General features: G+C 73.5%; 40 protein-coding genes, 2 tRNA genes and 1 pseudogene. 23 read left to right on the plus strand and 20 right to left on the minus strand.

Going from position 1 to position 40,927, the window contains the following annotated elements; translation table 11 throughout:
- Positions 1-30 precede the first annotated feature (30 nt).
- Complete coding sequence (locus ACZ6ZR_RS07535; protein WP_465640369.1) at positions 31-2,013, plus strand: sigma-70 family RNA polymerase sigma factor; 1,983 nt, start codon at positions 31-33, stop codon at positions 2,011-2,013.
- A 7-nt stretch (positions 2,014-2,020) separates the two neighbouring features.
- Here ACZ6ZR_RS07535 and ACZ6ZR_RS07540 read toward each other — a convergent pair whose 3' ends face one another.
- Positions 2,021-2,782: a GntR family transcriptional regulator gene (locus ACZ6ZR_RS07540; RefSeq protein WP_465640370.1), complete on the minus strand. Its 762-nt coding sequence runs from the start codon at positions 2,780-2,782 to the stop codon at positions 2,021-2,023.
- Between the two features lie 151 nt (positions 2,783-2,933).
- Here ACZ6ZR_RS07540 and ACZ6ZR_RS07545 point away from each other — a divergent pair, with 151 nt between their 5' ends.
- The 3 genes from ACZ6ZR_RS07545 (at position 2,934) to ACZ6ZR_RS07555 (ending at position 4,905) form a co-directional block, all read left to right on the plus strand.
- Complete coding sequence (locus ACZ6ZR_RS07545; protein WP_465640372.1) at positions 2,934-3,827, plus strand: DUF7916 family protein; 894 nt, start codon at positions 2,934-2,936, stop codon at positions 3,825-3,827.
- A gap of 158 nt (positions 3,828-3,985) precedes the next feature.
- Positions 3,986-4,429, plus strand: coding sequence for a peptidase inhibitor family I36 protein (locus tag ACZ6ZR_RS07550; RefSeq protein WP_465640374.1), 444 nt, complete (start codon positions 3,986-3,988; stop codon positions 4,427-4,429).
- 38 nt (positions 4,430-4,467) lie between these two features.
- Positions 4,468-4,905, plus strand: coding sequence for a peptidase inhibitor family I36 protein (locus ACZ6ZR_RS07555; protein ID WP_465640376.1), 438 nt, complete (start codon positions 4,468-4,470; stop codon positions 4,903-4,905).
- Positions 4,906-4,923: 18 nt separating this feature from the next.
- Here the strand turns inward: ACZ6ZR_RS07555 and ACZ6ZR_RS07560 are convergent, their stop codons facing one another.
- Positions 4,924-5,988, minus strand: coding sequence for a substrate-binding domain-containing protein (locus ACZ6ZR_RS07560; RefSeq protein ID WP_465640378.1), 1,065 nt, complete (start codon positions 5,986-5,988; stop codon positions 4,924-4,926).
- Between the two features lie 165 nt (positions 5,989-6,153).
- On the opposite strand from ACZ6ZR_RS07560, the gene ACZ6ZR_RS07565 reads away from it, so the two are divergent.
- Complete coding sequence (locus ACZ6ZR_RS07565; RefSeq protein WP_465640380.1) at positions 6,154-8,124, plus strand: carbohydrate binding domain-containing protein; 1,971 nt, start codon at positions 6,154-6,156, stop codon at positions 8,122-8,124.
- A 19-nt stretch (positions 8,125-8,143) separates the two neighbouring features.
- Here the strand turns inward: ACZ6ZR_RS07565 and ACZ6ZR_RS07570 are convergent, their stop codons facing one another.
- The 3 genes from ACZ6ZR_RS07570 to ACZ6ZR_RS07580 all read right to left on the minus strand — a co-directional run bounded on the left by ACZ6ZR_RS07570 (position 8,144) and on the right by ACZ6ZR_RS07580 (position 10,442).
- The gene (locus tag ACZ6ZR_RS07570) at positions 8,144-8,521 is read right to left on the minus strand and encodes a toxin Doc (RefSeq protein ID WP_465640382.1); all 378 of its coding nucleotides are present in this window, start codon (positions 8,519-8,521) and stop codon (positions 8,144-8,146) included.
- Positions 8,518-8,751: a hypothetical protein gene (locus ACZ6ZR_RS07575; protein WP_465640383.1), complete on the minus strand. Its 234-nt coding sequence runs from the start codon at positions 8,749-8,751 to the stop codon at positions 8,518-8,520. The genes ACZ6ZR_RS07570 and ACZ6ZR_RS07575 overlap by 4 nt, the downstream gene beginning before the upstream one ends.
- Positions 8,752-8,822: 71 nt before the next feature.
- Positions 8,823-10,442, minus strand: a complete 1,620-nt coding sequence (locus ACZ6ZR_RS07580) for an ATP-binding cassette domain-containing protein (RefSeq protein WP_465640385.1) — start codon at positions 10,440-10,442, stop codon at positions 8,823-8,825.
- Between the two features lie 287 nt (positions 10,443-10,729).
- Here ACZ6ZR_RS07580 and ACZ6ZR_RS07585 point away from each other — a divergent pair, with 287 nt between their 5' ends.
- Together ACZ6ZR_RS07585 and ACZ6ZR_RS07590 are read left to right on the plus strand one after the other, a co-directional pair.
- The gene (locus ACZ6ZR_RS07585) at positions 10,730-12,367 is read left to right on the plus strand and encodes an ABC-F family ATP-binding cassette domain-containing protein (protein WP_465640386.1); all 1,638 of its coding nucleotides are present in this window, start codon (positions 10,730-10,732) and stop codon (positions 12,365-12,367) included.
- Positions 12,368-12,464: 97 nt separating this feature from the next.
- Positions 12,465-12,734, plus strand: coding sequence for a hypothetical protein (locus tag ACZ6ZR_RS07590; protein WP_465640388.1), 270 nt, complete (start codon positions 12,465-12,467; stop codon positions 12,732-12,734).
- 14 nt (positions 12,735-12,748) lie between these two features.
- Here the strand turns inward: ACZ6ZR_RS07590 and ACZ6ZR_RS07595 are convergent, their stop codons facing one another.
- The gene (locus tag ACZ6ZR_RS07595) at positions 12,749-13,429 is read right to left on the minus strand and encodes a class I SAM-dependent methyltransferase (RefSeq protein WP_465640390.1); all 681 of its coding nucleotides are present in this window, start codon (positions 13,427-13,429) and stop codon (positions 12,749-12,751) included.
- Positions 13,430-13,552: 123 nt separating this feature from the next.
- On the opposite strand from ACZ6ZR_RS07595, the gene ACZ6ZR_RS07600 reads away from it, so the two are divergent.
- The 4 genes and pseudogenes from ACZ6ZR_RS07600 to ACZ6ZR_RS07615 all read left to right on the plus strand — a co-directional run bounded on the left by ACZ6ZR_RS07600 (position 13,553) and on the right by ACZ6ZR_RS07615 (position 17,759).
- Positions 13,553-14,152 carry a helix-turn-helix domain-containing protein gene (locus tag ACZ6ZR_RS07600; RefSeq protein ID WP_465640391.1) on the plus strand — a complete coding sequence of 200 codons (600 nt, stop codon included), beginning with the start codon at positions 13,553-13,555 and terminating at the stop codon, positions 14,150-14,152.
- A gap of 69 nt (positions 14,153-14,221) precedes the next feature.
- Positions 14,222-14,896 carry a nitroreductase family protein gene (locus tag ACZ6ZR_RS07605; RefSeq protein ID WP_465640393.1) on the plus strand — a complete coding sequence of 225 codons (675 nt, stop codon included), beginning with the start codon at positions 14,222-14,224 and terminating at the stop codon, positions 14,894-14,896.
- Between the two features lie 85 nt (positions 14,897-14,981).
- Positions 14,982-15,575, plus strand: coding sequence for a GNAT family N-acetyltransferase (locus ACZ6ZR_RS07610; RefSeq protein ID WP_465640395.1), 594 nt, complete (start codon positions 14,982-14,984; stop codon positions 15,573-15,575).
- A gap of 208 nt (positions 15,576-15,783) precedes the next feature.
- Positions 15,784-17,759: pseudogene (locus tag ACZ6ZR_RS07615) on the plus strand (TerD family protein).
- Positions 17,760-17,814: 55 nt separating this feature from the next.
- Here ACZ6ZR_RS07615 and ACZ6ZR_RS07620 read toward each other — a convergent pair.
- The 3 genes from ACZ6ZR_RS07620 to ACZ6ZR_RS07630 all read right to left on the minus strand — a co-directional run bounded on the left by ACZ6ZR_RS07620 (position 17,815) and on the right by ACZ6ZR_RS07630 (position 19,906).
- A complete protein-coding gene (locus ACZ6ZR_RS07620; protein ID WP_465640397.1) occupies positions 17,815-18,306 on the minus strand; it encodes a peptidylprolyl isomerase in 492 nt (163 codons plus the stop codon).
- 60 nt (positions 18,307-18,366) lie between these two features.
- A complete protein-coding gene (locus tag ACZ6ZR_RS07625) occupies positions 18,367-18,861 on the minus strand; it encodes a flavoprotein (RefSeq protein ID WP_465640398.1) in 495 nt (164 codons plus the stop codon).
- Between the two features lie 88 nt (positions 18,862-18,949).
- The gene (locus ACZ6ZR_RS07630) at positions 18,950-19,906 is read right to left on the minus strand and encodes an aldo/keto reductase (RefSeq protein WP_465640400.1); all 957 of its coding nucleotides are present in this window, start codon (positions 19,904-19,906) and stop codon (positions 18,950-18,952) included.
- Positions 19,907-20,066: 160 nt separating this feature from the next.
- Between ACZ6ZR_RS07630 and ACZ6ZR_RS07635 the strand changes: the two genes are divergently transcribed.
- The 4 genes from ACZ6ZR_RS07635 to ACZ6ZR_RS07650 all read left to right on the plus strand — a co-directional run bounded on the left by ACZ6ZR_RS07635 (position 20,067) and on the right by ACZ6ZR_RS07650 (position 22,743).
- A tRNA-Ala gene (locus ACZ6ZR_RS07635) sits at positions 20,067-20,142 on the plus strand.
- Positions 20,143-20,150: 8 nt separating this feature from the next.
- A tRNA-Cys gene (locus ACZ6ZR_RS07640) sits at positions 20,151-20,223 on the plus strand.
- 28 nt (positions 20,224-20,251) lie between these two features.
- Entirely contained in the window at positions 20,252-21,607 is a 1,356-nt protein-coding gene (locus ACZ6ZR_RS07645) for an SDR family NAD(P)-dependent oxidoreductase (protein WP_465640402.1), read from the plus strand.
- Complete coding sequence (locus tag ACZ6ZR_RS07650; RefSeq protein WP_465640404.1) at positions 21,604-22,743, plus strand: leucine-rich repeat domain-containing protein; 1,140 nt, start codon at positions 21,604-21,606, stop codon at positions 22,741-22,743. Before ACZ6ZR_RS07645 ends, ACZ6ZR_RS07650 begins: the two co-directional genes overlap by 4 nt.
- Positions 22,744-22,782: 39 nt before the next feature.
- On the opposite strand, the gene ACZ6ZR_RS07655 is transcribed toward ACZ6ZR_RS07650, so the two are convergent.
- Both ACZ6ZR_RS07655 and ACZ6ZR_RS07660 read right to left on the minus strand, forming a co-directional pair.
- Positions 22,783-23,919, minus strand: coding sequence for a hypothetical protein (locus ACZ6ZR_RS07655; protein WP_465640406.1), 1,137 nt, complete (start codon positions 23,917-23,919; stop codon positions 22,783-22,785).
- Positions 23,916-24,566: a LysE family translocator gene (locus ACZ6ZR_RS07660; protein WP_465640416.1), complete on the minus strand. Its 651-nt coding sequence runs from the start codon at positions 24,564-24,566 to the stop codon at positions 23,916-23,918. The genes ACZ6ZR_RS07655 and ACZ6ZR_RS07660 overlap by 4 nt, the downstream gene beginning before the upstream one ends.
- Positions 24,567-24,835: 269 nt before the next feature.
- On the opposite strand from ACZ6ZR_RS07660, the gene ACZ6ZR_RS07665 reads away from it, so the two are divergent.
- Positions 24,836-25,657: an SDR family NAD(P)-dependent oxidoreductase gene (locus ACZ6ZR_RS07665; protein WP_465640418.1), complete on the plus strand. Its 822-nt coding sequence runs from the start codon at positions 24,836-24,838 to the stop codon at positions 25,655-25,657.
- A 232-nt stretch (positions 25,658-25,889) separates the two neighbouring features.
- On the plus strand, positions 25,890-27,980 hold the full coding sequence (locus ACZ6ZR_RS07670) for a GAF domain-containing SpoIIE family protein phosphatase (protein ID WP_465640419.1): 2,091 nt from the start codon (positions 25,890-25,892) through the stop codon (positions 27,978-27,980).
- A gap of 66 nt (positions 27,981-28,046) precedes the next feature.
- Here ACZ6ZR_RS07670 and snpA read toward each other — a convergent pair whose 3' ends face one another.
- Positions 28,047-28,694, minus strand: coding sequence for a snapalysin (snpA, locus tag ACZ6ZR_RS07675; RefSeq protein WP_465640421.1), 648 nt, complete (start codon positions 28,692-28,694; stop codon positions 28,047-28,049).
- A 201-nt stretch (positions 28,695-28,895) separates the two neighbouring features.
- On the opposite strand from snpA, the gene ACZ6ZR_RS07680 reads away from it, so the two are divergent.
- The gene (locus ACZ6ZR_RS07680; RefSeq protein ID WP_465640423.1) at positions 28,896-29,864 is read left to right on the plus strand and encodes a LysR family transcriptional regulator; all 969 of its coding nucleotides are present in this window, start codon (positions 28,896-28,898) and stop codon (positions 29,862-29,864) included.
- Positions 29,865-29,885: 21 nt separating this feature from the next.
- Here the strand turns inward: ACZ6ZR_RS07680 and ACZ6ZR_RS07685 are convergent, their stop codons facing one another.
- A complete protein-coding gene (locus ACZ6ZR_RS07685) occupies positions 29,886-30,704 on the minus strand; it encodes an ATP-grasp domain-containing protein (RefSeq protein ID WP_465640425.1) in 819 nt (272 codons plus the stop codon).
- Positions 30,705-30,821: 117 nt separating this feature from the next.
- Between ACZ6ZR_RS07685 and ACZ6ZR_RS07690 the strand changes: the two genes are divergently transcribed.
- Positions 30,822-31,382 carry an NUDIX domain-containing protein gene (locus tag ACZ6ZR_RS07690; RefSeq protein WP_465640426.1) on the plus strand — a complete coding sequence of 187 codons (561 nt, stop codon included), beginning with the start codon at positions 30,822-30,824 and terminating at the stop codon, positions 31,380-31,382.
- Between the two features lie 69 nt (positions 31,383-31,451).
- On the opposite strand, the gene ACZ6ZR_RS07695 is transcribed toward ACZ6ZR_RS07690, so the two are convergent.
- Positions 31,452-33,845, minus strand: coding sequence for a Tex family protein (locus ACZ6ZR_RS07695; protein WP_465640450.1), 2,394 nt, complete (start codon positions 33,843-33,845; stop codon positions 31,452-31,454).
- A 156-nt stretch (positions 33,846-34,001) separates the two neighbouring features.
- Here ACZ6ZR_RS07695 and ACZ6ZR_RS07700 point away from each other — a divergent pair, with 156 nt between their 5' ends.
- Entirely contained in the window at positions 34,002-34,187 is a 186-nt protein-coding gene (locus ACZ6ZR_RS07700; RefSeq protein WP_465640427.1) for a DUF1272 domain-containing protein, read from the plus strand.
- Here ACZ6ZR_RS07700 and ACZ6ZR_RS07705 read toward each other — a convergent pair.
- The gene (locus ACZ6ZR_RS07705; protein WP_465640428.1) at positions 34,177-34,722 is read right to left on the minus strand and encodes a hypothetical protein; all 546 of its coding nucleotides are present in this window, start codon (positions 34,720-34,722) and stop codon (positions 34,177-34,179) included. The genes ACZ6ZR_RS07700 and ACZ6ZR_RS07705 overlap by 11 nt on opposite strands.
- Before the next feature lie 81 nt (positions 34,723-34,803).
- On the opposite strand from ACZ6ZR_RS07705, the gene ACZ6ZR_RS07710 reads away from it, so the two are divergent.
- Entirely contained in the window at positions 34,804-35,187 is a 384-nt protein-coding gene (locus tag ACZ6ZR_RS07710) for a PPOX class F420-dependent oxidoreductase (protein ID WP_465640430.1), read from the plus strand.
- A gap of 24 nt (positions 35,188-35,211) precedes the next feature.
- On the opposite strand, the gene ACZ6ZR_RS07715 is transcribed toward ACZ6ZR_RS07710, so the two are convergent.
- From ACZ6ZR_RS07715 to ACZ6ZR_RS07730, 4 genes are all read right to left on the minus strand, one after another.
- Complete coding sequence (locus ACZ6ZR_RS07715) at positions 35,212-35,835, minus strand: restriction endonuclease (protein WP_465640431.1); 624 nt, start codon at positions 35,833-35,835, stop codon at positions 35,212-35,214.
- Positions 35,836-35,926: 91 nt separating this feature from the next.
- Complete coding sequence (locus ACZ6ZR_RS07720; RefSeq protein ID WP_465640433.1) at positions 35,927-36,766, minus strand: class I SAM-dependent methyltransferase; 840 nt, start codon at positions 36,764-36,766, stop codon at positions 35,927-35,929.
- Between the two features lie 158 nt (positions 36,767-36,924).
- Positions 36,925-37,377 carry a MarR family winged helix-turn-helix transcriptional regulator gene (locus ACZ6ZR_RS07725; protein ID WP_465640434.1) on the minus strand — a complete coding sequence of 151 codons (453 nt, stop codon included), beginning with the start codon at positions 37,375-37,377 and terminating at the stop codon, positions 36,925-36,927.
- 140 nt (positions 37,378-37,517) lie between these two features.
- Positions 37,518-38,312 carry an SGNH/GDSL hydrolase family protein gene (locus tag ACZ6ZR_RS07730; protein WP_465640436.1) on the minus strand — a complete coding sequence of 265 codons (795 nt, stop codon included), beginning with the start codon at positions 38,310-38,312 and terminating at the stop codon, positions 37,518-37,520.
- Positions 38,313-38,405: 93 nt separating this feature from the next.
- Here ACZ6ZR_RS07730 and ACZ6ZR_RS07735 point away from each other — a divergent pair, with 93 nt between their 5' ends.
- A complete protein-coding gene (locus ACZ6ZR_RS07735; RefSeq protein ID WP_465640437.1) occupies positions 38,406-39,284 on the plus strand; it encodes a GNAT family N-acetyltransferase in 879 nt (292 codons plus the stop codon).
- Positions 39,285-39,330: 46 nt separating this feature from the next.
- On the opposite strand, the gene ACZ6ZR_RS07740 is transcribed toward ACZ6ZR_RS07735, so the two are convergent.
- On the minus strand, positions 39,331-39,783 hold the full coding sequence (locus ACZ6ZR_RS07740; protein ID WP_465640439.1) for a DUF3291 domain-containing protein: 453 nt from the start codon (positions 39,781-39,783) through the stop codon (positions 39,331-39,333).
- A 119-nt stretch (positions 39,784-39,902) separates the two neighbouring features.
- On the opposite strand from ACZ6ZR_RS07740, the gene ACZ6ZR_RS07745 reads away from it, so the two are divergent.
- Positions 39,903-40,772, plus strand: coding sequence for a hypothetical protein (locus tag ACZ6ZR_RS07745; protein ID WP_465640441.1), 870 nt, complete (start codon positions 39,903-39,905; stop codon positions 40,770-40,772).
- Positions 40,773-40,927 lie beyond the last annotated feature (155 nt).

The following is a 40,927-nucleotide window of genomic DNA, read 5'->3' on the forward strand; positions in this document are numbered from 1 at the left end:
CGTCCCGCGTGCCGGGGCCGGTGTGGTGGGATGAGGACCGTGCTGGATACCCGCCGGACGGTCGACGCGGTCTGGAAGATGGAGTCGGCGAGGATCGTCGCCGGTCTGGTCCGGATGGTCCGCGATGTCGGGCTGGCCGAGGAGTTGGCCCAGGACGCCCTGGTGGCGGCGCTGGAGCAGTGGCCGCGCACCGGCGTGCCGGACAACCCGGGTGCCTGGCTGACCGCCATCGCCAAGCGCCGGGCGGTGGACCACATCCGCCGGTCCCAGCTGCACGAGCGCCGACAGGGCCAGCTGGCCCACGAGTTGACGCAGGAGCAGCTCCAGGCCCGGCACCAGGACCAGGACCACCGGCCGGACGGCGACGACCCGGAGGACCTGCTCCGGCTGATGCTGGTCTCCTGCCACCCCGTGCTGCCCGCCGCGCAGCGGGCCGCCCTGACACTCCGGCTGCTCGGCGGCCTCACCGCCGCCGAGATCGCCCGTGCCTTCCTGTCCACCGCCCCGGAGATCACCCGCCGGATCACCGCCGCCAAACGGACCCTGGCCGAGCGTCAGGTCTCCTTCGAGCTGCCGGAGGGGGAGGAACTCGCGGGGCGGCTGGCCTCCGTGCTGGAGGTCGTCTACCTGATCTTCAACGAGGGGTACTCGGCCACTTCCGGCGACGACCTGATGCGCCCCGGTCTCTGCCAGGAGGCGCTCCGGCTGGGCCGGTTGCTGGCGGTGCTGGCGCCGCGCGAGGCCGAGGTGCACGGGCTGGTGGCGCTGATGGAGGTCCAGGCCTCGCGCTCGGCCGCCCGCACCGGACCGTCCGGCGAACCGGTGCTGCTGCACGAGCAGAACCGGGGCCGCTGGGACCAGTTGCTGATCCGCCGCGGCTTCACCGCGATGCTCCGGGCCCGCGAGCTGGGCGGCCCGCCCGGCCCGTACGTGCTCCAGGCGGCGATCGCGGTCTGCCATGCCCAGGCGCCGACCGCCGAGGCCACCGACTGGGCGCAGATCGCCGCCCTGTACGGGGCGCTGGCCCGGCTGCTGCCGACGCCGGTGGTCCGGCTGAACCGGGCGGTGGCGGTCGGCATGGCCCGCGGTCCACAGGCCGGGCTCGACCTCGTCGACGAGCTGACCACCGAGCCCGCGCTGCGTGACTACCACCTGCTGGCGAGCGTCCGGGGCGATCTGCTCGCCCGGCTGCACCGGCCGGCCGAGGCACGGCTGGAGTTCCGCCGGGCGGCCGAGCTCACCCGCAACGCCGCCGAACGCGCCTTCCTGCTGGCCCGCGCCGACGCCCTGCCCGAGCACTCCGCCGGGCCCGCCGGCCCTACCCTCGGCCCGGCCACCCGGGCCTTCCTGGCCCGCCCCGAGCTGGACGCCTCGACCGTCCGCTCCTACGGGCAGACCATGCGACGGCTCTGCCTGGCGCTCGGGGAGGGCCGCCCGCTGGACGGGCTGACGGCCGCTCAGGTGGCCGGGGTGTTCACCACCGCCTGGGGCGCCGCGGCCGCGCGCACCTGGAACCGGCACCGCGCGGCGGTCCGCTCCTTCGCCCTCTGGGCCGGACTGCCCGGGCTCGCCGAGGAGTTGGCGGTGGAGCTGGAACGCCGGGCCGAGCCGGGGCCCCGGGGAGCCGAGGCGGTCGGCCCGGCCCGGCTGGACACGCTCTGCGCGCTGCCCGGGCCGACGGTCCGCGAGCACGTGCTGTGGCGGCTGCTCAGCGAGTCCGGCGCCGGGGTGAAGGCCGTGCTGGCCCTGAACGTCGAGGACCTGGACCTGGAGGACCGCCGCGCCCGCAACGGCATCGGCTGGCGCTCCGGCACTGCCCGGCTGCTCCCCGGACTGCTGGCCGGCCGCACCCGGGGCCCGCTCTTCCTGACCGACCGCCGCCCGGGCCCGGCCCGGCTGCCCACCGCCGACCTCTGCCCGGACACCGGCCGGGCCCGGCTCTCCTACGAGCGGGCCGAGTACCTCTTCAAACGGGCCAGCGGCGGGCTCACCCTCGGCCGCCTCAAGCTCTGACCAGCAGTCAGGCGCCGCTCGGTCCGAGGGTGAGGCGCAGCTCGTAGCGGTCGGCCCGGTAGGTCTCGTGGCTGTCGGCGCACGGCCGGCCGGCGGCGTCCAGCGACAGCCGTTCGGTGGTCAACACGGCCGAGGGGCCGCGGAGTTCGAGCAGGCGGCGGTTCCCGGCGTCGGCGAGGGCGGCCCGGGCGGTGTAGCGGGCGGAGACCGGGGCGTGGCCGGCGGCGGTCAGGCCGGCGAAGACCGAGGCGGTGGTGAAGTCGGCGGCGGGCAGCTCGGGGGCCACCGCGAGCGGGACCAGGTCGTGGGAGACGCAGATCGGCAGCCCGTCCAGCAGGCGCAGCCGCCGCAGCTCGAACAGCGTTGCCCCGGTGGGGACTTCGAGCCGTTCGGCCTCCTCGGAGCCGGCCGGCCTGGTCCGGGAGCCGAGCACCCGGGCGGTGACCACCCGGCCCAGGGAGCGGTTGAAGTCGGCGAAGCCGAGCAGGCCGGAGGCCTCCGGCACGTGGCTGTGGCCGATCTGCCGCACCCGCCAGCCGCGCCGCTCGGAGGACTCCACCAGGCCCTGCTCCTCCAGGGCCTTGAGGGTGCGGCGCAGGGTGGAGCGGCTGATCCCGAGCTGCTCGCAGAGGTGGCGCTCGGAGGGCAGCCGGCGGCCGGGGCCGAACGCGCCGGTGGCGACGGCGTGTTGGATCGCCTGCTGGGCGAGGACGTACGGCGGCTGGCCGCCCTCCGCCACGACGGGGCTGAGAACGGAATCGGCGGGCACCGGAGGTCCTCTCGGGAAGCCGGACGGTCGGGACTTCGGCCGGGACTTTGGTCCGGATTTCATCTGGTATCGCTCTGGTATACCTGAAGGTGTCCGGAGGGGGGAGACACCACGCCGGGGCCCCGTGCCCCTCGAACGGAAGGACCCTCCCATGACCCGCATCCTGGACCTCGACGGCGCCCAGCTGACCGCCCTGCGCGGCCGCGCCCTGACCACCGCCGTCGCGGAGAGCGAGGGCCGCACGATGGTCGGCGAGGTCTGGCCGAACACCGCGATGCTGGCGGGCGCCCACGAGACCGGCGGGGTCTCCAACATCGAGATCGCCGCCGCCTTCGGGGCCGACCTCGTCATCCTCAACCTGGTGGAGACCGTCTTCGACGGCGAGCGCTGGCGGCTGCCGGTGCTCGGCGAGTTCGCCACGCTGGCCGAGCTCTCGGACTTCGTCGGCCGGCCGATCGGCGTCAATCTGGAGCCGGGCACCGTGCCCGAGGGCCGCAAGGCGACCGTGGAGAACGCCCGCCGTCTGGTCGACCAGGGCGCCGCGATGCTCTGCGTCACGGCCAACCCGGCCACCGGGGCCGGCCTGGCCGACATCGCCCGCACCAGTGAGCAGTTGAGGTCCGCGCTCGGCGAGGACGCCGCGATCTGGTCCGGCAAGATGCACCTGGCCGGGCGCAGCGAGCCGCTGGACGCGGCGGGCATGGCGGCGGTGGCCGAGGCCGGGGCGGACGGCGTGCTGGTCCCGCTGCCCGGCACCGTCCCGGGCGTCACCCGGGAGGTCGCCGCCGAGGCGGTGCGGCGCATCCACGCGGCCGGGGCCATCGCGATGGGCACCATCGGCACCAGCCAGGAGGGTTCGCACCGCAACCTGGTGCCCCAACTCGCTCTGAACGCAAAGGAGATCGGCGTGGACGCGCACCACTTCGGGGACGCCTTCGTGTCCGGCGCGATGGACCCGGAGTTCATGTACGACTACTCGGTGGCGATCCGCGGCCGCCGCCACACCTGGATCCGGATGGCCCGCAACGTACGCAAGCGTGGCTGAGGCCGGGCGCCGGCGGCGGTCCGTCAGCCAATCCTCCGTACCCTGACGGACCGTCAGATGACTGAGGCCGCCCGTACGGCTCCGGCGGCACTGTGGAGCTGCGCCCGGGAGAACGGATCCCGGGGCAGCACCGGACAGTGACCGCAGAGGAGTTCACCGTGAAGCTTCGCACCACCGCCGTACGGCTCGCCCTGGGAGCCGCCGCCCTGACCGGGGCGCTGGTCGCCTCGGTGGTACCGGCCAACGCCGACGTGCTCAAGGAGATCAACAGCGGCTCCGGCAGCTGCCCGGCCAACTGGGTCTGCCTGTGGAGCGACAACGACTTCGTCCGGGGCAACCCCAAGGGCGGCACCGACTACGGGTCCGTGGGCTCGAACCAGAACACCCCGGACCTGGGGAAGATCGTCTTCGAGAGCAAGCTCTTCCGCTGGAAGGGGATGCAGGACGAGGCCTCCTCGGTGGTGAACAACACCGGGAGCAGCATCTGCTTCTACGAGCACAACAACTACGGCGGCGCCGAGTTCAGGATCGGGCCCCGGGAGAAGTGGGCCTCGGTGCCGGGCTGGATCAACGACAGGATCAGCTCCTTCAAGTACTGCTGACCATCCACATCCCCCCTGACCCGTAGAAGAGGTACACCGTGTTCTCGAAGACCAGGCTCACCAAGTTCGGACTGTCCGCCGCCCTGACGGCCGGACTGGTCCTCACCCTCTCCACCTCCGCCAACGCCGCGAGCGTCTACGACATCAGCCACGGCGAGGGCTCCTGCCCCAGCGGCTACGTCTGCCTCTGGCCGGAGGCCAACTTCATCGCGCACCACTTCGCCCTGGAGTCCAAGTACAGCGCGTTCGGCTCGAACCAGAACGTCAGCGACATGGGCAAGCTGGGCCGCGGCGAGGCCGGCGACAAGGGCATGCAGGACGTCACCTCCTCGGTCGTCAACAAGACCGGGAGCAGCATCTGCTTCTACGAACACAACAACTACGGCGGCGCCGAGTTCAAGATCGGCCCGCACGAGCAGTGGCCGTACCTGCCGGGCTGGATCAACGACAGGATCAGCTCGTTCAAGTACTGCTGACGCGCCGCTGACGCGAGGTCAGGCCGCCCCGCCGCAGGAGGTGCGCACCTTCAGGCTGGGCAGCAACTCGATGTGGTGGGCGGGGAGTTCCGGCTCCCCGCCCAGCCGTCGGAGCAGCAGCGAGAGGGCGGTGGCGCCGACCGCCTGCTTGGGCGGGGCGACGGCGGTGAGCGGGGGCGCGGCCAGGGCGGCGAAGACGTCGTCGTAGGAGATCAGGGCGACGTCGCCGGGCACGTCCAGGCCCAGCGAGCGGAGTACGGGCGGGAGTTGGATGGCGTCCTGGTCGTTGTGGACCAGCACCGCGCGGGTGCCCTTGCGGGCGGCGGCGGCGATCTTCTCGGCGACCAGGGCCGGGTCGGCGGGGCCACCGCCGGGGCGGTGCAGGTCGATCACCGGGTGGGTGGTGAGGCCGAGCAGCTCGGCGCCCTCGGTGTAGCCGGTGCGGACCTGGTGGGCGGTCCAGGTGTCCTCGCGGGCGGCCAGCAGGACGGAGCTGTGGCCGAGGGCGGCGAGGTGACGCAGCGCCAGCAGGGCGCCGTGGCGGTGGTCGGAGACCACCGAGTCGAGTTCGGCACCGGGGCTCTCGGGGGCCGCGCGGCGTTCGACCAGGACGGCGGGGACCGGGAGGTCGCCGAGCCAGGCGGAGTCCTCGGCCCGGCCGCCGGGCTGCCAGTTGGGGGTGAGCAGCAGGCCGTCCACGCCGGAGTCGAGCAGGCGGGCGGCCTGCTCCTGGTCGTCGCGGGCCTCGTAGGGGGCGATGCCGAGCACCAGCCGGGCACCGGCCGTCGCGGCGGCGGCCCGGGCGCCGGCGATCACCTCGTCGAAGTAGGAGCCGACGGTGGGCACCAGCATGCCGATCACCCGCTCCCCGGCGGGGACGGGCGCGGCCGGGTCGGCGGCGGCGAGCGAGACGGAGCCGTGCGAGCGGTTGAGGCGGCCGCTCTCGGCGAGGGCGGCGACGTCGCGGCGGACGGTCACGGCTGGGATGCCGAGCCGGGTGGCCAGGTCCGCCACCCGGACCGTGCCGAGCTCGCGGACCGCCTCGGTGATGCGGGTCCGCCGTTCGTCGGCCGAGATGGTCATGGGCTTCCTTCTCCAGGTCTGCGGGCAGCGCTCTGTGGACAGCGCTCTGCGGTCTGCGGGTGCACGGGTCTGTCGCGACCGCCTGATCACTTTGTATCATTCGATCGCCGTTTGATCTAACGGTCTGCAGTGATCCGTTCACCGCTCAAGGAGTCAACCCCACTCATGCTCCTGCCTCGCATAGCCCTCACCCTCCTCGCGGTCACCGCCGCCGTCCTCCCCGCTCCGGCGGCCGAGGCCGCCGCGGGCGTCCACTACCTCGACTGCTCCGCGGCCACCAACGGTACCGGCACCGCCGCCAGCCCCTGGAACAACCTGGCCGCCGCCAACGCCCACCTGTTCGGCCCGGGCGACCAGCTCCTCCTCAAGCGCGGCGCCACCTGCCTGGGCACCCTCAGGCCCCAGGGCTCCGGCGCGCCCGGCTCCCCCGTCACGCTGGCCGGCTACGGCACCTCCACCTCCCGCCCGGTGGTCCAGGGTGACGCGGCGTCGGCCGAGAAGGCCGCCGTCCACCTCTACAACGTCGAGCAGTGGGAGCTGCGCGAGCTGGAGATCACCTTCCCCGACACCTCCGCCACCAAGCGCGAGCGCAACGGCCTGCTGGTGGAGATCGCCGACCTGCCCGACGGCGTCGGCACCCACTACCTGGCCGACGACCTCTACGTCCACGACGTCAACGGCGACGCCACCAAGTGGTCCAACGGCATCCAGTTCCGGGTCTCCGGCCTGACCACGCCCACCAACTTCGACGACGTGCTGGTGCGGAACTCCCGGATCTCCCGGGTCGACCGCGAGGGCCTGACCAACCGTTCGACCTGGATGTGCCGCCCCTCCTACGGCACCGGCGACGGCTGCGGCACCACCGTCAACTGGCGGGCCTCCACCCGGATCGTCTTCCGCGGCAACACCATCAGCGACACCGGCGGCGACGGCATCGTGGTCCGCGCCGCCGACCACGCGCTGGTCGAGCACAACCTCGCCTACGACATCGCGATGCGCCCGATGGGCTCCAACGCGGGCATCTGGACGATCAACTCCGACGCCACCACCATCCAGTTCAACGAGGTGCACCACGTCCGCCGGCTCGCCGACAACAACGACGGGATGGCCTTCGACTCCGACTACGGCAACAACGACGCCCTCTTCCAGTACAACTACAGCCACCACAACGAGGGCGGCTTCCTGCTCTTCTGCGGCGCCTGCGGAGCGGGCTCCAGCTCCACCGGCACCGTGGTCCGGTACAACCTGAGCGTGGACGACCGCAGCCGCTGGCTCTACGCGGTGGGCGAGAAGAACGCCCGGATCCACCAGAACACCGCCTACCTGCCGGCCGGTTCGACCGCCGCGATCATCCAGGACGGCTCCGGGTCGACCCTCACCCGGCTGACGGACAACGTCTTCCAGAACCTCGGCACCGGCGGCTTCACCAACTACACCGCCGCCGACTACACCTGGCAGGCCAACACCTTCCACGGCAACCACCCGGCCAACGAGCCCGCCGACCCGGAGAAGTCCACCGCCGACCCGCTCTTCGCCAACCCCGGCGGCACCGCCCCCGGGGACTACCGGCTGACCGCCAACTCCCCGGCCCTGCGCACCGGTTCGCCGATCGCCGACAACGGCGGGCGGGACTACTTCGGCACCGCCGTCCCCACCGTCTGCCGCCCGGACCGGGGCTTCGCCCAGCTCTCCGCCTTCGACGACTCCGCCTGTACCCCGCCCACGCCGGTCAACGCCGTCCGCAACCCCGGCTTCGAGGACGCCATCCTCTCCCCCTGGACGTCCTACGGCGGCGTCACCCTCGACACCGCGAACGCCCGCACCGGCGCCCGCGCCGTCCGGGTCGGCCCGGCCCAGGCCGCCGCCGAACAGGTCGTCACCCTGGCCCCGAACACCACCTACCGCCTCTCCGGCTGGGGCAAGGTCTCCGCGGCCGGCACCGAACTCTCCCTCGGCGTCAAGCAGTACGACCCCGCCGGCTCCACCACCCGCGCCGCCTTCACCGGCACCACCTACACCCAGGGCACCACCACCTTCACCACCGGCCCGTCCGCCACCAGCGCCCGGATCTACTGCTACGCCCGCAGCGGCACCGGCTACGCCTGGTGCGACGACGTCACGGTCGTCCCCGTCTAAGGGCTGTCGGCCGGCCGGGTCAGATCCGCCAGGACCTGATCCGGTCGGCCGCGGCGAAGATGTCGGCGCGGGATTCGGCGACGTCGCGGGCGAGTTCGACCAGGGCGCCGTAGGGCGGGTCGATGCCCTCCTCGGCGGCGTGCATGTAGGCGGCGGTGGTGATGCAGGCGTAGAGGTTGTTGCGCACCGGCAGCGGGCGCAGCTGCACGATGGTGTGCATCAGGGCGGCCGCCCGCCAGGCCGGGTCGGGGTCGTGGCCGAGCTGGGCGGTGTTGACCCGGTGGCGGGCCACCGCGGCCTGGAGCGCCGAGTAGTCACTGACCGTCAGGTCCTCGGGGTAGGCCTGCTCCTGGACGTCGAGCAGCCAGCGGATGTCGACGAGCAGTACGGTCCTCACGCCACCGGGCTCCCCGAGGTCGAGGCCGGGGCGTCCTCTGGGAAGGCCTCGTCGAACTCCTCGACGTGCTCGTTCCAGAGCTCCACCGCGCGGTTCACGAAGACCCGGCGCTGCTGCTCCCGGACGCTCAGGTCGTGCACGTACGCCTTTACGCTCTTGCCGTCGGCGGCCGCCGCCTCGCGGATGGCGGCGAGTTCGTGCTCCGTGTACTCGATGTTGAGCGCAGGCATGGCCCCGATGGTACCGAAGGGGTACCGGCGGCCGACAGGCCTCCGGTACCCCTTCGGTGGCTACCCTTCGGTCACACCGGGTCGACGGTGCGCAGCCCCCGCTCGTCCAGCTCCAGCCAGCGGGTGACGCCGAGTCCGCGCAGGAACGGCACGTCGTGGCCGGCGACCACGAGCGCCCCCTGGTACCCCGAGAGCGCCTGGGTGAGCTGACGCACGCTCGCCAGGTCGAGGTTGTTGGTCGGCTCGTCGAGCAGCAGCAGCTGCGGCGGCGGGTCGGCCAGCAGCAGGGCGGCCAGGGTGGCCCGGAAGCGCTCGCCGCCGGAGAGCGTCCCGGCCGGCTGCTCGGCCCGGGCGCCGCGGAACCGGAACCGGGCCAGCCGGGCCCGGACGGCGTTGTCCCCCGCCCCCGGGGCGAAGGCCTTGACGTTGGCCACCACCGAGAGCGAGTCGTCCAGCAGGTCGAGCCGCTGCGGCAGGTGACGGACCGGCACCGGCGTGTCCAACAGGCCCTCCACGAACGGGACTTCACCCGCGATGGTGCGCAGCAGGGTGGACTTGCCGGCCCCGTTGGCCCCGAGCAGGGCGATCCGCTCGGGGCCGCGCAGCTCCAGCGAGACCGGCCCGGCCGGCCCGCGGCCGAGCCGCACCCGGTCCAGGCTGAGCACCGTCCGCCCGGCCGGGACGGCCGTGCGGGGCAGGTCGATCCTGATCTCGGCGTCGTCCCGGACGGCCTCCTCGGCCACCGTCAGCCGCTCCTTGGCCTCGGCCAGCTTCTCGGTGTGCAGGCCGGTCACCCGGCCTGCGGTCACCTCGGCCTTGCGCTTGAGCGCCCCTCGGATGATCTTCGGGTCGTTCCGCTCGAAGCTCTTCTTCCGCCCGTAGCTGGCACTGTGGTCCAGCCTGGTCCGGGCCTCGATCAGGTCCCGTTTCTGCCGCTGGACGTCGGCCTCGGCCACCCGCACCAGCCGCTCCGCGGTCTCCTGCTGGGCGGCCACCGTCCGCTCGTAGTCGGCGAAGTTGCCGCCGTACCAGCTGACCGAGCCGTCCCGCAGGTCGGCGATCTGGTCCACGTACCGCAGCAGCTCGCGGTCGTGGCTGACCACCACCAGCACCCCGTGCCAGTGCTCCACCGCCTGGTACAGCAGTGAACGGGCGCGCCGGTCGAGGTTGTTGGTGGGTTCGTCGAGCAGCAGCACGTCCGGGCGGCGGAGCAGCAGCGCGGCCAGGTGCAGCAGCACCGCCTCGCCGCCGGAGAGCCCGCCGACGGTGCGGTCCAGGTCGAGCCGGCCGAGGCCGAGCCCGGCGAGGGTCGCGTGGGCGCGCTCCTCGACGTCCCAGTCGTCGCCGACGGCGGTGAAGTGGCGCTCCTCGACGGAGCCCGCCTCGATCGCGTGCAGCGCCTCGCGGGTCTGCCTGATGCCCAGGGCCTGGTCCACCCGCTGGGTGGTGTCCAGGGTCAAGTCCTGTGGCAGGTAGCCGAGTTCGCCACCGATCCGGACGGAGCCGGCGGTCGGGGCGAGCTCGCCCGCGAGCAGCTTCAGCAGGGTGGACTTGCCAGCCCCGTTCAGGCCGATCAGCCCGGTGCGGCCGGGGCCGACCACGAGCTGGAAGTCGTGCAGCACGCTGCGGCCGTCGGGCCACTCGAAGGAGAGGTCGGTGCAGCGGATGGAAACGGTGGTGGGTTGCGCCATGGTTGGCCTCCCGGTGGTCGCCGTGGTGGATGGGCACACGGGAGACACCGATACGGGCACACGGCAGGGAGGGCACAGCACTCCGCTGAGGTCGCGCACGCGCACCGCCGGAGGTGATGTCATCACGTCATCACGGCGGGAACGGTGTCTCAGGACCTCAGTAGTGCAACGGCCTTCTCCAGTCTTGGGATTGCTTGCGAGCCGTCGACCACGGTAGGGGCGGCCCGGCGGGGGCCGCAACGGATTATTCGGAGGCCGCCGCCGGGCCCCGTAAAATCGGCCGCATCATGAGTGCCACTCTCGTAGTCAAGGACCTGAGCGCCGGCCACGGCGACCGCATCCTCTTCTCCGGCCTGGACCTGGTCGTCGCCCCGGGCGACGTGATCGGGCTGGTCGGGGTCAACGGTGCGGGCAAGTCGACCCTGCTCACACTGCTGGCCGGGCTGACCACCCCGGAGGGCGGCTCGCTCAAGCTGAGCCCGCCCACCGCCAACGTCGGCCACCTCCCGCAGGAGCCGGAGCGCCGGGAGGGCGAGTCGGTCCGCGACTTCCTGGCCCGCCGCACCGGCGTGGCCGCCGCCCAGGCCGCGCTGGACGAGGCCACCGAGGGCCTGGTCGAGGGCCGCCCCGGCTCCGACGACGCCTACGCCACCAGCCTGGACCGCTGGCTGGACCTGGGCGGCGCGGACCTGGAGGAGCGGGCCGAGGAGGTGGCCGGCTCGCTCGGCCTCACGGTCAGCCTCGACCTGCCGATGACCGCGCTCTCCGGCGGCCAGGCCGCCCGGGCCGGCCTGGCCTCGCTGCTGCTCTCCCGCTACGACGTCTTCCTGCTCGACGAGCCCACCAACGACCTGGACCTGGACGGCCTGGAGCGGCTGGAGAACTTCGTCAAGGGCCTGCGGGCCGGCACCGTGGTGATCAGCCACGACCGCGAGTTCCTCGCCCGCACCGTGACCCGGATCCTGGAGCTGGACCTCGCCCAGCAGCAGGTCAACCACTTCGGCGGCGGCTACGAGGCCTACCTGGAGGAGCGGGCGGTGGCCCGCCGGCACGCCCGCGAGGAGTTCGAGGAGTACTCCGACACCAAGGCCGGGCTGGAGGCCCGGGCCCGGATGCAGCGCGGCTGGATGGAGAACGGCGTCCGCAACGCCCGCCGGAAGTCGAACGACAACGACAAGATCGGGCGCGCGATGCGCACCGAGTCCACCGAGAAGCAGGCCGCCAAGGCCCGCCAGACCCAGCGCATGATCGACCGTTTGGAGGTGGTCGACGAGCCCCGCAAGGAGTGGGAGCTGCGGATGGAGATCGCCTCCGCCCCGCGCTCCGGCTCGGTGGTGGCCACCCTGCGCGGCGCCAAGGTCTCGCGCGGCGAGTTCTCCTTCGGCCCGGTCGACCTCCAGATCGACTGGGCGGACCGGGTCGCCATCACCGGCGCCAACGGCGCGGGCAAGTCCACCCTGCTGGCGGCCCTGCTCGGACGGCTCGAACTCACCGAAGGCAGCGCGGTGTTGGGCTCCGGCGTGCTGGTCGGCGAGGTGGACCAGGCGCGTGGCCTGTTCTTCGGCGACGAGCCGCTGCTGGACGCCTTCCAGGCCGCCGCTCCGGACGCCAACCCGGAGGACGTCCGCACCCTGCTGGCCAAGTTCGGCCTCAAGGCGGCCCACGTCCTGCGCCCGGCCGACACCCTCTCACCCGGCGAACGGACCCGCGCCGCCCTCGCCCTGCTCCAGGGCCGGGGCGTCAACCTCCTGGTCCTGGACGAGCCCACCAACCACCTGGACCTCCCCGCGATCGAGCAGCTGGAGGCGGCCCTCGCCTCCTACACCGGCACCCTGCTGCTGGTCACCCACGACCGCCGGATGCTCGACGCCGTCACGGTCAACCGCCGCCTCCAGGTCGCCGACGGGCGCGTCACGGAACTCTGACCCACGACGCCGCCTTGCCCGGCCCGGGCTCCCCCATCCGCTAACTCCCCCAGGAAGTAAGGGGTTTGGGATTCCCGGGCCGGGCAAAGCGCTGTCCATGAGACAGACAACCTCGATCGTCTCCGTGGTGGCGCACGCCTGCGCCGCCGTCCTGGTCATCTGGATCCTGCTGGACCTCCTCGGCGCCAACGCCGGCAACACGGTGGTCAACTGGTTCCACCACGCCGCCGACTGGCTGGCCACCTGGTCCCGGGGCCTGTTCACCGTCTCCGACCACACCGGGCAGACCCTGCTCGACTACGGCATCCCGGCCGTCGTCTATGTCGTCATCGGCAACCTGATCACACGCCGCCGCGCCGCCGGCTGAACGTCGGCCGTCGGCTAACGGACGCGGCGCAGGCGCAGCAGGTTGTCCGTGCGGGTGCCCGGGGTGCCGTCCGGGGACGGGAAGTCGCGGTGCTCCAGCTGGTTGCGCTCCACCACCCACGCACCGTCCGGGAGTTGGAGGGATCCGAGCACCTCGTCAGTGGTCGGGAAAACCATTCCCGGGTGCGCGTCGGGTGCCCAGGAGGGGTGACCGTAGTGGCCGACGATCAGCAGCGTGCCGCCCACGGCCACCGCCTTGGCGGCCGAGCGCAGGATGCCGTCGCGGTCCAGCTCGACGTCGTCGGGCGAGTGCAGGAAGTGCGCGGAGACCAGCTCGTACTCACCGGACGGGAACGACACCCCGAAGTCGTGCCGCTGCCAGTCGATCCGGGCCGCGACCTCCTCCCCGGCCTCGGCCGCGTGCGCGACGGCCCGCTCCAGCGCCACCTTGGACACGTCCGTCGCGGTCACCGTCCACCCGCGGCGGGCCAGCCAGAGCGCGTCCGCGCCCTCCCCGCACCCCAGGTCCAGCGCCCGGCCGGGCGCCAGCCCGTCCGCCTCGCGGACCAGGGTCGGATTCGGGTTCCCGCTCCAGATCCGCTCGCTCTGGCTGTAGCGGCCGTCCCAGAACTCCTCCACCACCGCCCTGCCCTGCCCGTGTCCGTCGCCGCCGTGCCGGTGTCCGTGGTTGCCCATGTCCGCTGCTCTCGCTCTCGTTCCGAAGGACCGTCGGGCCGCCAAGGCCCGTCCCACGTCACCGAGCCTGCACCCGGGCCCGCGCGATTGACAAAGAACCTTGCCGAAGCAGCAAATGGGAGGATGGACTTCGAACCCGTGCTGACCGCCGTGGGCCCGCGCCTGCGGGCGCTGCGCCAGGCCCGCGACCTGACCCTGAGCCAGCTCGGCGAGACCACCGGGATCTCGGTGAGCACCCTCTCCCGCCTGGAGTCCGGCCAGCGCAAGCCCACCCTGGAGCTGCTGCTGCCACTGGCCCAGGCGTACGGGGTGCCGCTGGACGAGCTGGTCGGCGCCCCCGCCACCGGCGACCCGCGGATCCACGCCCGCCCGTTCACCCGGCACGGCCGCACCTTCATCCCGCTGACCAGGAATCTGGGCGGGATGCACGCCTACAAGATGGTCATCCCACCGGACCACACGCCTCCCGGGACCCCGGTCGAGCAGGGCACCCACGAGGGCTACGAGTGGCTCTACGTGCTCTCCGGCCGGCTCCGGCTGCACCTCGGCGAGCACGACCTCGTCCTGAAGGCGGGCGAGGCCGCCGAGTTCGACACCCGCACCCCGCACGCCTTCGCCAACGCGGGCGAGCGGCCGGTGGAGTTCCTCAGTCTGTTCGGCTCCCAGGGCGAACGGATGCACGTCCGGGCCCGCCCCAGCCAGGGCACCGGCCGCACCGACTGAACCGCAGCGACTGAACCACTGTGGTCCAGACCTTCCCCCGACACCCCGTCATGTGCTGTGCTGTGCGCCATGGTTGACAGCACCGTACCGGCGGCCACCCACCCCACCGTGCCGCTCCACCCCATGACCGTGCCCGCCCACGAGGCGGCCGGCCGCGCCGAGGCCTTCCACGACGTGATGGACCAGCGCCGCACCGTCCGCGACTACTCGACCCGGCCGATCCCCGAGGAGGTGATCGACTGGGCCGTCCGCACCGCCTCCACCGCGCCCAGCGGCGCGCACGTCCAGCCCTGGCGGTTCGTCGTGATCACCGACCCCGAGCGCAAGCGGCGCCTGCGCGAGGCCGCCGAGGCCGAGGAGCGCGAGTTCTACGACCACCGCGCCTCCGAGGAGTGGCTCGCCGCGCTGGCCCCGATCGGCACCGACTGGAACAAGCCCTTCCTGGAGGACGCCCCGGCCGTGATCGTGGTCTTCGAGGTCCACAAGGGCCCCGACTCGCCCCGGCCCTACTACACCAAGGAGTCGGTCGGGATCGCCGTCGGCTTCCTGCTCGCCGCCCTCCACCAGGCCGGGCTGGCCACCCTGACCCACACCCCGAGCCCGATGAAGTTCCTCAACGAGGTCTGCGACCGCCCTCAGGAGGAGCGCGCCGCCTACGTCATCCCGGTCGGCTACCCGGCCGAAGGGGCCCGGGTGCCCGACCTCCACCGCAAGGCACTCGACGAGGTCCTGGTCCGACTCTGACAGTCCGTCCGGAATCCTGAGAACGGAGTCCGTTCAGCGAGAAACCCCCTGGTCGGGGGCGGTAAAGGGAAGGCATAATCCGCGCATGAGCGAGACCACCCACGAAGCCGCCCCCACCACCTCCCCCCTCACCTCCGGCCGCCCGCCGGAGCTGATCGCCCTCCCCGACGGCGTCCACCTGCGCCGCCGCACCCTCGCGGACTCGGACCGTCTCAACGAGGCCACCGTGGCCAACCTCGACCACCTGCGCCCCTGGATGGAGTGGGCCGTCTCGGCCCCCACCCCCGCGCACACCCGCGAGCTCGCCCTGGCCGGCATCACCGCCTGGGAGGACGGCACCGACTTCATGTACCTGGCCGGCCTCGACGAGGACCCGGGCAGCGTGGTCGGCGCCTTCGGCCTGCACGGCCGGATCGGCCCCGGCGCCCTAGAGATCGGCTACTGGGTCTCCGCCGCCCACGCCGGCCGCCGCATCGCCACCAACGCCGCCGCCGCCCTCACCGAGGCCGCCCTCACCCTCCCGGGCATCACCCGCGTCGAGATCCGCTGCGACGAGGCCAACCACCCCTCCGCCGCCATCCCCCGCCGCCTCGGCTACCGCCTCGACCGCACCGTCGACTACACCCCCACCGCCCCGGCCGAAACCGGCCGCAAGCTCGTCTGGGTCAAGGAATCCTGAACCCCCGTCAGGTGGGGGCGGCGCACCGCCCCCACCTACGACGGATGGGGCACGCACGGATCCTGCCGATCCCCTCTTCACGGAAGCCGCACAAGAGTAGGCTCCAGCTGCCGGCCAGTCACATGCCGTCGGCACATCCCGCTCTTCTCAGGCCACTCCCATGTCCGGAGGTGGCCCGGCTCCCCGGGGGGACCCAACAGTGCACGACATGCTCAAAGGCGCCAACGTCAGCCTGAGCGCCCTGACGACCGAACTCGACTCGTTCATCGTGAGCCTCGGTTGGAGCAGCCCCACCGGCGAGGGTGACGCCGACGTGTCCGTCCTGCTCCTCACGCCGGAGGGCAAGGTCCGGAGCAACGCCGACTTCTTCTTCTACAACAACCCGGCCGCTCCGGACGGCAGCGTCCAGCTGCTCGGCCAGCACCTGACGGAGGGCGGCACCGAGGACCGCATCCAGCTCGACCTCTCCGTGCTGCCGGAGGAGATCGACCGGATCGTGATCGCGGCGAGCCGTCACCAGCGGGCCGCGTTCGGCCAGTTGGAGGAGCTGCGGCTGGGTCTCGCCGACGCCTCCGGCGAGCAGCTGCTCGGCTTCGCGATCGAGGACGCCGACACCGAGAGCGCCTTCGTCTTCGGCGAGATCTACCGCCGGGCCGGGGAGTGGAAGTTCCGCGCGGTCGGCCAGGGCTACGACACCGGCCTGGCCGGCCTGGCGACCGACTTCGGCATCGACATCGACGAGGACGACAGCGCGGCCGAGGAACTGCCGCCGGTGCCGCTCGACGATCCGGCAGCCACCCCTGCGGCTCCCCCCGCCGAGGAGCTCTCCGCAGCGACAACGGAACCGGCACCGGCACCGGCACCGGACCCGGCTGCCAAGCGGCTGCGCACCGCCCGCAAGAAGGTGACGCTGCCCAAGGAGACCAAGAAGTCGCTGGCCGAGAACGACCCTGGCACGCGGCCCGGCTCTTCCCGGCCAGCTCGCTCAAGAACGACCACGAGCGCGAGGTCCGGGCCACCTCGGTCCTGCTCTCCGTCATGGCCCAGGTGCCCGAGTTCGGCCGTCGGCTGACGGCCGCCTTCGGCGCCCCGGCGGGGCGGATGGAGACCTTCGCCGAGGTCCAACTCCCGCACGGCGAGACCCCCAAGCGTCCCGACGGCGTGATCCGGGTCGAGCGCGCCGGGCGGCTGTGGACGGCCCTGGTCGAGTGCAAGACCAACGGCAACCCCCTGAAGACCGATCAGGTCCAGGACTACATGGACATCGCGGCCCGCCGGGCCTACGAGGCCGTGATCACCATCTCCAACGACGTGGCCCTGGAGGGCCGCCCGCTGGTCGACGTGAAGATAGACCGCCGCCGCAAGCACAAGGTCGGGCTCTGGCACCTCTCCTGGGCCGAGGTCACGCACCAGGCGAAGATGCTGATCCGCCACGAGGGCGTCAAGGACCAGGCACACGCCTGGCTGCTCCAGGAGCTCCTGCACTACCTCCAGCACGAGAACTCGGGCTGCCACGGCTTCCAGAACATGGGCCCCGCCTGGGTGCCGGTGCGCAAGGAGATCGAGGCCGACCTGCTCTCCCCCGGCGATCCGCGGGCCGTCCAGGTCGTCGAGAGCTGGGAGCGCCTCACCCGCCAGGTCTGCCTCGAGCTCGGCGGCGAACTCGGCGTCCGGGTCCTCCCGGTGATCAAGCGGGCCCGCCGCGACGAGGACGCGCTCAGCCGCCTCACCGCCTCCGCCGACCGGCTGACCGAGGAGGGCCGGCTGGCCGCCGAGATCCGGATCGACGGCGCTCCCGGAGCCCTGTCGATCTCGGCCGACCTGCGGGCCGGCAAGCTGCGCACCTCGATCGAGATCCCCGCCCCGGACCAGGGCTACCCGCTGAGCTGGGCCAAGCGCCTGGTCAAGCAACTCTCCGACGCCCCGGCCGACCTGCACGTCGAAACCCTCACCGACGGCACCACCCAGGGCCCGCGCGGCACCCTGGAACGCCTGCGCCCCGAGCCCGGCGACCTCCTCCCGAAGGACGGCTCCCGCCCGACCGGCTTCCGCCTCTCCCTGGTCAAGAGCGTCGGCAACACCCGCGGCAACGCCGAGTCCGGCTTCATCCGCAGCGTGGACACGGCCGTCGAGAAGTTCCACTCCACCGTCGTCGCGGCCCTGGACAGCCGTCCGAGCCGCTGATCCCCGTCCCGGGGCCGTGCGTGGGCGTGGCCCCGGGACGTGGGTGTCATCGGGCTCAGACGGTGCCGGAGTCCTTGATGACGATCTTCTTGGAGGTGCGGCCGGACTGGCTGCCGAAGCCCTCGATGGCCTTGACGACGTCCATGCCCTCGACGACCTCGCCGAAGACGACGTGCTTGTTGTCGAGCCAGTCGGTCACGATGGTGGTGACGAAGAACTGCGAGCCGTTGGTGTTCTTGCCGGCGTTGGCCATCGAGAGCAGGCCCGGGCGGTCGTGCTTCTTGGTGAAGTTCTCGTCCGCGAACTTCTCGCCGTAGATGCTCTTGCCACCGGTGCCGTCGCCGCGGGTGAAGTCGCCACCCTGGAGCATGAAGGCCGGGATGACCCGGTGGAAGGTGGACTCCTTGTAGCCGAAGCCGTGCTGACCGGTCGCCAGCTCGCGGAAGTTCTGCGCGGTCTTCGGGACGACGTCGTCGTACAGCTTGAAGACGATGCGGCCAAGGTCCTCACCGTCGGCGGTGACGTCGAAGTAGACGTTCTCGCTCATTGCTCTGCTCCTCGTGATGTGGATGTTGTTCCCCCGAGAGCATATGAGAGAACCGGCCCACTACGGGCCACCGACCGCATCCAAGGCCTCGGACCATGGCAGGTCCGGCCCGGCGGTGAGGATCCGGGCGCCGGCCGAGTGGAGGGTGGCGAGGCTGCGGGGGTACTGGGGGTGGGCGGCCAGGGCGGCGTTCACGCAGGGGAGGACGGTGACCGGGATGCCCTTGCCGAGGGCTTCGGCGGTGTAGCCGACGACCCAGGAGGAAGTGAGGCCGAGGGCGAGGGAGTTGAGGGAGTTGAAGGTGGCCGGGCCGAACAGGACGGCGTCGGGCGGGGGCAGCAGGTCGGGTTCGCCGGGGCGGCGGTAGCGGGCCTTGACCAGGTGGCCGGTGAGCTCGGTGAGGGCCGGGATCTCGGGCTGGAGCCAGTCGGCGGCGGTCGGGGTGAGGCCGAGGCACACGTCCCAGCCGCGGGCCTGGGCCTGCTCGATGACGGAGCGTACGCCGAGCACGGGGAAGGCCGCGGTGCCGAAGAGGTAGAGGACGCGTGGGGGCATGCGCCCATGCAAGCGCGCGGGGAGGGACGGGAGCAAGCAGGGCCCGGCACTCCGCGCGGACGGCGGAGCACCGGGCCCTGAGGGTGGGTCAGTAGCGGGAGCCGACCGGAGCCGGGAGGGCGTCGAGCTCGGCGAGGTTCTCGGCGGTGAGCGCGAGGTCGGCCGAACCGGCGTTGTCGGCCAGGTACTTGGGGGTCTTGGTGCCGGGGATGGGGATGACCAGGCGGCCCTGGGCGACCACCCAGGCGAGCGCGACCTGGGCCGGGGTGGCGCCGTGTCCGTCGGCGATCCGGCGGACGGTGTCCACCAGGGCCTGGTTGGCGGCCAGCGCGTCCGGCTGGAAGCGCGGGAGGGTGGAGCGCCAGTCGTCGGCCGGGAGGTCGGTGCTGGAGCCGAAACGGCCGGCCAGGAAGCCGCGGCCGAGCGGGGAGAACGGGAGGAAGGCGATGCCGTTGGCCTCGGTGTGCGGGAGCACCTCGGCCAGCGCGTCCCTGGTCCAGAGCGAGAGCTCGGACTGCACGGAGCTGACCGGGTGGACGGCCTGGGCGCGCTGGATCTGCTCCACCGTCACCTCGGAGAGCCCGAGCCGCCGCACCTTGCCGGCCGCGACCTGCTCGGCCATCGCGCCCCAGGTCTCCTCGACCGGGACGGCCGGGTCGACCCGGTGCAGCTGGTAGAGGTCGACGTACTCGGTGCCGAGGCGGCGCAGGCTCTCGTCGATCGAGGCGCGGACGTGCTCCGGGCGTCCGTCGGTGCCGACCCGGGCCCCGCCGAGGCCGGCCACCAGGCCGACCTTGGTGGCCAGCACGGCGCGCTCGCGGTACGCCCCCGCCAGGCCCTTGCCGACCAACTCCTCGTTGTCGAACGGCCCGTAGACGTCCGCCGTGTCGATCAGGGTCACGCCCAGGTCGAGCGCCTCGCGCAGCACCCGCACCGAGGTGGCGTCGTCCCGTCCGTTCGGATCGTACGCCCAGGTCATGCCCATGCACCCGAGCCCGATCACGCCGACCTCGGGGCCCCCGGCTCCCAGCGTGGTGTTGCGCATGCTTCGTCTCTCCTCCGGTGTGGCCGATCGTGCGTCGGCCCACCCTGCCCCTTGGAGTGCACTCCAGGTCAAGCCCCGTGCGTCAGGTTCGTCAGTACGCACACCCACCGTGCATATTCACGTGCTCCCGCGCGCCCCCGCCCGTTAGGATGCGCCGACCGTCCGGGCGTAGCGCAGTGGCAGGCGCACTGTCTCGGCAGGACAGGGGACGTCGGTTCGAATCCGACCCCCGGGCGGCCCGGACGGCCCCGTAGCGCAGAGGCAGACGCGCCCTCATGCAATGAGGGATCACGTCGGTTCGAATCCGACCGGGGCCGGCCGGGACTCACGAGGGGCGGGAGAGCAGTGCCGCAGGACGAACCGACGGAGCAGGAGCTGGCCGCCTTCGAGCGGACCCTCGGACAGTTGCGCCGCCTCCCGGTGGACCACCCGCTGCGGCTGCGCGCCGAGCGCAACAGCGACTCGTTCGTCCGGGACAGCCGCAAGCAGCGCCGCAAGGGCCGCAGCGCGGCCGACTCCGCGCTGGTCTCCACCACCGCCACCGGCGGTCTGACCCGCCGTGAGGACGCGCCGCTGCCGGAGCGGGCGGGCGCCCCCGCCGGGCGGCTGCACCGGGCCCGGCACTGCTACGTCTGCAAGCGCGCCTACCGGCAGCTGGACGGCTTCTACCACCTGCTCTGCCCGGACTGCGCCGCCGACAACACCGCCTTCCGCGCCCTGGCCACCGACCTGCGCGGGCGGCGGGCGCTGGTCACCGGCGGCCGGGTGAAGATCGGCTTCCAGCTGGCCCTGATGCTGCTGCGGGACGGCGTCGAACTGACCGTCACCAGCCGCTTCCCGCACGACACGCTGCGCCGCTTCCGGGCCGCCGAGGGCAGCGCGCGCTGGCTCGGCCGGCTCTCGGTGGTCGGCATCGACCTGCGCGACCCACGCCAAGTGCTGGGCCTGTGCGAGGAGTTGCGCCGGGACGGGCGTCCGCTGGACATCCTGGTCAACAACGCCGCCCAGACCCTGCGCCGTCCGCCCGAGGCGTACGCACTGCTGGCCGCCGGGGAGGCCGAGGCACTGCCGCCCGGGTCGCCGGTGTGGCACGCGCCCGGTTTCCGGCCGATGCCGGCGCTGACCGCCGCCTGGCCGGCCGCCGAGCTGGTGGCGGGCCCGTCGGCGGGTGTGGTGCTGCCCGAGGCGGACGAGGCCGGGCTGCTGCCGGACACCGCGCCCGCCAACTCCTGGTCGGCCCGGCTCGGCGAGCTGGACCCGGCCGAGGTGCTGGAGACCCAGCTGGTCAACTCCCTCGCCCCCGCACTGCTCTGCGACCGGCTGCTGCCGCTGCTGCTCGCCTCGCCGCACCCGCGCCGGTACGTGGTCAACGTCACCGCCGTGGAGGGCCGCTTCGAGGTCCGCAACAAGACCGGCGGCCACCCGCACACCAACATGGCCAAGGCCGCGCTCAACATGCTCACCCGCACCAGCGCGGCCGAACTCGCCGGGCGGGGCGTGCACATGTGCGCGGTGGACACCGGCTGGATCACCGACGAGAACCCGGCCCCGAAGAAGGCCCGGATGGCCGGGCACGGCTTCCGCACCCCGCTGGACGTGGTGGACGGCGCGGCCCGGGTCTACCACCCGATCGTCCGCGGCGAGGCCGGCGAGCCGTACTCCGGCGTCTTCCTCAAGGACTACCGGGAGGCGGCGTGGTGACGACGGGTCAGGGGCCCGACCTGGCCCCGCTGCTGGGCTGGCTGCGCGCCGGGCGGGCCGCCGAGGAGCGGATCGACTTCCCGGTCGGGACCGCCCTGCCGGACGGCCGGCTCGACCTCTGCAAGCAGCAACTCGGGCCGGACGGCGCACGGTTGGTGGCCGAGGCGCTGCGACCGCGCGCCGAGGACGGCACGCCCGGGCCGGTGCGGCACCTGCTGCTGGGCACCGACGGGCTGGGCGACGAGGGCGCCGCCGCCGTCGCCGCCCGGGTGCTGGTCGCCGACGTCAGCACCCTCTACCTGGGCTGCAACGGCATCACCACCGCCGGGGCCTGCCGGATCGCCGACCAGCTGCGCGCCTCGCCGCAGGCGGTCCGGGCGCTCTGGCTCAAGCGCAACCCGCTGGGCGACGCGGCGGGTGATCTGGTGCGCGCCGCCGAGGAGTTGCGCACCCTGGACCTGGTGCAGACCGGCCTCACCCCGGCCGCGCTGGCCGAACTCGCCGAGGCCCTGCTGACCACCGGCCGCCCGCCGCTGGAGCGGCTCTACCTGGGCGGCAACCCGCTCGGCCCGGAGGGCGCCGAGCAGGCGGCCCGGCTGGTGGCGGCCGGGGCGGTAGGCGAGCTGTACCTCTCGGCGGCCGGGCTGGGCGACCTGGGGGCGGGTGCGCTCGCGGCCGCGCTGCGCTCCGCCCCGTACGGGCGGCTGCGGCGGCTCTCGGTGGCCAGTTCGGGGATCGGCCCGGGCGCGCTCGCCGGTCTGGTCGCGGCGGCCGCCGGGTCCGGGGTGGAGCTGCTGGACCTGGGACGGGTCCGCGCCGCCGGGTTCCTCGACGCGCCGGACAACCGGCTGGACGGGACGGCTGCCGCCGCCATCGGCGCCGCCCTCTCCGGGGCCGAACACCGGCTGCGGCAGCTGGTGTTGAGCAACACCGGGATGCGCAGCCGGGAGGCCCACCTGCTGCTGGACGCCGCCCCGGCCGCCACCACCGCGACCCGCTACGTGCTCGGCAAGGGCGTGGCCGCCACCGTCCGCCGCCGCCTGGACGCCCTCAGCGCCCACCTCTCGCCACCCGCCCTCCCGGCGGACGTGGCGGCGGTGCTCAGCGTCCACCGCACCGCCCCGCCGACAGCCTGACCGGCCGTCAGCGGGAACGTCCGTCAGCAGGGCCTGCTGTCAGCGGGACCGGCGGAGCCATCCCAGCAGTCCGCGGCGCGGCTCGGGAGCGACCCTCCGGGAGCCCGGTGGGGTCGGACGCCCGGGCTCGGACCGCTGCTGCCGGGCGTCGGCCGGTGGCGTGGAGCCCGCCGAGGGCGACCCGTCCTCCGATGACGCCACACGTCGCCGGACACTCGCCCGGGGCCGTCCGTGCGGCCGGGCCGGCGCGGGCGGCTCGACCGTCACGTCCTCCCCCGGCCGGGCCGCTCCGGCGGTGGCCAGCAGGGCCCCCAGCGTGCCGCGGTAGGACGGGAGCAGCCGGACCAGCTCCACCCAGGCCTCCGGCCGGGCACCCAAGTACCGCTCCAGCAAGGGGCGGAGAGTGTCCTCCGCCGAGGCCGTCGCGGTCGGGAAGGCCCACCGGCCGACGTCGAGGACGCGCAGCACGGTGCGGGCCGGCCCGTACCGGTCCACGAACTCCGGGCAGCTCAGGGTCAGGCCGGTCGGGCGGAGCCGGTGCTCGAACTTCGCGTGGCTGCCGAAGGCGGCCCGCAGCTCGTCCGGGCAGTCGATCCGCTCGGCCAGCGCCCACCGGGCGAGGCCCGGCAGCGGCTCGGCCGCGTGTGCCGCCACCACCGACGGCCAGCCGGCCCGCCGGAGTTCACGTACGGCCGCCCGGGCACCGCGCAGCTTCCCCGGGCCGACGGCGGCCCGCAGCCGGGTGATCAACTCCTCGACCGGGACGGGTTCGGGCCGCACCGGAGCCTGCCCGAGGTGGTGGGTACGGATCACCGGCACGAGTTCGGTGCGGCCCGGGCCGAACGGCAGCCCGTCCCGGACGTCGGCCGCGAGGCCCGGTGGAAGCCACTCCTGTTGCAGGATCCGCTGGTTGACCTCGGGGGAATCCTCCCGCAGCATCCACCACCGGGCGGCGGCCGGCAGGTGGCGGGAGTAGGTCGAGTAGCCCCGTGCCCGGTGGCCGGCCCATCCGAACGGGTGCGGAGCCCCGGGCACCGCTCCGTCCGGCTCGATCCGCAACAAGGTGTGGACGTCCGGCCGGACTTCGGCCGGCGCCAAGGTCAGCAGGTAGCGGATGTCCTCGACGGTGTCCGCGTCCATCCGGACGACCGTCCGGCCGGTCTCGGTACCCGTCACGGCGCGGCCACCACGGCCCGGGAGCGGTCGGCGGCCAGCCGGACGGCGAAGGCGGCCAGGGCGGTGCCCATCGCGTAGCGGTGCACGCGCTGCCAGGTGGGGCGGCGGGTCAGGAAGGCCGCGACCGAGCCGGCGGTGACGACGAAGGCGGCGTCGCTGACCAGGCAGACCACGATCTGGGTCAGGCCGAGGGCGAAGCTCTGCGCGGCCACCCCGCCGCGCTCGGGCGCGATGAACTGCGGCAGCAGCGAGACGTAGAGGATGGCGATCTTGGGGTTGAGCAGGCAGGTGACGAAGCCCATCGCGAACAGCCTGCGCGGCCGGTCCGGCTTCAACTCCCGGGTGGCGAAGGGGGATTGGCCACCGGGGCGGAGCATCTGCCAGGCCAGCCAGAGCAGGTAGCCGGCGCCGAGCAGCTTCAGGGTCAGGTAGATGCCGGGCACCAGCGCGAAGACCGTGGCGATCCCGGCCACCGCCGCCGCCAGGTAGACCAGGAAGCCGAGCCCGACGCCCGCCAGCGAGACCAGCCCGGCCCGGCGGCCCTGGAGCACCGAACGGGACACCAGGTAGACCAGATTGGGGCCGGGCGTGAGCGCCATCCCCAGTGCCACCAGGGCGATCCCCGCCAGTGCCGTGCCGCTGACCATGCTCGTCTCCGCTACGTCGGTCCGTCCCCGCCCGACCGGGCCGGTTGACCGATCATGATGGCACCCGGGGCCGTCGGACTGCGCCTGGTTTTCCGGCGGTCCGCGCGCGGACGCGACCGGAAGTCGGTTCGTGTCGGGGGCGTGTTCGATGCCGTGGACGGGCGCCCCCTGTGCGCTTCCGCTCGCCTCCGTCGGGGCGGACGGAACCGGGGCGGCCCGGGTCCGGATCTGGAAGCGTGGGCGGTCACCACAGACTCTAGGGGGAGCCCATGGCAAGGCGTTGGCTGATCACCGGATGTTCGTCGGGCCTGGGCCTGGCGCTGGCCGAGGCGGTCGCGGCGGCGGGCGACACCGTCCTGGCCACCGCCCGCAAGCCCGCCACCCTGGAGGAGCTGAGGGAGCGCCACCCGGACCGGGTGCTCACCACCGCCCTGGACGTCCGCGACCAGGCCCAGGTGACGGAGGCCGTGGCGCTGGCCGAGGACCGCCTCGGCGGGATCGACGTACTGGTCAACAACGCCGGCTACGGGCTCTTCGGCGCGGTCGAGGAGGTCGGCGACCAGGAGCTGCGGGACCAGCTGGAGACCCTGGTGGTGGGGCCCTGGCGGCTGGTCCGCGAGGTGCTGCCCGGGATGCGGGAGCGACACTCCGGACACATCGTCAACGTCTCCTCGCTGGCCGGGCGGATGGGCATCCCCGGGCTGGGGGCGTACGTCACCGGCAAGTACGCGCTGGAGGGCATGAGCCAGGTGCTGGCCGCCGAGGTCGCGGGCTTCGGCATCCGGGTCACCGCCGTCGAGCCGGGCGGCTTCGCCACCCACTACGGCGCCTCGGTGAACGAGACCGCCCACCGGATAGACGCCTACCGGGAGACGGTGGACCCGATGCTCGCCGCCATGCGGCAGATGGAGGACCTGCCGGAGATCGGCCGGCCGGCCGACTTCGCCACGCTCGTACTACGGATCGTCACCACCGAGCAGACCCCCGTACGGATCCCGGTCGGCTCCGACGCCTACGCCTACCTCTCCCACGTCGAAGAGGCCGCCCGCACCGAACTGGCCGCCGCAGCCGCCCTGACCACCCTCTCCTGAGACACCCTCTGGGCCGCGCCGGGCCGCCCAGAGGGCGGTCAGGGGCGCGGGGAACTGCGCGCTGCGGAAGACACAGACCCGTGTGCCGGGTACGGACACCCACTTGCAAGTGAAACTCCGTACCCGGCACACGGGTCTCGTCCTTCCGCCTCGCGCAGTTCCCCGCGCCCCTGCCCCCTCCGGGGAGCGCCGCTGGTTTGACACCCTTCGGAGCACGGCGTACAGAAAGAGCATGCGCCAGGGTCTGGCCGAGGAGGCCGTACTCGCCGAGGCGCTGCGGCGGGCGACCCGCGCGACCTCGGCGTACGGGAGTGTGCTGTACCTGCCGTCGGCGGACCGCCGGGGGCTGGTTCTGAGTGCGGTGGCGGGGGTGCCGGTCGAGCTGCTGAGCGGGTTCCGGCACCTTTCGGTGGCGGCTCCGCTGCCCGCCTCGGAGGCGTTCCGGACCGGGAAGACCGTGATGCTCACCGACCCCGAGGAGACCATGCGGCGCTACCCCCGGGTGGCACTGGGGCTGCCGCACCTGCAGGCCTTCGCCTGCACCCCGATCACCCCGGCCGGCTCCGACGGTCACCCGCTCGGCGTCCTGGCAGTGGTCTGGCCGGCCGGGTACTCCCCGCCGGCGGGTGCCCGGCGGCAGCTCAGGTCAGCGGCGAACCGGCTGGCGGCGGCCCTCGCCGCCGATCCGCCCGCGCCGCCGGAGACGCCGCTGACCGTCACCGCCGAGGAGGCGGTGCACCCGGCCGCCGCCGCGGTGGAGCGGCTGCGCGACGGGCTGGTGGCGCTCGATCCGGACGCCCGGGTCAGCTACCTGAACCGCAGTGCCGAGCTGCTGCTGCGCACCGGCCGGGACGAACTGATCGGCCGTCAGCCCTGGTCCGTGCTGCCCTGGTTGGCCGAGCCCGCCTACGAGGACCGCTACCGGGCCGCGATGCTGGCCCAGCAGCCGACCGCCTTCCTGGCGCTGCGCCCGCCCGGGCACTGGCTGGCCTTCTCGCTCTACCCGGACCCGACCGGCCTGACCGTCCGGATCACCCCGGCCGCCCCGCCCGGCTCCCCCACCACCACGACGACGACACCCACCGCCGCCCCCGCCCCGACCCCCGCCAGCCTGGGGGCCACGTACCACCTGCTCCAGCTGGCCAGCGCGCTCACCGAGGCGGTGACGGTGAAGGAGGTCTGCGACTGCGTGATCGACCAGATCCTGCCCGGGTTCGGTGGCCAGGAGCTGGCGCTCTACCTGGCCCGGGGCGGCCGGATGCACCTGATCGCGCAGTCGGGGTACCCGGAGGGCTTCCTGGAGCCGTTCGAGGGCATCCCGGTGCGGTCCCGGGTGCCGGGTGCGGAGGTGTTCAGCAGCGGTGCCCCGGTCTTCTTCGAGTCGGCCCGCGAGCTCCACTCGGCCTATCCGGACCTGGCCCGGGACGAGATGGGCGCCTGGGCCTTCCTGCCGCTGGTCGCCTCGGGGCTGCCGGTGGGCAGCTGCATCCTGGGCTTCGAGCGGTCCCGGGTGTTCGGCAGCGAGGAGCGCGCGGTGCTGACCGCGCTGGGCGGGCTGATCGCCCAGGCGCTGGACCGGGCGCGGCTGTACGACGCGGAGTTCGCGCTGGCCCGCGGTCTGCAGCAGGCGCTGCTGCCGCACCGGCTGCCGGAGGTCCCTGGCCTGGCGGTGGCGGCGCGCTACCTGCCGGGCACCCGGGGGATGGAGATCGGCGGCGACTGGTACGACGCGATCGCGGGCGGCGGGTACGTCTCGCTGGTGATCGGCGACGTCGAGGGGCACAGCGTCGGGGCCGCCGCGACAATGGGTCAACTCCGCAGCGCGGTAAGGGCGTTCGCGGGGACCGAGGGCTCCCCCGGCGAGGTGCTGACCAGGACCAACCGGCTGCTGCTGGAGCTCGACCCGGGCCTGCTGGCCAGCTGCCTGCTGCTCCGGCTCGATCCGGCCACCGGCCGTGCCCGGGCCGTGCGGGCCGGGCACGTCCCGCCGCTGCTGCGGCACCCGGACGGCCGGACGGAGGTGCTGGAGCTGCCCGGCGGCCCGCTGCTCGGGGTCGACCCCGGGGCCGAGTACCCGTGCACGGAGCTGGAGTTGGAGCCGGGGGCGGTGCTGGCGATGTACACCGACGGCCTGGTCGAGCGGCCCGGCGCCTCGATCGACCAGGGGCTGGACCGGCTGCGCAGCGATCTGGCCCACCGCAGCGACCTGGCCCGCCGGCCGGCCGAGGACCTCGGCCGGCTGGCCGACCAACTGCTGCACGAGGCCCGGCACTCCACCCACCGGGCGGACGACGTGGCCCTGCTGCTCGCGTGCAGGACCTGACCGCGAGCACGCCGAGGGCCCGGCCTCACCGCACGGAGGCCGGGCCCTCGGACGTCAACCACCGTCTCAGCGAGCGGCCTTCGCCGCCTGCTGCGCGTTGAACGCGGCGATGCCGTTGGCCCAGAGCTGGTTCACCCGGCTCTTCTCGGTGCTGTTCGGGTAGGGGTTGGTGCAGGAGGTGCCGGGGCCGCCACCGGACATCAGCTCGCTGCACGGGCCGGAGTAGTGGTCCGGCAGGCCGAGCACGTGGCCGGTCTCGTGGGCGGTGACGCGGGTGGAGTTGTACTGCTGGTTCTGACGGTAGTCCAGGAAGATGTAGCCGCGGCCGTGGCCGTCGGTGGAGGCGTAGGAGCCGCGCGAGTCGTTGCCCTCGTAGTACTTGAAGTCCCCGGTGCCGGTGGTCAGACGCAGCTGGACGTTGGAGACCGAGCCGTTCCAGATCGAGGTGGAGTTGGCGATCTGGGTGCGGAAGGTCGGCGCGGAGGCGGCGTTGTAGGTGACGGTGACCGCGAGCAGGTACGGGTTGGCCGCCTGCTTGGCCAGGGCCGACTTCATCACGGCCTCGTGGAAGGCCTTGACGTCGGCCTGCTCGGCCGCCGAACCGGCGTACTGGGCGGCGGAGGGCTGCGCGGGCGCGGCCACTGCGACCGGGGCGGCCAGGCCGGTGAGGGCGAGGGCGGCGGCCGCGGCGAACGAGAGCATGGAGCGCTGCATGCGGGGGACTCCAGAGTCTGAGGCCAAGTCACCTGTGGGGCAGCCGACTTGGCGTGGGGGATTGCGCTGTGCCCAAGAGCTTCGGTCACCACCCCGGGGCTGCGGATGATGGCAGCCGGAGATAGCACGGGGCTATCACCCGGCCTGCCAGAAGGTGTCATGTCCCTGGCGTGCAGGTCAGCGACCGCCTATGCTCCCGCTGTGGAGCTCGAAGTCAGGCACCTCCGTGTGCTGTGCGCGGTCGCCGACACCGGCAGCGTGCGCAAGGCCGCGCTGCAGCTCGGCACCACGCAGCCCTCCGTCACCACCCAGCTGCACCGGATCGAACGGGCCATCGGCGGGCGGCTGTTCACCCGCGAGCGGACCGGCAGCCGGCTCACCCCGCTCGGCCACTCGGTGCTCTCCCGGGCCCGCGGCATCATCGCCGACATGGCCGAACTGGTCACCGCCGCCCGGCAGGAGGCCGACGGCGCGGCCCAGGCCAGACTGCGGATCGGCAGCGTCGGCAGCCGGGCCGCGGCCGGCTGGCTGCGCCGGGTGCACCAGCGGCTGCCCGACACCGAGACCAGCATCCGGATCGACGTATCCGCCAACGCCCTGCTCCAACTGGTCGGCGCCGAACAGCTGGACCTGGCCTTCGTGCACGAGAGCGAGGGCTTCCCGCTCCGGCTGCCCGAGGGCACCGGGCACCGCGTGCTGATCGCCCGCGAGCCGCAGTTCGTCGCCCTGGCCCTGACCCACCCGGCGGCCGCCTCCCCCGTGGTGCACCTCAAGGACCTGGCCGCCGACGCCTGGATGGTCGACCCGACCGCCGACCACGAGTACGCCGCGCTGCGCCGCGTCCTGTCCGAGGCCGGGCTCAACCCCCGGGTGGTGCAGGTCAGGGACAACGCCACCGCCGCCGAACTGGTCGCCTCCGGCGAGGCCGTCCGCCCCTGCCAGCCGACCTCGGTACCCGGCCCCGGCACGGTCATCCGCCCCGTCCACGGGGACCCGTTCAGCGTCCGGCTGCTGCTGGTCTGGCGGGCCCGGGCGCTCACCAGCTGCGCACTGGACGGCCTCTACGGCGATCTGCGCTCGGCCTACCTGGAGCTGGCCAGGACCAACCCCTCGTACCTGGCCTGGCTGTTGAACAACGACAGCTCGCTGCCGTACCTGCTGCGCCACTGACCCGGCGTCAGGATCCCGGCGTCAGGACGCCAGCAGGCTCCGCATCGAGGCGGCCATCGCGGCGGCGAAGGAGGACCGGGCGGCCGGGTCCAGCAGGTCCAGCGAGAGGTAGGGGTTGAGGTCCTCCAACTCGACCAGCAGCAGCCCGCCTTCGGGGGTGCGGCAGGCGTCCACCCGCTGGATGCCGTGGTCCAGCGCGTTCCACTCCACGAAGCGGCGGGCGAAGGCCAGGTCGGAGGGCGAGGGGTCGTAGCGCTCCAGCCGCCAGCGGGCGGCCGGGTCCGGGGCGTACAGCGCGTACTGGAACTCCCGGCCGACGTAGTAGAAGGAGACCTCGTACCGGAAGTCGATCCGGGGCTGGAGCAGCACCGTGCCGTCCAGCTCCAACGCCGCCAGCTCCTCCGGCCGGTGCAGCGCTATCCCGATCGAGTCGGCGCCAAGCAGCGGCTTGCTCAGGTAGCCGGCCGCCGCCGGCAGCCGGCCGGTCCGGTCCGCCGAGGCCACCGTGGGGATCACCGGGTACCCGGCCTCGGTGAGGTCGAGCAGGTACTGCTTGCCGGCCATGTCGCCCCGGCCGTGCAAGGGGTTGAAGACCTTGACCCCCTCGGCCAGCGCGCGCTCCCGGAACGCCTCGTGCGCCTCGCGGTGGTGCAGCACCGGGCCGCTGTTGCGCACCACGGTGAGGTCGAAGCGGCCCATCAGGGCGGCGGCGTCCAGCGGGTGGCAGAGCACCGTCTCGAACTCGCCGCGCAGCGCGGCCGAGAGCGCGATGTCCTCGTCGCAGTAACGCCGGCCCTTGGCCTGGTAGGTCAGGTCGGTGACGTAGAGGACAGTGGGCATCGGGGGCTCCCTCCGGGGCGGTTCCGGCCCACCCTACGCGGGCCCCGTCCGGGCGTTACCTGACCGCGTGTCACCGATGCTTTACAGCCACCGCCCGGGCGGGACTAAGATCCTTGAATGACGGACACTTCGGACAGAACAGCCGAGCAGGCCGCCCGCTACCCGCGCCTGTACGCGCCCCAGCGCTGGGCCTGGGGCGGCATCGACGCCCAGTTCGCGGCGGAGCTCCCGCCGGACGGGCTGATCACCAACATCCACCTGGTGGGGTTCTCCGGTGACCAGGTGGTGCTCTGCCGGGACGCGCGGGGCCACTGGTTCCTCCCCGGCGGCACCCGGGAGGCGGCCGAGAGCATCGAGACCTGCCTGGTGCGCGAGCTGCGTGAGGAGGCCGGCGCCCGGATGCTGGGCGAGCCGGTCTGGATCGGCGCCCACCGCTGCGTCACCGACCACCCGCAGCCCTACCGCCCCTGGCAGCCGCACCCCGAGAAGGCCTGGCTCTGGGGCTGGGCCGAGGTCACGGTCGACTCCGAGCCGGAGAACCCGGAGGACGGCGAGCAGGTGGTCGAGGTCCGCGCGATGCCCCCGGCGGAGGCCCAGCGCCTGCTCACCCACCACCGCGACCCCTGGTGGCACGACCTGATCGCGCTCGCGGTCGACTCCCGCACCGCCACCGCCTGACGCCCCGTCCGACGAGACCGGATCCGGCCTCGGGCCGCACCCCGGTGCGGAGTGCGGCCCGACGGTGCGTCACTTGCCGGTCAGGCCCGCCCGGCGCAGGGCGTCGGCCATCGCGCTGTTGGCCGGGGCGGGCGCCGAGGAGGCGTTGCCACGGCGGCCCTGGTCGCGGTTGCCGCCACCCTGCTCCCGGCCACCGCCCTGCTCCCGGCCACCACCCTGGCGGGGCGGGCGCGGGCCGCGGTCACGGTTGCGCTCCTGGCCGCCACCGCCGCCGGAGGCGGGGCCGCCGCGCGGGGTCTCGTCGTCCAGGCGGAGCGTCAGGCCGATCCGCTTGCGCGGCACGTCCACCGTGACCACCCGGACCTTGACGATGTCGCCGGGCTTGACCACCTCGCGCGGGTCCTTGACGAAGTTCTTGGACAGCGCCGAGACGTGCACCAGCCCGTCCTGGTGGACGCCGACGTCCACGAAGGCGCCGAAGGCGGCCACGTTGGTGACCACGCCCTCCAGCACCATGCCGACCTCCAGGTCGCCGATCTTGTCGACGCCCTCCTTGAAGGTGGCGGTGCGGAAGGCCGGGCGCGGGTCGCGGCCGGGCTTGTCCAGCTCGCCGAGGATGTCGGTGACGGTCGGGATGCCGAAGGTGTCGTCGGCGAAGTCCGAGGGCCGCAGGGCCCGCAGCGCCGCCCCGTTGCCGATCAGCGCGCGCAGGTCGCCGCCGGTGGCGGCGAGGATCTTGCGCACCACGGGGTAGGCCTCGGGGTGCACCGCCGAGCCGTCCAACGGGTCGTCACCCCCGGGGATGCGCAGGAAGCCCGCGCACTGCTCGAAGGCCTTCGGCCCGAGCCGGGCCACGTCCTTGAGCGCCCTGCGGGTGCGGAACGGCCCGTTGGCGTCGCGGTGCGCGACGATGTTGTCGGCCAGCGTGCCGGTCACGCCGGAGACCCGGGTGAGCAGCGGGGCGGACGCGGTGTTGACGTCCACGCCGACGGCGTTGACGCAGTCCTCGACCACCGCGTCCAGCGAGCGGGAGAGCTTCAGCTCGCTGAGGTCGTGCTGGTACTGGCCGACGCCGATCGACTTGGGGTCGATCTTCACCAGCTCGGCCAGCGGGTCCTGGAGCCGGCGGGCGATGGAGACCGCGCCGCGGATCGAGACGTTGAGGTCCGGCAGCTCCTGGGAGGCGAAGGCCGAGGCGGAGTACACCGAGGCACCGGCCTCGGAGACCATCGCCTTGGTGAGCTTCAGCTCGGGGTGACGCTTGATCAGGTCCTCGGCGAGCTTGTCGGTCTCCCGGGAGGCGGTGCCGTTGCCGATCGCGACCAGCTCGACGTCGTGCTCGGCCGCCAGCGCGGCCAGGGTGGCGATCGAGGCGTCCCACTTGTTGGCGGGCTGGTGCGGGTAGATCGTCTCGTACGCGACCACCTTGCCGGTGGCGTCCACCACGGCGACCTTGACGCCGGTGCGGAAGCCCGGGTCCAGGCCCATGGTGGAGCGGCTGCCGGCCGGGGCGGCCAGCAGCAGGTCGCGCAGGTTGGCGGCGAAGACCCGGACGGCCTCGTCCTCGGCCTCCAGGCGCAGCCGGGTGCGCAGGTCGATGCCGAGCCGCACCTGGATCCGGGTGCGCCAGGCCCAACGGACCGTGTCGCCCAGCCACTTGTCGGCCGGGCGGCCGCGGTCGGCGATGCCGAACCGGGCGGCGATCCGCTGCTCGTAGTCGTTCTCCCCGGGCAGGTCGCCGTCGGCGCCCTCGTACGCGGAGAGGTCGAGGTCGAGGACCTCCTCCTTCTCACCGCGCAGCATGGCCAGGATGCGGTGCGAGGGGAGCTTGGTGTACGGCTCGGCGAAGTCGAAGTAGTCGGCGAACTTGGCGCCCTCCTCCTCCTTGCCCTCCCGGACGGTGGCGACCAGGCGGCCCCGGCCCCACATCCGCTCGCGCAGGGTGCCGACCAGGTCGGCGTCCTCGCCGAAGCGCTCGACCAGGATGGACCTGGCCCCCTCCAGCGCGGCGGCGGTGTCGGCCACCGCCTCGTTCAGGTAGCCGCCCGCAGCCTGATCGGGCGTCAGGCCCGGGTCGGCCAGCAGGGCGTCGGCCAGCGGTTCCAGACCGGCCTCGCGGGCGATCTGGGCCTTGGTGCGCCGCTTGGGCTTGTACGGGAGGTAGATGTCCTCCAGGCGGGCCTTGGAGTCGGCGGCCAGGATCCGGGCCTTGAGCGCCTCGTCCAGCTTGCCCTGGGCCTCGATCGACTCGAGCACCGCGGCCCGGCGCTCCTCCAGCTCGCGCAGGTAGCGCAGGCGCTCCTCCAGGGTGCGCAGCTGGGCGTCGTCGAGCTCGCCGGTGACCTCCTTGCGGTAGCGCGCGATGAAGGGCACGGTCGAGCCGCCGTCGAGCAGTTCGACGGCCGCTCTCACCTGCCCCTCCCGTACGCCCAGCTCTTCGGCGATCTTCCGTTCGACTGGCATGGTCACGAAGCCGGTCACCTTCTCCTGGTCCAACGCTTGAGTACCGTCCGCATTCTGGCAGGATCTCGGCGGAGGGTGGCACTGACACCCCTTCACCTGCGGTTTTCCTTGCGTCGAGAATGGTGCCCGACCCCATCACGAAGATCGGAGAGCCTGATGGCCCTGGAGATGCGCGGACTGTGCGAGCGCTGCGGTACCACCGCGCTGACGGCGGACGGCCCGGCCCGGATCTGCTCCTTCGAGTGCAGCTACTGCGTGCCGTGCGCGGACGCGATGGAGCAGGTCTGTCCCAACTGCGGTGGCGAGCTGGTCGACCGCCCGCGCCGGGCGCTCACAGCGTGAACGGGTCCGGGCGGCGGTCCCGGTGCCGCACCCCGCACTCACGGGCCGTCAGCAGCAGCCCGGCGAACTCCTCCTCCCGGCGCCGGACCACGAAGGCCAGGCCCGGCGCCTCGGGCCCGCGGCCCAGCCGCTCGGCCAGCCTCCGGTAGAGCGACCAGGCCGAGGAGAGCCGCACCACCCGGGGCAGCGGCACCTCCAGGTCGAAGGCCACCACCGGCACCGGCTCCCGGGCGATCCGCACGCCGAGCTCGGTCACCATCGGGACGGCGGCCCAGGGCAGTTCCACCTCACGGGGTAGGAAGGAGAACCGTACGGAGAGCCCGCGCGCGTCCGCCGTGATCCGGCCCGGCCGCAGCACCTGGAGCGAGGACCAGAGCAGCCCGGGCAGCGCCAGCGAGCACCCGTACGCCAGGTACCCCGGCCCGGTCCGGCCCGCCGCCGCACCCAGCGCCACCAGCCCGGCACCCACCACCCCCGTGGCGAACGCCAGTGCCGTGTCGCCCTCCGCCGCCGTGGTCACTCTGGCGTACGTCACCACCACCCCCGTCCACCCGTCCGCCGCCGGGCGGGTCGTCCCGGTATACCCCAGCTCAGGGGCCGCGCCTAGACTCCCGGCATGAGCACCCAGTCGATCGACCAACTCGCCGAGGGCAAGTACCTGTTGGTGACCACCTTCAAGCGGGACGGCTCCGGCGTGCCGACGCCCGTGTGGGTGGTCCGGGACGGTGACGCGCTGGGCATCTGGACGGTGGCGGACTCCTGGAAGGTCAAGCGGATCCGCAACCGCGCCGACGTCCTGGTCGGCCCCTGCGACGTCCGCGGCAATCCGAGCGGCAAGCAGGTCCCGGGCCGGGCCGAGATCCTGGACGCCACCGCGGCCCACGCGTACCGCGCCCTGCTGAACCGCAAGTACGGCCTGGTCGGCCGCCTCACCGTGCTCGGCAGCCGGCTGCGCCGCGGCCACACCGGCACGGTGGCGATCCGCATCACCCTGGACTGACCCGGCCCGGGCGCGGCAGCGCGGTCAGGCCCAGGGCGCGGGGCCGCTGCGGTCGGCCCAGAGGGAGAGGGCGCGCTGGTCGACGGCGCGGACGCCGGCCTCGGCGCAGCGGGCGGCGGCGGTCTCGGTGAAGCGGCCGGTCGTCACCAGGGCGGCGGGGCGGCCGTGCCGGTCCTCCGTCAGCCGCGTCACCTCGGCGGAGCCGACCGGGGAGCGGGGTTCGTGCCGTGCGACGCCGAGCCGCAGCCGGCGCCCGTCGGGGGTGGTGGCGAGGACCCCGGCCGGGCCGGTGGTGGCGACCTCGGTGCAGCCGTCGCGGCGGCACAGCTCGGCGAGGGCCCGCGCGAACTCCTCCGGGCCCATCGCCAGGAACCTCCCGCCGTGCCTCAACTGCGCCATCCGCGCGACGAATTCACGTCGCCGCGCGAGCACCCGCAGCCGCGCGGTGACCGCCCCGGCCGCCCCGCCCACGGCCAACAGCAGGGCGAGCAGCGGAAGTTGACGGGCCAGCCAGCTGACCGCCAGCGAGACCACCAGCACCGCGGCGACCGCGGCCGTCATCAGCACCAGCACACCGTCCCGCTGCGGCCCGGCCTCCCCCGCCCCGGCCTCCCCGGTCCCCGCTCCCGCCGGTCCTGCACGGCCCACGCTCTCCCCCTCACACCGCTCCGTCCGGAGATCGTAGGCCTCCGGGCCTCCGGACCGTGCGGGGCCCCACCGTTCCGCACCCGAAGGAGGGTCAGCCCGTCCGCTCCGGACGCCGCCCCACCGTCAGCAGGTGGCCGCTGACGCCGAGCAGGGAGGGCTCGGACTCGGTGTGGCGCATCGCGTCCAGCACCACCGCCCGCCGCTCCTCGTCGTCCAACCAGGCGTCCACCCCGCCCATCAGCCACGCCGTGCCCTCCACGCCGTACTGCCCTCCCGGCGTCAGCCCGGCCTCCTCGAACTCGCCCGGCACCTCGGCGGGCCGGTGGAAGTAGGCGGTGGTGAAGGTGGGCTGCTCGCCGGTGGGCCGCAGGTGGCCGTCGGCCATCGCGGCCTCCAGCTGCGGGCGGCGGGCCGGTTCGAAGTAGAGCTCCTTGGCGAGCATGTCGTGCAGGCCCGCGAAGCGGTTGATGGTCGCGGCCACCACCAGCCCGCCCGGGCGGACCACCCGCCGGGCCTCGGCCAGCGCCCGCACCCGGTCCTGCCGCTCCGTCAGGTGGTAGAGCGGGCCGAGCAGCAGCACCGCGTCCACCGAGGCGTCCGGCAGGTCCAGCTCCCGGGCGTCGCCGGTCCGGGCGGTCACGCCCGGCCGCAGCCGGGCCTGCTCCACGTGCAGCGGCACCGGGTCGAGCAGTTCGACCTGGTGGCCGAGCCCGGCCAGCCAGCCGGCGTACCGGCCGCTGCCGCCGCCCACGTCCAGCACCCGCGCGGGGGCGGGCGGGAGCAGGCGCAGCAGCACGTCCCTGGTCCGCAGCTCCTCCAGGCGGTTGGCGCCGCCGCGGTCCAGGCGGCCGTCCTCCCCGCCCCGTTCGTAGTACTCCAACACCTCGGGCCGTAGCTCCGGGACCGTCCGCACCGTGTCATCCGTCGTCATCCCGGCACTCTTCCCCGGCCGACGGTGCGCCCGCAAACCCATAACGCTCCGTCACCGGCTCCCGGGCGGCCCGGCCCTCCCGCCCGGCTCCCCCGATGGGCCGGGCAAAGAATCAACACCTCGTCAGGTGCGGGTGTCCCCCACGGGTGCGGAGGGTGTCACCACGTCGGGCGGAGCTGGCCGACGGGGGCCAGCAGGTTGAGGTCCTCGTGGAGCTCGCGCAGGCGGCGCCTGCCGAGGGCGACGGCCCAGGGGCGGACGGCATCGGAGGTCGCGGCCTCGGTCGCGCGGGTGCACTCCCAGCCGAGATCGGTCAGGACGATCAGCTTGGCGCGGGCGTCGCTCGGGTGTGGATGTCGTTCTACGTACCCCTTCCTGACCAGGTCATCGACCATCTGACTGGCCGCCTGCTTGGTGACGCCCAGGTGGACAGCCAGCTCGTTGACGGTGGCGCCGCCCGGAGCGATCCGGGCGAACGCGAAGCCGTGGGCCGGACGGAGGTCGGTGAAGCCCCGGTCGCGCACTCCGGTGTCGATGGCGTGCACCAACTCGGAGGCCAGGGCTATCAGCAGCGGTGGGAGACTCTGGGCGATGGTTTCGGGCTCGCTCATACCGGGAGTGTGCCAGTCCCTTTTCTCCGATGGTCAAGTGAACTGACCAGTTGGACAAGCCACTTGACCAATGCCGAGGGCCCCCGCGGCGGCTGCGGCGGGGGCCCTCGACTGCTCAGCGTCGCGGGGTGGGGTGAGCGTCAGCCCTCGTACGGCAGCAGTTCCGCGCGCTTGGGCGGCCGGCCGTCGCCGGAGGAGCGGCCGGTGAGGCGGCGGCCGATCCACGGGCCGAGGTGGGTGCGGAGCCATCGCAGGTCCGAACCGGCCTTGGCGGCGCGGGTACGCGGCGGGGCGGGCGGCAGCGGGGCGCGCCAGTCGAACGGGGCCGGGCGGCCGAGGGCCTCCAACACCGCGACGGCGACCCGCCGGTGGCCCTCCGGGGAGAGGTGGAGGCGGTCCTCGTCCCAGAGGCGGCGGTCGTCGAAGCAGGGGGCGGAGAAGAGGTCGACCACCCGCAGCCGGGGATTCTGCTTGGCCAGGCCCTCGACGTAGGCCTTCATCTCCAGGATCGCCGGCAGCAGCCGCGCGCTGCCGCCCAGCCGCCTGGTCGGGTCGGTGCTGGTGAACATCACCACCGTGCCGCCGCCCGCGAGCAGCCGCTCCGCCGATTCGCCGAGCAGCCGCCTCACCAGCCCGATGTCGCACCCCGGCCGCAGCACGTCGTTCAACCCACCCGCCAGGGTGACCAGTTCGGCCCCCATCGCGGCGGCCGGGGCGAGCTGTTCGTCCCGGATCTGCCCGATCAGCTTGCCCCGCACCGCGAGGTTGGCGTAGCGGAAGTCCGGCCCGCTCTCGGCCGCGAGCGCCCGGGCGACCCGGTCGGCCCAGCCGAGGTAGTGGCCGTCGGGGAGCAGCTCGTCACACATGCCCTCGGTGAAGGAGTCCCCGACGGCGACGTAGCTGCGGTACGTGGTGATGGCGGTCTGGTTCGTCATGGCAGCACGATCGTACGCGCAGCGCCGCCGCCCGCCACGACCGGCCGGGGTAACCCGGTGGCGGCACCGGCGGACGGCTGCTTTCATTCGCCAGTGACCGATGACCTGAACAGCACCGATACCAGCGCTGACCACAACACCGACTCGACCACCGCCCTCCTGCTCGACCGGCTGGAGCGGTACTACGACGCCGTCCCGCGCAGCGCCGCCCGCGTCGAGGACTTCGGCCCGCTCTCGCTCTTCCTGCGCAACGGCCCGGGCTTCCCCTACTACGCCCGCCCGACGCTCGGCTGGACCGGGCCCGGGGTCACCGCCGAGGACGTCGAGCGGGTGCGCGCCCGGCAGCGCGAGGCGGAGGTGCCGGAGGCCTTCGAGTGGGTGGCCGAGACCACCCCGGGGCTGCGCGCGGCGGTCGAGGCCACCGGGCTCACGGCGCACGGCCACCCGTTGATGGTGCTCGCCGATTCCGACGTGGACGCGGGCGGGGCCGAGTTCCCGGCGGCCGAGGTCACCGTCCGGGTGGTCGGCGCGGAGGACCCGGCGCTGGCCGAGGCCCTCGCCGTGGCCTACCTCTCCTTCGGCGAGCCGGGCACCGCCATCGGCACCGCCGGCCCGGCCGAACTGGCCGCGATGACCGCCCAGTTGAGCGCCGACGGGACGGCTGCCCGGACCGCCGGGCGGATCCGGGACGGCCTCACCGTGGTGGCCGCCGCGTTCGGCCCTGACGGCACCGCGCTCTGCGGCGGCCAGCACCAACCCGTGGGCGAGGTCACCGAGTTGGTCGGCATCGGCACCCTCCCGAGCGCCCGCCGCCAGGGCCTCGGGTTCGCCGTCACCGCCGCCCTGGTGGCCGACGCCCGCGCCCGTGGCGTCCGGACGGTCTTCCTCTCCGCCGGCGACGAGGACGTGGCCCGGATCTACGGCCGGGTCGGCTTCCGCACCGTCGGCACCGCCCTGATCGCCGAGGCCTGACACGCCTGAGCGGGGCCGCACTCGATCCGCGGGTGCGGCCCCGCCGTCAGCCCCCCGGCGCCGGGAAGGTCTCCCGCATGGTGAACACCTCCGGCCCCGCCCCGTCCGCCCTCAGCTTGCGCAGCTTGGCCTCCGCCTCGGCCACCGTCGGCTCGTGCCCGGCCGGCACCCACCAGAGCGCGGTCATCGCCTCGCTCGCCCGGGAGAACCACTCCCGGCGCCGCCGCAGCACCGCGATGTGCCCGGGGCTGTAGACGTACGCCTCCAGCGCGTCCGGGTCCCGCCAGACCGACATGTTGACGATCAGCCACTCGTCGTCGAAGATCACCTTCTCCCCGGCGGTGGCCGGCTCGGTGTACCGCCACACGAAGCCGTCGGCCTCCTCCGCGAGCCGGTTGACCGGGTCGAGCGCCTCGACGAAGTCCACGAGTTCGGGGCCGTCGAGGGGGAACATCAGGCGGGCTATGTTGATCTGGGCGAGCTGGTGAGTGACCGTCATGCGCGGACCCTAGCCCCCACGACCTGCACGTCCCACCGATTTCCACCCACCGGACACCCGCCCGGACACCCCACCGGAAACCCCTGGACCGCTCCCCCGCCCTGCCCCACTCTGGAGCCATGGGAGACAGGGCCACGATCGTCGTGATCCGCGCGGACGGCAGCCACGAGCTGTACCGGACCGGCTGGGCGGTCGGGATGGACCTCGACCTCCTGGCGGGGCCCACCCCGCTGCTCACCTCCCTCCCCGACCTGAAGCAGGACGGCTGGTGGCTGGACGAGGTGCACGCCCAGGGCGGAGCGGTGGTCGACCTGGCCCGGAAGGTGCTGGCCCTGTTCGTCTGGGAGGGACCCAGCGCCGAACTCCGCCACCGCGCGGTCACGTTGGACCTGCTCGCCGAGGCCTGGCCCGGCTGGGAGATCCGCTGGCTGTACGAGGGCCAGGCCGCCGTGCTCGCGTACGCCGGCCTCGACCCGGCCGGGTCCCACCGCGAGGACCACCACCCCTCCCCGGAGACGCTGCTGGCCCCGGGTGACGAGGACCTGGGCCGGGAAGACCCGGGCGGCGTGGTGATCACGCTGGCCGACGGCCGGTCCCACGTCACCAGCGACGTCGCCGACCATCCGCTCCGCGAGGGCCTCGCCCTCCTCGACCGCCTGGCTGGCGCGCCCGACCACGGCGCGCTCCACCTGCACGCCGCCTCGGGCATTCACCTCGACCCGGACCGACGCCGACTGGGCTGGTGGTGCACGTACTTCACCCCGCAGGCGCACCGGATACCCACACTCTGGCCCGGCTGGACGGTGGAGTTCTGGCAGGACGACCGGCAGCGCCACGTCCGGGCCTCCGGCGGGCTGTTCTCCCCGGCCCCCTTCGACCCGGACGAGGCCCGCGCGGCAGTGTGGGCCCGGGCCGAGGAGCGCCGCGCCGCACGGGCTCGCCACCGTCTGCTGGTGGCGAGCCACACTGGGCAGCACTCCTCTTCTTGAGCCGCGTCCCGTCCGGGTGAGCGGGTGCGTCAGCTCCGGTGAGGTGTCCACACGTTCGGATGAACGGAGCCCATCGAGCTCTTCGTTCACCAACTGTTCCTGCTATCAATTGCCTTGACCTGGGCCTGACCTGGGCGATCACCGCGGTCGCGCGC

The organism is Kitasatospora sp. NPDC088742, assembly GCF_055584905.1.

Coding starts and splice junctions, on each gene's coding strand:
- ACZ6ZR_RS07535 (WP_465640369.1), top strand. CDS start 31: ATGAGGACCGTGCTGGATACCCGCCGGACGGTCGACGCGGTCTGGAAG.
- ACZ6ZR_RS07545 (WP_465640372.1), top strand. CDS start 2,934: ATGACCCGCATCCTGGACCTCGACGGCGCCCAGCTGACCGCCCTGCGC.
- ACZ6ZR_RS07560 (WP_465640378.1), bottom strand. CDS start 5,988: ATGACCATCTCGGCCGACGAACGGCGGACCCGCATCACCGAGGCGGTC.
- ACZ6ZR_RS07565 (WP_465640380.1), top strand. CDS start 6,154: ATGCTCCTGCCTCGCATAGCCCTCACCCTCCTCGCGGTCACCGCCGCC.
- ACZ6ZR_RS07575 (WP_465640383.1), bottom strand. CDS start 8,751: ATGCCTGCGCTCAACATCGAGTACACGGAGCACGAACTCGCCGCCATC.
- ACZ6ZR_RS07580 (WP_465640385.1), bottom strand. CDS start 10,442: ATGGCGCAACCCACCACCGTTTCCATCCGCTGCACCGACCTCTCCTTC.
- ACZ6ZR_RS07585 (WP_465640386.1), top strand. CDS start 10,730: ATGAGTGCCACTCTCGTAGTCAAGGACCTGAGCGCCGGCCACGGCGAC.
- ACZ6ZR_RS07590 (WP_465640388.1), top strand. CDS start 12,465: ATGAGACAGACAACCTCGATCGTCTCCGTGGTGGCGCACGCCTGCGCC.
- ACZ6ZR_RS07595 (WP_465640390.1), bottom strand. CDS start 13,429: ATGGGCAACCACGGACACCGGCACGGCGGCGACGGACACGGGCAGGGC.
- ACZ6ZR_RS07600 (WP_465640391.1), top strand. CDS start 13,553: ATGGACTTCGAACCCGTGCTGACCGCCGTGGGCCCGCGCCTGCGGGCG.
- ACZ6ZR_RS07605 (WP_465640393.1), top strand. CDS start 14,222: ATGGTTGACAGCACCGTACCGGCGGCCACCCACCCCACCGTGCCGCTC.
- ACZ6ZR_RS07610 (WP_465640395.1), top strand. CDS start 14,982: ATGAGCGAGACCACCCACGAAGCCGCCCCCACCACCTCCCCCCTCACC.
- ACZ6ZR_RS07620 (WP_465640397.1), bottom strand. CDS start 18,306: ATGAGCGAGAACGTCTACTTCGACGTCACCGCCGACGGTGAGGACCTT.
- ACZ6ZR_RS07625 (WP_465640398.1), bottom strand. CDS start 18,861: ATGCCCCCACGCGTCCTCTACCTCTTCGGCACCGCGGCCTTCCCCGTG.
- ACZ6ZR_RS07630 (WP_465640400.1), bottom strand. CDS start 19,906: ATGCGCAACACCACGCTGGGAGCCGGGGGCCCCGAGGTCGGCGTGATC.
- ACZ6ZR_RS07660 (WP_465640416.1), bottom strand. CDS start 24,566: ATGGTCAGCGGCACGGCACTGGCGGGGATCGCCCTGGTGGCACTGGGG.
- ACZ6ZR_RS07665 (WP_465640418.1), top strand. CDS start 24,836: ATGGCAAGGCGTTGGCTGATCACCGGATGTTCGTCGGGCCTGGGCCTG.
- ACZ6ZR_RS07670 (WP_465640419.1), top strand. CDS start 25,890: ATGCGCCAGGGTCTGGCCGAGGAGGCCGTACTCGCCGAGGCGCTGCGG.
- snpA (WP_465640421.1), bottom strand. CDS start 28,694: ATGCAGCGCTCCATGCTCTCGTTCGCCGCGGCCGCCGCCCTCGCCCTC.
- ACZ6ZR_RS07685 (WP_465640425.1), bottom strand. CDS start 30,704: ATGCCCACTGTCCTCTACGTCACCGACCTGACCTACCAGGCCAAGGGC.
- ACZ6ZR_RS07690 (WP_465640426.1), top strand. CDS start 30,822: ATGACGGACACTTCGGACAGAACAGCCGAGCAGGCCGCCCGCTACCCG.
- ACZ6ZR_RS07695 (WP_465640450.1), bottom strand. CDS start 33,845: ATGCCAGTCGAACGGAAGATCGCCGAAGAGCTGGGCGTACGGGAGGGG.
- ACZ6ZR_RS07700 (WP_465640427.1), top strand. CDS start 34,002: ATGGCCCTGGAGATGCGCGGACTGTGCGAGCGCTGCGGTACCACCGCG.
- ACZ6ZR_RS07710 (WP_465640430.1), top strand. CDS start 34,804: ATGAGCACCCAGTCGATCGACCAACTCGCCGAGGGCAAGTACCTGTTG.
- ACZ6ZR_RS07720 (WP_465640433.1), bottom strand. CDS start 36,766: ATGACGACGGATGACACGGTGCGGACGGTCCCGGAGCTACGGCCCGAG.
- ACZ6ZR_RS07725 (WP_465640434.1), bottom strand. CDS start 37,377: ATGAGCGAGCCCGAAACCATCGCCCAGAGTCTCCCACCGCTGCTGATA.
- ACZ6ZR_RS07730 (WP_465640436.1), bottom strand. CDS start 38,312: ATGACGAACCAGACCGCCATCACCACGTACCGCAGCTACGTCGCCGTC.
- ACZ6ZR_RS07740 (WP_465640439.1), bottom strand. CDS start 39,783: ATGACGGTCACTCACCAGCTCGCCCAGATCAACATAGCCCGCCTGATG.
- ACZ6ZR_RS07745 (WP_465640441.1), top strand. CDS start 39,903: ATGGGAGACAGGGCCACGATCGTCGTGATCCGCGCGGACGGCAGCCAC.